General features: G+C 38.9%; 57 protein-coding genes, 6 tRNA genes and 2 pseudogenes (2 of these 65 cut by a window edge). 48 read left to right on the top strand and 17 right to left on the bottom strand.

Annotated elements, in window-relative coordinates; all coding sequences use genetic code 11:
- A protein-coding gene (gene corC / locus ACWIT3_RS06625) for a CNNM family magnesium/cobalt transport protein CorC (RefSeq protein ID WP_457161966.1) crosses the window boundary here: on the top strand, positions 1 to 609 show its 3' portion. Its footprint begins 294 nt before the window's first position; 609 of the gene's 903 nt are visible here — the last part of the coding sequence; the start codon falls outside the window, past its left edge; the stop codon is at positions 607 to 609.
- Between the two features lie 64 nt (positions 610 to 673).
- On the top strand, positions 674 to 2221 hold the full coding sequence (gene lnt / locus ACWIT3_RS06620; RefSeq protein WP_457161965.1) for an apolipoprotein N-acyltransferase: 1548 nt from the start codon (positions 674 to 676) through the stop codon (positions 2219 to 2221).
- 45 nt (positions 2222 to 2266) lie between these two features.
- Here lnt and infA read toward each other — a convergent pair whose 3' ends face one another.
- A complete protein-coding gene (gene infA, locus ACWIT3_RS06615; protein WP_005717339.1) occupies positions 2267 to 2485 on the bottom strand; it encodes a translation initiation factor IF-1 in 219 nt (72 codons plus the stop codon).
- Positions 2486 to 2671: 186 nt separating this feature from the next.
- Here infA and rfbB point away from each other — a divergent pair, with 186 nt between their 5' ends.
- The 14 genes from rfbB to cpdA all read left to right on the top strand — a co-directional run bounded on the left by rfbB (position 2672) and on the right by cpdA (position 16230).
- Positions 2672 to 3718 (top strand): dTDP-glucose 4,6-dehydratase, encoded by a 1047-nt coding sequence (gene rfbB / locus ACWIT3_RS06610; RefSeq protein WP_457161964.1) that lies wholly within the window; start codon positions 2672 to 2674, stop codon positions 3716 to 3718.
- Positions 3719 to 3817: 99 nt separating this feature from the next.
- Positions 3818 to 5116 (top strand): aminopeptidase PepB, encoded by a 1299-nt coding sequence (pepB, locus tag ACWIT3_RS06605; RefSeq protein WP_457162019.1) that lies wholly within the window; start codon positions 3818 to 3820, stop codon positions 5114 to 5116.
- A gap of 10 nt (positions 5117 to 5126) precedes the next feature.
- The gene (ndk, locus tag ACWIT3_RS06600; RefSeq protein ID WP_457161963.1) at positions 5127 to 5546 is read left to right on the top strand and encodes a nucleoside-diphosphate kinase; all 420 of its coding nucleotides are present in this window, start codon (positions 5127 to 5129) and stop codon (positions 5544 to 5546) included.
- A 155-nt stretch (positions 5547 to 5701) separates the two neighbouring features.
- Positions 5702 to 6856 carry a methionine adenosyltransferase gene (metK, locus tag ACWIT3_RS06595; RefSeq protein WP_457161962.1) on the top strand — a complete coding sequence of 385 codons (1155 nt, stop codon included), beginning with the start codon at positions 5702 to 5704 and terminating at the stop codon, positions 6854 to 6856.
- Between the two features lie 49 nt (positions 6857 to 6905).
- Positions 6906 to 7415 (top strand): SprT family zinc-dependent metalloprotease, encoded by a 510-nt coding sequence (locus ACWIT3_RS06590; protein WP_457161961.1) that lies wholly within the window; start codon positions 6906 to 6908, stop codon positions 7413 to 7415.
- 325 nt (positions 7416 to 7740) lie between these two features.
- Positions 7741 to 8625, top strand: a complete 885-nt coding sequence (locus tag ACWIT3_RS06585; protein WP_457161960.1) for an opacity family porin — start codon at positions 7741 to 7743, stop codon at positions 8623 to 8625.
- 365 nt (positions 8626 to 8990) lie between these two features.
- Positions 8991 to 9767 carry an opacity family porin gene (locus ACWIT3_RS06580; protein WP_457161959.1) on the top strand — a complete coding sequence of 259 codons (777 nt, stop codon included), beginning with the start codon at positions 8991 to 8993 and terminating at the stop codon, positions 9765 to 9767.
- A 157-nt stretch (positions 9768 to 9924) separates the two neighbouring features.
- Entirely contained in the window at positions 9925 to 11820 is a 1896-nt protein-coding gene (gene htpG / locus ACWIT3_RS06575) for a molecular chaperone HtpG (RefSeq protein ID WP_457161958.1), read from the top strand.
- Between the two features lie 71 nt (positions 11821 to 11891).
- Positions 11892 to 12236 (top strand): ArsC family reductase, encoded by a 345-nt coding sequence (locus tag ACWIT3_RS06570; protein ID WP_457161957.1) that lies wholly within the window; start codon positions 11892 to 11894, stop codon positions 12234 to 12236.
- Between the two features lie 63 nt (positions 12237 to 12299).
- Positions 12300 to 13442 (top strand): succinyl-diaminopimelate desuccinylase, encoded by a 1143-nt coding sequence (gene dapE / locus ACWIT3_RS06565; protein ID WP_457161956.1) that lies wholly within the window; start codon positions 12300 to 12302, stop codon positions 13440 to 13442.
- Positions 13433 to 14119 carry a M15 family metallopeptidase gene (locus ACWIT3_RS06560; RefSeq protein ID WP_457161955.1) on the top strand — a complete coding sequence of 229 codons (687 nt, stop codon included), beginning with the start codon at positions 13433 to 13435 and terminating at the stop codon, positions 14117 to 14119. The genes dapE and ACWIT3_RS06560 overlap by 10 nt, the downstream gene beginning before the upstream one ends.
- A 29-nt stretch (positions 14120 to 14148) precedes the next feature.
- On the top strand, positions 14149 to 14574 hold the full coding sequence (psiE, locus tag ACWIT3_RS06555) for a phosphate-starvation-inducible protein PsiE (protein WP_457161954.1): 426 nt from the start codon (positions 14149 to 14151) through the stop codon (positions 14572 to 14574).
- A 20-nt stretch (positions 14575 to 14594) separates the two neighbouring features.
- Complete coding sequence (gene nudF, locus ACWIT3_RS06550; protein ID WP_457161953.1) at positions 14595 to 15206, top strand: ADP-ribose diphosphatase; 612 nt, start codon at positions 14595 to 14597, stop codon at positions 15204 to 15206.
- Positions 15207 to 15399: 193 nt separating this feature from the next.
- Complete coding sequence (gene cpdA / locus ACWIT3_RS06545) at positions 15400 to 16230, top strand: 3',5'-cyclic-AMP phosphodiesterase (protein ID WP_457161952.1); 831 nt, start codon at positions 15400 to 15402, stop codon at positions 16228 to 16230.
- Between the two features lie 56 nt (positions 16231 to 16286).
- On the opposite strand, the gene ACWIT3_RS06540 is transcribed toward cpdA, so the two are convergent.
- The gene (locus ACWIT3_RS06540; RefSeq protein ID WP_457161951.1) at positions 16287 to 17462 is read right to left on the bottom strand and encodes an FAD-dependent monooxygenase; all 1176 of its coding nucleotides are present in this window, start codon (positions 17460 to 17462) and stop codon (positions 16287 to 16289) included.
- A gap of 151 nt (positions 17463 to 17613) precedes the next feature.
- Here ACWIT3_RS06540 and miaB point away from each other — a divergent pair, with 151 nt between their 5' ends.
- Complete coding sequence (gene miaB / locus ACWIT3_RS06535) at positions 17614 to 19038, top strand: tRNA (N6-isopentenyl adenosine(37)-C2)-methylthiotransferase MiaB (RefSeq protein WP_457161950.1); 1425 nt, start codon at positions 17614 to 17616, stop codon at positions 19036 to 19038.
- Positions 19039 to 19280: 242 nt separating this feature from the next.
- Entirely contained in the window at positions 19281 to 20675 is a 1395-nt protein-coding gene (locus ACWIT3_RS06530) for a nicotinate phosphoribosyltransferase (RefSeq protein ID WP_457161949.1), read from the top strand.
- Between the two features lie 406 nt (positions 20676 to 21081).
- Here the strand turns inward: ACWIT3_RS06530 and ACWIT3_RS06525 are convergent.
- The 3 genes from ACWIT3_RS06525 to ACWIT3_RS06515 all read right to left on the bottom strand — a co-directional run bounded on the left by ACWIT3_RS06525 (position 21082) and on the right by ACWIT3_RS06515 (position 21369).
- Positions 21082 to 21168, bottom strand: a tRNA-Leu gene (locus tag ACWIT3_RS06525).
- 44 nt (positions 21169 to 21212) lie between these two features.
- Positions 21213 to 21286, bottom strand: a tRNA-Cys gene (locus ACWIT3_RS06520).
- Between the two features lie 7 nt (positions 21287 to 21293).
- A tRNA-Gly gene (locus ACWIT3_RS06515) sits at positions 21294 to 21369 on the bottom strand.
- A 407-nt stretch (positions 21370 to 21776) separates the two neighbouring features.
- Here ACWIT3_RS06515 and trxA point away from each other — a divergent pair.
- Positions 21777 to 22100 carry a thioredoxin gene (gene trxA / locus ACWIT3_RS06510; RefSeq protein WP_457162018.1) on the top strand — a complete coding sequence of 108 codons (324 nt, stop codon included), beginning with the start codon at positions 21777 to 21779 and terminating at the stop codon, positions 22098 to 22100.
- A 62-nt stretch (positions 22101 to 22162) separates the two neighbouring features.
- Here trxA and cobB read toward each other — a convergent pair whose 3' ends face one another.
- Together cobB and rluC are read right to left on the bottom strand one after the other, a co-directional pair.
- Positions 22163 to 22873 carry a Sir2 family NAD+-dependent deacetylase gene (cobB, locus tag ACWIT3_RS06505; RefSeq protein WP_457161948.1) on the bottom strand — a complete coding sequence of 237 codons (711 nt, stop codon included), beginning with the start codon at positions 22871 to 22873 and terminating at the stop codon, positions 22163 to 22165.
- A gap of 75 nt (positions 22874 to 22948) precedes the next feature.
- The gene (rluC, locus tag ACWIT3_RS06500; protein WP_457162017.1) at positions 22949 to 23920 is read right to left on the bottom strand and encodes a 23S rRNA pseudouridine(955/2504/2580) synthase RluC; all 972 of its coding nucleotides are present in this window, start codon (positions 23918 to 23920) and stop codon (positions 22949 to 22951) included.
- A 424-nt stretch (positions 23921 to 24344) separates the two neighbouring features.
- Between rluC and rne the strand changes: the two are divergent.
- The 3 genes and pseudogenes from rne to ACWIT3_RS06485 all read left to right on the top strand — a co-directional run.
- A pseudogene (gene rne / locus ACWIT3_RS06495) lies at positions 24345 to 26910 on the top strand (ribonuclease E); the annotation flags it as partial.
- A 203-nt stretch (positions 26911 to 27113) separates the two neighbouring features.
- Positions 27114 to 27329: pseudogene (locus ACWIT3_RS06490) on the top strand (polyhydroxyalkanoate depolymerase); the annotation flags it as partial.
- Between the two features lie 138 nt (positions 27330 to 27467).
- Positions 27468 to 27557 (top strand) — tRNA-Ser (locus ACWIT3_RS06485).
- A gap of 259 nt (positions 27558 to 27816) precedes the next feature.
- On the opposite strand, the gene priC is transcribed toward ACWIT3_RS06485, so the two are convergent.
- From priC to ACWIT3_RS06455, 6 genes are all read right to left on the bottom strand, one after another.
- Complete coding sequence (priC, locus tag ACWIT3_RS06480) at positions 27817 to 28368, bottom strand: primosomal replication protein PriC (RefSeq protein ID WP_457161947.1); 552 nt, start codon at positions 28366 to 28368, stop codon at positions 27817 to 27819.
- A 45-nt stretch (positions 28369 to 28413) separates the two neighbouring features.
- Positions 28414 to 29772, bottom strand: a complete 1359-nt coding sequence (locus ACWIT3_RS06475) for a Na+/H+ antiporter family protein (protein ID WP_457161946.1) — start codon at positions 29770 to 29772, stop codon at positions 28414 to 28416.
- A 137-nt stretch (positions 29773 to 29909) separates the two neighbouring features.
- Positions 29910 to 30572, bottom strand: a complete 663-nt coding sequence (gene rnt / locus ACWIT3_RS06470; RefSeq protein ID WP_457161945.1) for a ribonuclease T — start codon at positions 30570 to 30572, stop codon at positions 29910 to 29912.
- 83 nt (positions 30573 to 30655) lie between these two features.
- Positions 30656 to 31063 (bottom strand): lactoylglutathione lyase, encoded by a 408-nt coding sequence (gene gloA / locus ACWIT3_RS06465; protein WP_457161944.1) that lies wholly within the window; start codon positions 31061 to 31063, stop codon positions 30656 to 30658.
- A gap of 379 nt (positions 31064 to 31442) precedes the next feature.
- Complete coding sequence (gene cmoA / locus ACWIT3_RS06460) at positions 31443 to 32168, bottom strand: carboxy-S-adenosyl-L-methionine synthase CmoA (RefSeq protein ID WP_457161943.1); 726 nt, start codon at positions 32166 to 32168, stop codon at positions 31443 to 31445.
- A gap of 68 nt (positions 32169 to 32236) precedes the next feature.
- Entirely contained in the window at positions 32237 to 32752 is a 516-nt protein-coding gene (locus ACWIT3_RS06455) for an isoprenylcysteine carboxyl methyltransferase family protein (RefSeq protein WP_457161942.1), read from the bottom strand.
- A gap of 212 nt (positions 32753 to 32964) precedes the next feature.
- On the opposite strand from ACWIT3_RS06455, the gene aspS reads away from it, so the two are divergent.
- The 8 genes from aspS to ruvB all read left to right on the top strand — a co-directional run bounded on the left by aspS (position 32965) and on the right by ruvB (position 39791).
- Positions 32965 to 34731 (top strand): aspartate--tRNA ligase, encoded by a 1767-nt coding sequence (aspS, locus tag ACWIT3_RS06450; RefSeq protein WP_457161941.1) that lies wholly within the window; start codon positions 32965 to 32967, stop codon positions 34729 to 34731.
- 152 nt (positions 34732 to 34883) lie between these two features.
- Positions 34884 to 35684, top strand: coding sequence for an RsiV family protein (locus ACWIT3_RS06445; RefSeq protein ID WP_457161940.1), 801 nt, complete (start codon positions 34884 to 34886; stop codon positions 35682 to 35684).
- An 8-nt stretch (positions 35685 to 35692) separates the two neighbouring features.
- Positions 35693 to 36133, top strand: a complete 441-nt coding sequence (nudB, locus tag ACWIT3_RS06440; RefSeq protein ID WP_457161939.1) for a dihydroneopterin triphosphate diphosphatase — start codon at positions 35693 to 35695, stop codon at positions 36131 to 36133.
- 53 nt (positions 36134 to 36186) lie between these two features.
- Positions 36187 to 36927 carry a YebC/PmpR family DNA-binding transcriptional regulator gene (locus ACWIT3_RS06435; protein WP_457161938.1) on the top strand — a complete coding sequence of 247 codons (741 nt, stop codon included), beginning with the start codon at positions 36187 to 36189 and terminating at the stop codon, positions 36925 to 36927.
- A gap of 90 nt (positions 36928 to 37017) precedes the next feature.
- Positions 37018 to 37443 (top strand): hypothetical protein, encoded by a 426-nt coding sequence (locus ACWIT3_RS06430; protein WP_457161937.1) that lies wholly within the window; start codon positions 37018 to 37020, stop codon positions 37441 to 37443.
- Positions 37444 to 37515: 72 nt separating this feature from the next.
- A complete protein-coding gene (ruvC, locus tag ACWIT3_RS06425) occupies positions 37516 to 38088 on the top strand; it encodes a crossover junction endodeoxyribonuclease RuvC (protein ID WP_457161936.1) in 573 nt (190 codons plus the stop codon).
- A 63-nt stretch (positions 38089 to 38151) separates the two neighbouring features.
- Entirely contained in the window at positions 38152 to 38766 is a 615-nt protein-coding gene (gene ruvA / locus ACWIT3_RS06420; RefSeq protein ID WP_457161935.1) for a Holliday junction branch migration protein RuvA, read from the top strand.
- A 17-nt stretch (positions 38767 to 38783) separates the two neighbouring features.
- Positions 38784 to 39791 carry a Holliday junction branch migration DNA helicase RuvB gene (gene ruvB, locus ACWIT3_RS06415; RefSeq protein ID WP_457161934.1) on the top strand — a complete coding sequence of 336 codons (1008 nt, stop codon included), beginning with the start codon at positions 38784 to 38786 and terminating at the stop codon, positions 39789 to 39791.
- 49 nt (positions 39792 to 39840) lie between these two features.
- On the opposite strand, the gene ACWIT3_RS06410 is transcribed toward ruvB, so the two are convergent.
- On the bottom strand, positions 39841 to 40164 hold the full coding sequence (locus ACWIT3_RS06410; protein ID WP_457161933.1) for a DUF5339 domain-containing protein: 324 nt from the start codon (positions 40162 to 40164) through the stop codon (positions 39841 to 39843).
- Between the two features lie 456 nt (positions 40165 to 40620).
- Between ACWIT3_RS06410 and ACWIT3_RS06405 the strand changes: the two genes are divergently transcribed.
- The 17 genes from ACWIT3_RS06405 (at position 40621) to recC (ending at position 54709) form a co-directional block, all read left to right on the top strand.
- The gene (locus tag ACWIT3_RS06405) at positions 40621 to 42183 is read left to right on the top strand and encodes a cytochrome ubiquinol oxidase subunit I (protein ID WP_457161932.1); all 1563 of its coding nucleotides are present in this window, start codon (positions 40621 to 40623) and stop codon (positions 42181 to 42183) included.
- A 14-nt stretch (positions 42184 to 42197) separates the two neighbouring features.
- Entirely contained in the window at positions 42198 to 43334 is a 1137-nt protein-coding gene (gene cydB, locus ACWIT3_RS06400; RefSeq protein WP_457161931.1) for a cytochrome d ubiquinol oxidase subunit II, read from the top strand.
- 11 nt (positions 43335 to 43345) lie between these two features.
- Entirely contained in the window at positions 43346 to 43444 is a 99-nt protein-coding gene (locus ACWIT3_RS06395; RefSeq protein ID WP_155392676.1) for a cytochrome bd oxidase small subunit, CydX/CbdX family, read from the top strand.
- A 5-nt stretch (positions 43445 to 43449) separates the two neighbouring features.
- Entirely contained in the window at positions 43450 to 43737 is a 288-nt protein-coding gene (gene ybgE / locus ACWIT3_RS06390) for a cyd operon protein YbgE (protein ID WP_457161930.1), read from the top strand.
- A 127-nt stretch (positions 43738 to 43864) separates the two neighbouring features.
- A complete protein-coding gene (gene ybgC, locus ACWIT3_RS06385; protein ID WP_457162016.1) occupies positions 43865 to 44269 on the top strand; it encodes a tol-pal system-associated acyl-CoA thioesterase in 405 nt (134 codons plus the stop codon).
- Between the two features lie 25 nt (positions 44270 to 44294).
- A complete protein-coding gene (gene tolQ / locus ACWIT3_RS06380; RefSeq protein WP_457161929.1) occupies positions 44295 to 44984 on the top strand; it encodes a protein TolQ in 690 nt (229 codons plus the stop codon).
- Between the two features lie 73 nt (positions 44985 to 45057).
- Complete coding sequence (gene tolR / locus ACWIT3_RS06375) at positions 45058 to 45480, top strand: colicin uptake protein TolR (RefSeq protein ID WP_046338824.1); 423 nt, start codon at positions 45058 to 45060, stop codon at positions 45478 to 45480.
- Between the two features lie 16 nt (positions 45481 to 45496).
- On the top strand, positions 45497 to 46687 hold the full coding sequence (gene tolA / locus ACWIT3_RS06370) for a cell envelope integrity protein TolA (protein WP_457161928.1): 1191 nt from the start codon (positions 45497 to 45499) through the stop codon (positions 46685 to 46687).
- Positions 46688 to 46731: 44 nt separating this feature from the next.
- The gene (gene tolB, locus ACWIT3_RS06365) at positions 46732 to 48024 is read left to right on the top strand and encodes a Tol-Pal system beta propeller repeat protein TolB (protein WP_457161927.1); all 1293 of its coding nucleotides are present in this window, start codon (positions 46732 to 46734) and stop codon (positions 48022 to 48024) included.
- A gap of 20 nt (positions 48025 to 48044) precedes the next feature.
- The gene (gene pal / locus ACWIT3_RS06360) at positions 48045 to 48497 is read left to right on the top strand and encodes a peptidoglycan-associated lipoprotein Pal (protein ID WP_457161926.1); all 453 of its coding nucleotides are present in this window, start codon (positions 48045 to 48047) and stop codon (positions 48495 to 48497) included.
- A 204-nt stretch (positions 48498 to 48701) separates the two neighbouring features.
- Positions 48702 to 48777 (top strand) — tRNA-Lys (locus ACWIT3_RS06355).
- 39 nt (positions 48778 to 48816) lie between these two features.
- A tRNA-Lys gene (locus tag ACWIT3_RS06350) sits at positions 48817 to 48892 on the top strand.
- A 190-nt stretch (positions 48893 to 49082) separates the two neighbouring features.
- Positions 49083 to 49610 carry a pilus assembly FimT family protein gene (locus tag ACWIT3_RS06345; protein WP_457161925.1) on the top strand — a complete coding sequence of 176 codons (528 nt, stop codon included), beginning with the start codon at positions 49083 to 49085 and terminating at the stop codon, positions 49608 to 49610.
- A 1-nt stretch (position 49611) separates the two neighbouring features.
- On the top strand, positions 49612 to 50322 hold the full coding sequence (locus ACWIT3_RS06340) for a hypothetical protein (protein ID WP_457161924.1): 711 nt from the start codon (positions 49612 to 49614) through the stop codon (positions 50320 to 50322).
- Positions 50319 to 50981, top strand: a complete 663-nt coding sequence (locus ACWIT3_RS06335; RefSeq protein WP_457161923.1) for a DUF2572 family protein — start codon at positions 50319 to 50321, stop codon at positions 50979 to 50981. Before ACWIT3_RS06340 ends, ACWIT3_RS06335 begins: the two co-directional genes overlap by 4 nt.
- On the top strand, positions 50962 to 51252 hold the full coding sequence (locus ACWIT3_RS06330) for a DUF5374 domain-containing protein (RefSeq protein ID WP_457161922.1): 291 nt from the start codon (positions 50962 to 50964) through the stop codon (positions 51250 to 51252). The genes ACWIT3_RS06335 and ACWIT3_RS06330 overlap by 20 nt, the downstream gene beginning before the upstream one ends.
- Positions 51253 to 51322: 70 nt before the next feature.
- A complete protein-coding gene (recC, locus tag ACWIT3_RS06325; protein ID WP_457161921.1) occupies positions 51323 to 54709 on the top strand; it encodes an exodeoxyribonuclease V subunit gamma in 3387 nt (1128 codons plus the stop codon).
- 23 nt (positions 54710 to 54732) lie between these two features.
- On the opposite strand, the gene rimI is transcribed toward recC, so the two are convergent.
- Positions 54733 to 55173: a ribosomal protein S18-alanine N-acetyltransferase gene (gene rimI / locus ACWIT3_RS06320; protein ID WP_457161920.1), complete on the bottom strand. Its 441-nt coding sequence runs from the start codon at positions 55171 to 55173 to the stop codon at positions 54733 to 54735.
- Entirely contained in the window at positions 55151 to 55579 is a 429-nt protein-coding gene (locus ACWIT3_RS06315) for a DNA polymerase III subunit psi (protein ID WP_457161919.1), read from the bottom strand. The genes rimI and ACWIT3_RS06315 overlap by 23 nt, the downstream gene beginning before the upstream one ends.
- Before the next feature lie 75 nt (positions 55580 to 55654).
- Here ACWIT3_RS06315 and rsmC point away from each other — a divergent pair, with 75 nt between their 5' ends.
- Entirely contained in the window at positions 55655 to 56641 is a 987-nt protein-coding gene (rsmC, locus tag ACWIT3_RS06310) for a 16S rRNA (guanine(1207)-N(2))-methyltransferase RsmC (RefSeq protein WP_457161918.1), read from the top strand.
- A gap of 63 nt (positions 56642 to 56704) precedes the next feature.
- On the opposite strand, the gene fbpC is transcribed toward rsmC, so the two are convergent.
- Positions 56705 to 57671 carry the 3' portion of a ferric ABC transporter ATP-binding protein gene (fbpC, locus tag ACWIT3_RS06305; protein WP_457161917.1) on the bottom strand. It continues 83 nt past the right edge of the window, so 967 of the gene's 1050 nt are visible here — the last part of the coding sequence; the start codon falls outside the window, past its right edge — the gene reads right to left on this strand; the stop codon is at positions 56705 to 56707.

The following is a 57671-nucleotide window of genomic DNA, read 5'->3' as shown; positions in this document are numbered from 1 at the left end:
GAATCCGCTCACTCGCGTTTTCCTGTGATTACAGATGAACGGGACAATATTGCAGGCATTTTACATGCTAAAGATCTGCTTACATTTTTGCGTAGTAATGCGGAAGAGTTTGATCTTATGCCGCTGTTACGCCCAGCGGTGATCGTCCCCGAAAGTAAACGGGTCGATCGTATGTTAAAAGATTTCCGTTCAGAACGTTTTCATATGGCAATTGTGGTTGATGAGTTTGGTGCAGTATCAGGGCTTGTGACCATTGAAGATATCTTAGAACAAATTGTTGGTGATATTGAAGATGAGTTTGATGAAGAGGAAGTCGTCAATATTCGTCAGCTTTCTCGTCACACTTATGCTGTACGAGCATTAACTGACATTGAAGATTTTAACCAACAATTCAATACGCATTTTGAAGACGAAGAAGTGGATACTATTGGTGGCGTGGTCATGCAGGCTTTTGGTTATTTGCCAAAACGAGGCGAAGAAATCACTATTGAGAATATCAATTTTAAAGTCACGTCCGCAGATAGCCGTCGCTTAATCCAGTTACGAGTCACTGTTACGGATGAACAATTAGCGGAAATTGAAAAAACGGAAGAAAATAAAGAAGAGTAATCTTACGGAAATCAATAGAACAATTAGCACGAGTCTTTACTCGTGCTTAATTATTTGGAGCAATATGAAAAAAAAGACAATATGGATGTACATCATTGCGATACTTTCTGGTGCATTGGGTGTACTGGCTTTTTCTCCCTTTGACTATTGGGGATTAGCTTATGTTTCTCTTATTGGATTGCTGTTGGTGATTAAAACCTCAGAAAAAAAGACCGCACTGATCGGGGCATTTTTATGGGGACTGAGCTTTTTTACTTTGGGCGTCAATTGGTTACATGTGAGTATTCATCAATTTGGTGGTGCTCCGCTTGTGGTCAGTTACTTACTGGTCGTGTTGCTTTCTGCTTATCTTGCGCTTTATCCCGTACTCTTTGCCTATTTAATACATCGCTTTCAGGTACATAGCGCTGCCTTGTTTCCTGTTATTTGGACGGGGACTGAATTTCTTCGTGGCTGGGTCTTCACGGGCTTTCCTTGGTTACAATTTGGTTACAGCCAAATCGATAGTCCATTTTCACATTTAGCACAATTATTTGGCGTAACAGGCGTGACGTTTTTTGTCATGTGGGTTAGCGCGGTTATCTTGAATATTGTTTTGGCACTATTTGCACGTCCAAGACAGTTTCATGTTGCTGCTATACAAAGCATGTTACTCGTGATTGTGGTTGGGCTCAGTGCTTATACATCACAAATAACATATGTGAAAAAAAGAGAAGAGAGTCGGTTAAATGTGACCTTAGCACAAGGAAATATTGAACAAGATCTGAAATGGGCTCCTGAATACCTTTACCGCACGTTAGCGATTTATCAAAAGTTGATTGCGCAGCACCTAGGAAAAACTGACGTCATTATTTTGCCAGAATCAGCCTTACCAGTGTTAGAAAATCATATTCAACCTTTCTTTGCTAGCTTACAGTCTGCAGCCCAGCAAGCAGGAACGGAAGTGATGATTGGCACAATTTTTCAAGATGAACAGGCAGGTAAATTATTTAACTCGATCGTCGTATTAGGGCATCCTTCACAGCCTTATTCACTTGATACACCTCATCGTTATAATAAACATCATCTGGTGCCTTTTGGTGAATATGTGCCATTGGAAAGTCTGTTACGACCGTTAGGAACCGTATTTAATTTACCGATGTCGGCATTTCAGTCGGGGGAATCACAACAAGCCCCACTTCTCGTGAAAAATAAGCATTTCAGTGCTGCAATTTGTTATGAAATTATTTTGGGGGAGCAGTTACGTCAGAGTCTGCGACAAAATACCGATGTTATTCTGACAATTTCAAATGATGCGTGGTTTGGTGATTCAATCGGGCCTTGGCAACATTTACAAATGGCAAGAATGCGGGCGTTAGAGTTGGGTAAGCCCGTGATTCGTGCAACAAATACGGGGGTGAGTGCATTTATTGATGAGCATGGTCAAGTGGTGGCAAAAGCGCCACAATTTGTGGAAACAACGCTTACTCATGAGGTGATCGCGACAGTCGGGAAGACCCCTTATTCAGTACTTGGAAACCTGCCGATTTATGCCCTCTCTTGCTTATTGCTCTTGATGCGCGGCATAGGGCGTTTACTTCGTCATCGGATATTAAGTACATCAAAACAATAAGCAATAAAAAAGCACTGAATGGTCAGTGCTTTTTTAAATAGGGTATTAGCGACTACGGAAAATAATACGACCTTTATTTAAATCATAAGGTGTCATTTCAATCGTGACTTTGTCACCCGTTAAAATACGGATATAGTTTTTACGCATTTTACCTGAAATATGTGCTGTCACAACGTGACCATTTTCTAATTCAACACGAAACATCGTGTTTGGCAAGGTTTCTAAAATTGTTCCTTGCATTTCAATGCAATCTTCTTTTGCCATTGTTTCCTCTGGATAACGATAAATTTTGACCGCTTGTTGTTTTGCGGGATTCAATAAAAAATACTTGCGGATTATACCGTTTTTGTGCTGTTCAGCAAAGTTTTTATTATGGTGGATGCAAGAACGAGGTAAGATAGGCGATGAAAACGATTTTGTTTTGTGACCATCTCTTAAGGTAGAACAACGATGATAAAAACAATTTTAATTACAGGTGGTGCAGGTTTTATTGGCTCAGCAGTCATCCGATATATTCTTGAAATGACGTCAGATAGGGTGGTAAATGTTGATAAATTAACTTATGCGAGCCATCCTTCTGCTTTAGACAGTGTGAAAGAGAACCCTCGTTATATTTTTGAGCAGGTCGACATCACTGATGCGGAAAAAATTGAGCAGATTTTTACGCAATATCAGCCAGATTGTGTGTTGCATTTGGCTGCAGAGAGCCATGTGGATCGCTCAATTGCAGGTGCAGCCGCATTTATTCAAACGAATGTTGTGGGAACTTATGTTTTATTGGAAGCAGCACGTCACTATTGGACACACTTACCTAAGAATCAACAATCGACCTTTCGTTTTCACCATGTTTCCACAGATGAAGTGTTTGGGGACTTAGCACATGCGGCCCCTGCTTTTACAGAGCAGTCCCCGTATCATCCTAGTAACCCTTATTCAGCGTCTAAAGCATCAAGTGATCATTTCGTGCGCGCCTGGTATCGCACTTATGGTTTACCGATTTTAGTAACGCATAGTGCGAATAATTATGGTTACTATCAATATCCTGAAAAATTGATTCCTTTTATGCTTTCGCAGGCGTTGCAAGGTAAACCGTTAACGCTTTATGGCGATGGACAACAATCTCGCGATTGGTTATTTGTTGACGATCATGCTCGTGCCCTCTATTTAGTTTTAACTCAGGGAAGAGTTGGGGAAACATATAATATTAGTGGTAATGGTGAAAGAACGAATTTGTCCGTAGTGACAGAAATGTGTGCTTTGCTTAACCAATTAAAGCGCTCGGGTCAATTAGCCCCTTTTGAGCATCAACTTAAGTCAGTTGGGGACTTTAAGCAATTAATTACTTTTGTTGCGGATCGACCTGGACATGATGTGCGTTATGCAATGAGTGGTGAAAAAATACAGAATGAATTAGGCTGGTCACCAGAAACCGATTTTAGTTCAGGATTGACTCGTACAGTTATGTGGTACCTCAATGATTTTGCACGGCAAGCATAATATATTTTGCGGGATGGACTACTAAAGTACGGAAAAACTGGTATAGTGGACCGCACTTTATTTTTATCATCACAATACATAAAAGGACATATTATGCCAATGCAAATTACCCTTTCCTACCAAGCCGCCAGTGACGTGTGGGGGAAAAAGGCGCTGTTGAGTTTTAATCAAGAACAAGCCACCATTCATGTCTGTGATAATTCAGAATGCACATTAGTTCAAAAAGCCGCCCGCAAATTACGTGGTCAAGGGATTAAAGACGTGGAGTTAATTGGGGAAAACTGGAATTTAGAAAACTGTTGGGCATTCTATCAAGGTTTTTATACGGCAAAACAAGATTATGCCTTAGCATTTCCACATCTTGATGAGGCGCCGCAAGCTGAATTACTTGCACGTATCCAGTGCGGCGATTTTGTACGTGAAATAATTAATGCACCCGCAGAAGAGATTACACCTATTGAATTAGCCAAACGTGCAGCCGCTTTTATTGAAGAACAAGCAGAAGCGTATGGCGAGAAAAGTGCGGTTCAATTTAAATTGATTTCAGGTGAGGCATTAAAAGAACAACATTACCACGGTATTTGGAACGTCGGACGTGGCTCAGCCAATCCACCCGCGATGTTACAACTTGATTTTAACCCAACAGGCAACCCAGATGCACCAGTATTCGCCTGTTTAGTTGGGAAAGGGATTACTTTTGATAGCGGTGGTTATAGTATTAAACCCAGCGAAGGTATGAGTACAATGCGTACGGACATGGGCGGCGCAGCATTGGTTACGGGGGCGTTAGGATTAGCGATCGCTCGTGGATTGCAGCAACGTGTAAAACTTTATTTATGCTGTGCAGAAAACTTAGTGAGCAGCAATGCGTTTAAATTAGGTGACATCATTCGTTACCGTAATGGTGTGACGGCTGAAATTTTAAATACAGATGCAGAAGGTCGCTTAGTGCTCGCCGATGGACTGATCGAAGCGGATCAACAAAAGCCACAAGTTATTATTGATTGTGCAACATTAACAGGTGCAGCAAAAGTCGCCGTAGGCAATGATTACCATTCAGTATTATCTATGGATGATAAATTAGTTGAGGCATTATTTGCCGCAGCAAATGAAGAGCAAGAACCGTTCTGGCGTTTGCCATTTGCTGAATTGCACCGTTCACAAATTAGTACTGCTTTTGCTGATATTGCGAATACAGGTACTGTTCCTGTTGGTGCAGGCGCCAGTACTGCGACGGCATTTTTATCTTATTTCGTAGAAAATTATCAGCAAAATTGGTTACATATTGACTGTTCTGCCACTTATCGTAAAACGGCAAGTGATTTATGGGCAGTTGGTGCAACAGGCATTGGCGTGCAAACACTAGCACGTTTTTTAGTAAAAAAAGCACATGGTTAAGGAAGGCGTGATGGCAGTAGAAAGAACCTTATCTCTGATTAAACCTGATGCAGTAAAACGGCATTTAATCGGGACAATTTTAAGTCGTTTTGAGCAAGCTGGCTTCAATGTCGTTGGTGCCAAAATGATACAGTTAACTCAAAAACAAGCAGAGGGATTTTATGCAGAGCATGAAGGTAAAGCCTTTTTTGCTGATTTAGTTGCTTATATGATCTCTGCACCAGTTGTTGCGTTAGTATTAGAAAAAGAGAATGCGGTTAAAGATTACCGCGAACTGATCGGGGCGACCAATCCTGAACAAGCTGCAGAAGGTACCATTCGTCGTGAATTTGCTCTGAATGGGCGTCATAACTCTGTGCATGGTTCAGATAGCATTGAAAGTGCAAAACGGGAGATTGCTTATTTCTTTGTTGAAAATGAGCTTTTTTAACCTAGCCACTTTAATGTAATTACCTATTATTTCCTCTATTGGATATATTCAATAGAGGAATTTTTTTTCGCTAAACATTGAAATTTTCATTGAAAGGCGTATTATAGCCATCCAGACGTAGAAATATCTAAATTAATACAATTTAAAGGGACAATATGTCAAGTTACTTATTTACTTCGGAGTCAGTATCAGAAGGGCATCCAGATAAAATTGCTGATCAGATTTCTGATGCGGTGCTCGATGAAATTCTTAAACAAGATCCTAAAGCACGTGTTGCGTGTGAAACCTATGTGAAAACAGGCATGGCATTAGTCGGTGGTGAAATTACGACATCAGCATGGGTTGATATTGAAAATTTAACACGTCAAGTGATTTGTGATATCGGTTATAAGCATTCAGATATGGGCTTTGATGGGCATTCTTGTGCGGTATTAAATGCGATTGGTAAACAATCTTCTGACATTAATCAAGGTGTAGATCGTGAGAATCCACTAGATCAAGGGGCTGGTGACCAAGGAATTATGTTCGGTTATGCGACCAATGAAACGGATGTTTTAATGCCTGCGGCAATTACTTATGCGCATCGTTTAATGGAGCGTCAAGCGAAAGTTCGTAAAAATGGTACATTAGCGTGGTTACGCCCAGATGCCAAAAGCCAAGTTACGCTAAAATATGAAGATAACAAAATTGTTGGGGTCGATGCCGTTGTGCTTTCAACGCAACATTGCGATAGCATTAGCCAAAAAGATTTACATGAAGCAGTGATGGAAGAAATCATCAAGCCAGTCTTACCAGCGGCGTGGTTATCAAAAGAGACTAAATATTTTATCAACCCAACAGGTCGTTTTGTCATCGGCGGACCGATGGGCGATTGTGGTTTAACGGGGCGAAAAATTATTGTGGATACTTATGGTGGGGCTGCACGTCATGGTGGTGGGGCATTCTCTGGTAAAGATCCCTCTAAAGTTGACCGTTCAGCCGCGTATGCAGCACGTTACGTGGCAAAAAATATTGTTGCTGCTGGACTTGCTGAGCGTTGTGAAATTCAGCTTTCTTATGCGATTGGTGTCGCGGATCCAACATCAATTATGGTGGAAACCTTTGGAACAGGTAAAGTGGCAAATGAATTATTAGTGTCATTAGTACGTGAGTTTTTTGATTTGCGTCCATATGGCTTAATTAAGATGCTCAATCTCATTCAACCAATTTACCGTGAAACAGCTGCTTATGGTCACTTCGGGCGTGAACAATTCCCTTGGGAAAAAGTTGATCGTGCAGAAGAGTTAAGAGTGGCTGCAGGGTTAAAATAATTTACTCGTTATCTGAATAAAGGCGGACAAAGTTCGCCTTCTTTTTTTCATGAATAGACAATCAGAAAGCCAGTTTCGTCAGTTAAAAATGCAGGTATTGCGTCAAGTTACACAGTGTTTGCAGCTTGCAGAAACCTATTTCCAACGCCCCTTCCCTATCCCTATTATCAATTATCAAGTTCGTGGGCTAAAAGCAGGTGTTGCATATTTGCAAGAAAATGAGATTCGACTGAACCGCACATTATTATTAGAAAATCGTGAGGAGTTTATTCGTCAAGTTGTTCCTCATGAATTGGCGCATTTGATCGCATACCAATTATTTGGTCAAGTTAAACCTCATGGTGCGGAGTGGAAAAATATCATGATCAATGTATTTCAATTAGAACCGAATGTTTATCACCAATTTGATACGCGTAAGATCATGAAAACGTATTTTCTCTATGAATGTCAGTGTAAGATGCATTATTTAAGTCGTCGACGTCATGATAATTGTCAAAATAAAGGGGCAAGTTATTTTTGTAAAGCCTGTCGAGGAAGATTAATTTATAAAGGAATTTAAATGTAACATTTTGTTTTTAAAATGGATTTATTTTTGGTGATTGGTTGGTTTTATTTTACTCTTCTTATTATAATTTCTGTTAATTATCTTTTCCCTCACTTAATATCATTCTATTTTTTTTATTTTATTCATTGTTTATTTTTTATTCCTGATTTGATTTTGAGCAAGTCATGTTTATTTTTATTACATAAAAATTATTTTTTATGAACAAAGTGCTTAATTTTTATCTTTTATGAATATAAAATAAGCCCGTTATTTGTTGAGGAGTAATAATGAATACTTTTCGACAAATAACCAGTGAAATAATTATATACCATGGAGGAATATGATGAAAAAATCATTATTAGTCTTATCAATTGGAACACTTTTTACTTTAACGGCAAATGCAAATTTTTATATTCAGGCGGATATTGGTGTATCGAAATTGAAAAACCATGCCAAAGCAGTTGAATCTTTTCAATATGATCCAATCATCCCAGTCTCTGGGGCGGTTTCGTCAAATTATGTTGAGGGAGAGATTCCTTTAGATGGAACAACTTATGATCAGCGCTTAAGTTTAGGTTATCAATTTGACCATGTCAGACTCGCTTTAGACTACACTCACTATAGTAAGATAAAGCAATATTACCAACACAATTGGGATTGGGATAATCTAGAATGGTCTAATGTGTTAAAACTTGAATCAACAGGGTTAAGTGCAATTTATGATTTCGATATGGGATCAAAATTTAAACCTTTCGTTGGCATGAGAGTGGCTTTAAACCGTCTTAATTCTCAATATACTTCAAGCCAAACCGCGCCATCTATTAGTTTTTGGTCTGCACCGTATAACGAAAATAATGTGACGGATGAGGATTATTGGGATAATGAAACATTGATTGCAGTTCAAGGGGCTCCTACTCAGCCAATGCGTGAGGTTTCACCAAACCCACCAACCCTTCCTCCTCTACCTAACTACATAGAGAATCAGCCTTCTCCAATACAACCAAAACCACTACCACAACCGTTCTTCCCTGAAGCTGAAGTGATTTCAGAGAAGCATAATTCAACGCTTAATCGAATTGGGGTGGGCGTGTTAATGGGGGCAAGCTACGAGTTGACATCGCATTTAGCTTTAGTTGGCACTGCTGAGTATAACTACTTAGGTAAATTTAATGCAGAGAAAATGCATAACTATAGTTTTAAATTAGGTTTACGTTACGCATTTTAGTATCATCTCATTTTTTGATTAATCAGTTAAATACGGTAAATGATCTTAGGGCTTTACCGTATTTTTATTTTTAATATTTTTCACACTATTTTATTCATATTTCACACTTTTTTTGAAAATACCTGCCAATAAGAATTAGCAATAATCTTGTTAATTTTCATCATCTCTTTCTATTTTGAATAGAATGTAGATTAAAACGTTTACATTTTCTTTAATGTTTTTACTTAAGATTACCGTATTTTAAGTGATTTTTCTTATGTAAACGTTTTCTTTTATGCTTTTTAGTTGTAAAATACGCGCCATATTTGTGGAAATGAAATATTTTGACAAATGGGGATATGAAAAATATAACGTTATAGGAATTAATGATGAAAAAAATATTATTTATCGTATTGAGTAGTCTATTATTGACATTCAATGCACAGGCTAATTTTTATATTCAAGCTGATCTCGGGGTGACTCAATGGAATCGTCAAGCATCTGACCCGCTTATTGATTTAAATACGGCGACTTTTTCACAGCGTATTAGTTTAGGCTATCGCTTTGATAATATGAGAATTGCATTAGAGAAAACACATGTTAATGAAGTTGAAGGTAAATTAGTTTATCAAGTGCCTTATTCATTTGATTCAGAGGTATTTACAGAAAAATTAAAATTAGATTCAACGGGTCTGAGTTTTATTTATGATTTTAAAACCACAACACCTTTTAAACCATTTTTAGGTTTGCGTGTTGCCGTAAGTAAAATGTCAGGTGAATCGAGTGATACCTTTTTATCTTATGGATTCTGGAATGCATCTCATTCTGATATTGAAGTTCCTGCTGATGAAAATACAGGGGTAATTTCTCCTATAGATATTGCAAAAGCGCTTTCACCAAATTCTGATAATTCAGAAGAGGGGGATAAACTTCAAGGCGGGTTATATGTTCCGCTGGATGAATTAGAGCCACATGTGCTTGCTTATGAACGTTACAATACCTCAGTGACACGAGTTGGCGTAGGACTTCTTGCGGGGGCGAGTTACTACTTTACACCAAATTTTGCGCTAGTTGGGAGTGTAGAATATAACTATCTCGGTAAACTGGATGACATTCGAATCAGTAATTATGGAGCAACATTAGGGGTTCGTTACGAATTTTAATGTTGACGTAACTCGTTATGATTAAAAAAGTGCGGTAAAAAACTTGAATTTTTACCGCACTTTTTTGTCTTAAATTTGCTTTCTCTTCTCTTGAAATTTCCTTTTTCGCACTTATATCTGAAAGCACTTGTATTTTAGCGTAATAAAAGGAAATGCTATGTCGAATAATCAAGAAACTCGTGGTTTTCAATCTGAAGTTAAACAACTTCTTCAATTAATGATCCATTCTTTATATTCCAATAAAGAAATTTTCTTACGTGAATTAATTTCAAATGCCTCTGATGCGGCAGATAAATTACGCTTTAAGGCGCTTTCGGCACCAGAATTGTACGAAGGTGATGGCGATTTAAAAGTGCGTATCAGTTTTGATGAAGCAAAAGGCACATTAACCATTAGTGATAACGGTATTGGGATGACTCGTGATCAGGTGATTGATCATCTTGGTACGATTGCAAAATCTGGTACAAAAGAGTTTTTAAGTTCATTAGGGCAAGATCAAGCTAAAGACAGCCAATTAATCGGTCAGTTTGGCGTCGGTTTTTATTCAGCCTTTATCGTGGCGGATAAAGTCAGTGTAAAAACACGTGCGGCAGGTGAAAGTGCGGACAAGGCGGTGCTTTGGGAATCTGCAGGTGAAGGTGAATATTCTGTTGCCGATATTGAGAAAAAAGAGCGTGGTACAGAAATTACCTTACATTTACGCGAAGATGAAAAAGAGTTTTTAAACGAATGGCGTTTACGTGACATCATTAGCAAATATTCCGATCATATTGGTTTGCCAGTAGAAATTCTGACAAAAGAATATGACGATGAAGGCAAAGAAACGGGCATTAAATGGGAAAAAATCAATAAAGCACAGGCGCTTTGGACCCGTTCAAAAAATGAGATTTCTGAAGAAGAATATAAAGAGTTTTACAAACATATTAGTCACGATTTTGCCGATCCGCTGCTTTGGTCACATAACCGCGTAGAAGGTAATCAAGAATACACGAGCTTGCTTTATGTACCTGCAAAAGCACCTTGGGATTTATTTAATCGTGAACATAAGCATGGCTTAAAATTATATGTTCAGCGCGTGTTTATTATGGACGATGCAGAGCAGTTTATGCCGAATTATCTGCGTTTTATGCGTGGTTTAATTGATAGCAATGATTTACCGTTGAATGTGTCACGTGAAATTTTACAAGATAACAAAGTGACAGCTGCATTACGTAAAGCGCTCACTAAACGTTCATTGCAAATGCTTGAAAAATTAGCCAAAGATGATGTGGAGAAATACCAAAGTTTCTGGAAAGAATTTGGCTTAGTGTTAAAAGAAGGTCCAGCAGAAGATTTTGCAAATAAAGAAAGCATCGCGAAGTTATTACGTTTTGCTTCAACGCACAATGACAGTAGCGAACAAACCGTGTCTTTAGAAGATTACGTTGCACGTATGAAAGAAGGACAAAAAGCGATTTACTACATCACTGCGGATACCTATGTCGCTGCCAAAAACTCACCGCACTTAGAGTTATTCAATAAAAAAGGTATTGAAGTCTTATTGTTATCTGACCGCATTGATGAGTGGATGTTGAGCTACTTAACTGAATTTGACGGCAAACAATTACAAACGATCAGCAAAGCAGATTTAGATCTTGGCGATTTAGCTGACGAAGAAAAAGAAGAGCAAAAACAGCAAGATGAGCAATTCTCTTCCTTTGTTGAGCGAGTGAAGAACTTACTTGGCGAACGCGTGAAAGAAGTACGTTTAACTCACCGTTTGACCGACACACCTGCGGTAGTTTCAACTGGCAATGACCAGATGACAACCCAAATGGCAAAATTATTTGCAGCTGCAGGTCAAGCAATGCCAGAGGTGAAATATACCTTTGAATTAAACCCAGAACATAGTTTAGTGCAAAAAGTAGCAGACATTGCTGACGAACAACAATTCGCAGATTGGATCGAATTATTGTTAGAACAAGCAATGTTAGCGGAGCGTGGTTCGTTAGAAAATCCAGTGGCGTTCATTAAACGGATGAACAGTTTATTGGGTAAATTAACAAGTCATTAACGCACAATTTTGAAATATGCTAAAATCCCTAAGGTGATAAATCTTAGGGATTTTCAGTTTAAGGACACAATATGATTACTGTTTATGGCATTAAAAATTGCGATACCGTAAAAAAAGCATTGAGTTGGTTGGCGGCAAATAACATTCCACATCAACTGCACGATTATCGTGTTGATGGCTTAGATAAAGCGTGGCTTGAACAAGCAGAAGCGCAATTTGGTTGGGAGAGTTTAGTCAATAAACGCAGTACGACTTGGCGTAATTTAGCGGATGACGTGAAAGAAAATCTCTCAAAACAGACCGCACTTGAAGTGCTGTTTGAACAACCAACATTAATTAAACGCCCAATTATTTTGCAAGATGGCAAAGCGTTGATTGGTTTTAATGTAAAAGAGTATGAAGCGTGTTTTAAATAAATATTTTGGGGCAGACCGAGCGTCTGCCCTGAATATTTGTTTCCACAAAAGTGCGGTAGAAAAATGAAAAATTCAATTATTGAGTTAGCAAGTGAGTTAATCCGTCGTCCATCGATTAGTCCTGACGATCAAGGTTGCCAACAAGTGATAGCCGAACGGTTGCAAAAATTAGGTTTTCAAATGGAATGGCTACCTTTCGGTGAGACGCTGAATTTATGGGCAAAACACGGTTCAGGATCGCCTGTGATTGCATTTGCAGGACATACGGATGTCGTGCCAGTCGGCGACGAAAAACAATGGCAATATCCGCCTTTTTCGGCAAAAATCGTCGATGATATGTTGTATGGACGTGGTGCGGCTGATATGAAAGGATCGCTTGCTGCAATGGTGGTGGCGGCTGAGGAATTTGTCAAAGCCAACCCAAATCATCCAGGCACGATTGCGCTATTAATTACCTCTGATGAAGAAGCTGCCGCGAAAGACGGCACAGTGCGAGTTGTGGAAACTTTAATGGCACGTAATGAGCCGATTGATTATTGCATTGTAGGTGAGCCATCAAGTTCACAGCAGCTCGGCGATATCGTGAAAAATGGTCGCCGAGGTTCTATCACCGCTAACTTGTATATTCAAGGTATTCAAGGTCACGTGGCGTATCCGCATTTAGCCGAAAACCCAGTCCATAAAGCGTTGTCATTTTTAACCGAATTGACGACGTATCAATGGGATAAGGGCAACGAGTTTTTTCCACCAACTTCGTTACAGATTGCCAATATTCATGCAGGCACAGGCAGTAATAATGTGATTCCAGGGGAGCTTTATGTGCAGTTTAATTTGCGTTATTGCACTGAAGTGACAGATGAAATCATTAAACAGAAAGTGGCTGACATGCTACAAACACACCAGTTAACACATCGCATTGAATGGAACTTATCAGGCAAACCATTTTTAACGGGCAGAGGAAAACTTGTAGACGCAACAATCAGTGCGGTGCAAAAAGTCACAAACAATACACCGCGCTTAGATACAGGCGGTGGCACTTCTGATGCACGCTTTATTGCATTAATGGGCGCAGAGGTTGTCGAGTTTGGTCCACTGAATAAAACCATTCATAAAGTGAATGAATGTGTGGATGTGAATGATCTTGCTAAGTGCGGTGACGTTTATCAACAAATTTTAGTCAATCTTTTGGATAAATCATGCGTATAAATTTTAGTGCGGATCAGCTCACAGGGAAAGTTCGGAGCCATTTGGTTAATTTACCTTGCCCCTTTTCTAACAATCATTTTTTACAGGTGGATGCATTCAAGGCGTTTCAAGGTTTGCAACAAAGTGCGGTGAAAAACGGCTTTAATTTACAACCAGCCAGTAGTTTTCGTGATTTTCAGCGCCAGCAGTTAATCTGGAATGGCAAATTCAACGGCGAGCGTAAAGTCCACGACGATCTTGGAAATCCATTAAATTTGACCGCACTTTCTGACTGGCAAAAAGCACAAGCGATTTTGCGTTGGTCGGCATTACCAGGGGGGAGCCGACACCATTGGGGAACTGAAATTGATGTGTTTGATCCTAATTTATTGCCGACAGATCAAACATTGCAACTAGAACCTTGGGAATATGAAAAGGGCGGTTATTTTTTTGAATTAAGTGAGTGGTTACAACAGAATTTAGCGCATTTTGATTTTACGTTACCGTTCACTCACTTGCCGTCAAATAAAGAAATTGGTTATGAACCTTGGCATATCAGTTATTTGCCCGTAGCAGAGTTTGCCAAACAACAATTTTCAGCCGAGATGTTATTAGCGTCTTGGCAAAATGAAAACATCGCAGGCAAGGCGTGTTTAGAACAACATTTAGATGAAATTTTTCAGCGATTTTTTATTTAAGTTTTATATTGGATTATGTGGGGAGAATAATGGAAAAAAGGACATCGGAACAAAATCACAGTCATTTTAGCAAACTGATTTCCAGCTTATTACAATGGGTGTTAAATATTTCGTTAGTGATTTTAGCCGCAATTTTGGTGATTTTTTTAGCACAAGAAACCTATAGTTTGGCGCAGGTTTTGTTAACAGAAACCAATAAAGCGTCTTATTTATTGATTGAAAAAATCGTGGTGTATTTCTTGTATTTTGAGTTTTTAGCGTTGATTGTGAAATATTTCAAAACCAATTATCACTTTCCGCTACGCTATTTTATATACATTGGGATCACCGCAATGGTGCGTTTAATTATTGTGGATCATTCAAGTGCGGTAAATACGTTACTGTTTTCAGGTTCGATCTTATTAATGGTGATTGCACTCTTTTTGGTCAGTTCAGAACGCTTAAGAAAAAGTTAATTTAAGAGGATAACAATAACATGGATATTCAACAATTTAGCCAACAAGATATTGAAATTTTAAATGAAGAAACCTTGTATAAAGGCTTTTTTGAATTAAAACGTATTCAATTTAAACACAAATTATTTGCTGGTGGCGAGAGTGGTGTTGTGACTCGCGAATTATTGGTGAAAGGTGCGGCTTCTGCGGTGATTGCGTATGACCCCGCCAAAGATGCAGTGATTTTAGTCGAGCAAGTGCGTATCGGTGCGTATCAACCGCAATCTAGCCAGTCGCCTTGGTTATTAGAATTAATCGCAGGTATGGTGGAAGAAGGCGAGAAACCAGAAGAAGTGGCATTGCGCGAAAGCGAAGAAGAAGCGGGTGTGCAAGTCACTGATTTACAACATTGTTTAAGCGTATGGGACAGCCCAGGGGGCGTGATTGAGCGTATTCATTTATTTGTCGGCAAAGTGGATAGTACACAAGCGAAAGGTATTCACGGACTTGCAGAAGAAAACGAAGATATTCGCGTGCACGTTGTGAGCAGAGAAACGGCTTATCAATGGGTCAATGAAGGCAAAATTGATAACGGAATTGCAGTGTTGGGATTGCAATGGCTACAACTTCACTATCAATCCTTACAGAAGTAAGAACTTGAATAAACACTGAACAAGTGGTTGGACCAAAAATGTGATTTAGCTTTCATTTTTAACAAATTTTTAGAGAGAAATATGACCTAGCTAACACTTTTTTACTTTAGTAGGTGAAATTTTTCTGATAAGTCGGTAATTTACAACGAGTTTTATATTTTTTATTTTTATATTTTCGTCGTAGGAGTTCGCTTTGTTCAGTACTTATACATATGATACAGCAGCGGAAGTATTTAAATTCGTTCAGATTACTGATCCGCACTTGTTTAAGGATGAAAAAGGGGAATTACTTGGTATCAATACCTTTCAAAGTTTTGTTCAGGTAGTAAAAGAAATCAAAGAAAGTGGTTTTGATTATGACTTCGTGCTCGCTACAGGTGATCTTGTGCAAGATAGCAGTAATGAAGGTTATATCCATTTCTGTGAGCAAATTCAACACTTAGAAAAAATGGTATTTTGGATCCCAGGTAATCATGATTTTCAACCAAAGATGTTTGATATTCTTAACCAAGACCAAGAGCATTTGAATGCGAAAAAACATCTTTTGCTTGGTAAACATTGGCAAATCTTAATGTTAGATAGCCAAGTTTTTGGCGTGCCGCATGGCGAGTTAAGCCAATATCAAATTGATTGGTTAGTGTCAAAATTGAAAGACTATCCAGATCGCCATGCGCTGATTGTATTACATCATCATATTTTACCAACTAATTCAGCATGGTTAGATCAACATAATTTGCGTAATGCGTATGAGCTAGCAGAAGCATTGTCTTCTTTTAATAACGTTAAAGGGCTACTGTATGGACATATTCATCAAGCAGTAGACGGTGAATGGCAGGGTTATAAAGTGATGGCAACCCCTTCTACTTGTATTCAATTTAAACCCGATAATCATTCTTTTACTTTAGACACCGTGCAACCTGGCTGGCGCGAGGTGACGTTATATCCAGAAGGTAAAATTGAAACCTGTGTAAAACGTATCCAACATGCGCAATTCTTTCCCAATATGCATGAAGAAGGGTATTAATTGCACTTAGTGCGGTACGAATTTGATAAATTCTGACCGCACGATTGTTGGCAGGTTTACAAGCCCAATGCGTACTTCAACGCCTGTTTTTTAAGTGGTGTAGCCTTATCAGCCGCAAATAAGGCTAAGTTACGTGCAATTTTAAGTGGTAATATTTCGTCTTTAAAGGCTTTATAAAAGAGATCCATGCCTGATTGCATGAGTAAGTTATCGGGTCTGCGCTGGCGTTGATAACGGCTAAGTACCTCATCACTGGCTAGCCATTCACCTTGTTGTTTAGCGCGTGCGAGGACAGTTAGTAACACATCAACATCTTTAAAACCCAGGTTCACGCCCTGACCTGCGAGAGGATTAATGGTGTGAGCAGCATCGCCAACTAAGACAATGCCTTGTTTGAAGTAATGTTGTGCATGGCGGCGTGTTAACGCAAAACTATTCGCACATTGTACTTTCACTTTGCCTAAGCGAGCAGGAAAAGCATGATTAACTTCAAGGCTTAATTTATCCATCGGTAATTGTGTGAGTTCACGAATTCTTTGTGGACTGTCATACCAAACTAGACAAGCTTGGTGATTGAGTAAGGGCAAGAATGCTCTTGGTCCTGTAGGATAAAATTGCTGCCAAGTCGTATCTTGTTGCTCAAGTTCAGTTTCGACAATCATTAACAAACAACTTTGTCTATATTGCCAGCCTGTTATACCAATGCCAGCAAGTTGACGTAATTGCGAGTTGGCGCCATCTGCCGCAATAATCAGTGGCGCAGAATAAACATCCCCATTTTGAAGCAAAATTTGCCAATTTTGACCGCACTTTTCGACTTTTTCAATTGCCATGCCGATACTGGTTTGTATATTGGCGAGAGAATCGAATGCTTTCCACAGCCCTAACTGGATGAGATTGTTTTCTACCATAAAGCCTAATTCTGCCAGATTGAGATCATGGCTATGAAAATAGGTTGAAAATCCATCTATTTCCCAGGTTTCTAAAGCTCGATAGGGACAAATTCGGGTGGCTTCAATATGTTGCCAAGCACCAAGTTTTTTTAATAAATTTACTGAAGCAACACTGATTGCAGAGATGCGGATATCATAAGGTGAATTGGGGTCAAAATGCGGTAAAGGTGAATGTTCAATGAGGTGAATATCCTGTCCTTGTTGAGCAAGGCCTAGCGCACATGCCGCACCTACCATGCCACCACCAACGACAATGATCTCTTTTTGTATGGTTGCCATTGTTCTTTTCCTTCTTACTGATTGTTGCTACATTCTACAGCTAACGAGGGAAATTCAAAAGAAATCTCTTTTTTAGCTAGCCAGCATACCGACAAGCCTGTAAAATAGCCAGTCGAATTTTTTATAGGTTAACTGAATTTTTTAAAACGATATGACACAAAAATTACATATTAAGACATGGGGCTGTCAGATGAACGAATATGATTCATCTAAAATGGCAGATCTACTCAACAGCACCCATGGTTTAGAATTAACTGAAATTCCCGAAGAGGCTGATGTATTATTATTAAATACTTGCTCTATTCGTGAAAAAGCCCAAGAAAAAGTATTCCACCAGTTAGGACGTTGGAAAGAGTTAAAAAAACAAAATCCAGGTCTGGTGATTGGGGTCGGTGGCTGTGTTGCATCACAAGAAGGTGAACATATTCGTACTCGTGCGCCTTATGTTGACATCATTTTTGGACCGCAAACATTGCATCGCTTGCCTGAAATGATCAATCAAATTCGTGGTGGTAAAAGTGCGGTTGTGGATGTGAGCTTCCCTGAGATAGAAAAATTTGACCGTTTACCAGAACCTCGTGCAGAAGGTCCAACTGCGTTTGTTTCAATTATGGAAGGCTGTAATAAATACTGTTCTTTCTGTGTTGTACCTTATACACGTGGTGAAGAGGTGAGTCGTCCTGTTGATGATGTCTTGTTTGAAATCGCACAGTTAGCGGAACAAGGCGTGAGAGAAGTGAATTTATTAGGTCAAAATGTGAATGCTTATCGTGGACCGACTCATGATGAAGGTATTTGTACGTTTGCTGAATTATTACGTTTAGTCGCGGCAATTGATGGCATTGATCGGGTTCGTTTTACAACTAGCCATCCAATAGAGTTTACTGATGATATTATTGATGTCTATCGTGATACACCAGAATTAGTTAGCTTTTTACATCTACCCGTACAAAGTGGATCGGACCGTGTGTTATCGATGATGAAACGTAATCATACGGCATTAGAATATAAATCAATTATTCGTAAATTAAGAGCGGTGCGTCCAGCAATCCAAATTAGTTCAGATTTCATTGTAGGGTTCCCAGGGGAGACCGCCGAAGACTTTGAACAAACGATGAATTTAATTGCACAAGTGAATTTTGATATGAGCTTTAGCTTCATTTATTCCGCACGTCCAGGTACTCCAGCAGCAGACATGCCTGATGATGTGAGTGAAGAAGAGAAAAAACAACGCTTGTATCTTTTACAACAACGTATTAATAACCAAGCTGCACAATTTAGTCGCGCAATGTTAGGGACTGAGCAGCGTGTATTAGTAGAAGGTCCTTCTAAAAAGGATATTATGGAGCTGACAGGACGTACTGAAACTAACCGTATTGTTAACTTCGTAGGCACACCTGACATGATTGGTAAATTTGTTGATATTAAAATCACCGATGTTTTCACGAATTCATTGCGTGGTGAAGTCGTGCGGACTGAAGAGCAAATGGGGCTACGCGTTGTACAGTCGCCACAAATGGTAATAAACCGCACGCGTAAAGAGGATGAATTAGGTGTAGGACGTTATCACGCCTAGTTTCTGTTAAATTGATTTCATCTTTTGACCGCTTAAGTCGCTTACTTAAGCGGTTTTTTTATTATTCTAATAAGGTATAGACGTATGTGTAGCTGTTATGCTTATTAATAAGCGTGAAATAGTGAACAACCGAGGTGTTTCTTGAGCCAGATTTAAAATTATGACGTGTTATTTAATAGGAATTTTGGTAAAGTGTATGCAACAAACATTGGTTTATTTTTAACAAATTTAGGTTAAGTGATATGTATACCTCAAATTTTCTCAATCTTATTTTAAACGTCGACAGTTATAAGGCATCACATTGGCGACAATATCCACCGAATACAGAGTATGTTTCTTATTATGTAGAAGCACGAAGTGGAAATTTTGATGTGGTCCTATTTGGCTTACAGGCTTTTATCAAAGAATATTTGTTAACGCCAATTCGCCAACAAGATATTGATGAAGCAGAAGTTGTATTACAAGCGCACGGATTGCCCTTTAATCGTGCGGGATGGCAGCGTTTACTGGACAAACATCAAGGTTATTTACCATTAAAAATTGAGGCAGTACCAGAAGGAACGGTTTTACCGATAGGAAACGTCGTTTGCCAAATTGTGAATACCGATCCTGAATTTTTTTGGTTGTCTGGTTATTTAGAAACCGCATTATTGCGTGCGATTTGGTATCCTTCTACGGTCGCAAGTATCTCATATTTCTGTAAGCAGAAAATTAAACAAGCATTAGAAAAATCAGCAGATAATTTAGATGGGTTGCCTTTTAAATTGCATGATTTCGGAGCGAGGGGCGCATCAAGTTTAGAAACGGTTGCGCTAGGAGGACTTGCACACCTCGTGAATTTTATGGGAACCGATAGCGTATCGGCCTTGCTTGCTGCACGTCGTTGGTATAACACGACAGAAATGCCTGCATTTTCAATTCCTGCTGCTGAGCATAGCACGATAACAGCATGGGGAAGAGAAAATGAAGTCGCCGCGTATGAAAATATGGTGGCACAATTTGCGGGTCAAGATAAAATTTATGCTGTTGTCTCAGATAGTTATGATCTTTGGCATGCCTTAGCGCATATTTGGGGCGACAAACTAAAAGATAAAATCCAGCAGTCTGGTGGAACCTTAGTGATTCGTCCAGACAGTGGCGAACCAGCTGAAGTGGTATGTAAAGCCTTAAACATTTTGGACCGTCAATTTGGAACAAAAGTAAACAGTAAAGGATATAAAGTGTTACCTGATTATTTACGTTTGATTCAAGGAGATGGAATTAATGTGCATTCGATTGAAGGCATTTTAGAACAAATCATGGCGCATGGATTTAGTGTGGACAATGTGAACTTCGGAATGGGCGGAGGGCTATTACAGCAATTGAATCGTGATACGATGAGTTGGGCAATGAAAGCCAGTGCGGTTTGTATTGCTGGAGAATGGCGAGAAATCTATAAAGATCCTGTCACAAGTCGAGCTAAACGTTCTAAGAAAGGTATACAAGCTTTAGTACAAGAAAATGGAAAATGGTGCACAATCCGCCAAGACGAATTGGGTGAACAGCAAAACCAATTACGTACCGTTTTCTTGAATGGAAAATTGTTAGTGGATGACTCCCTTGACGTGATTCGAGCCAGAACAACGAATAAAGCATAATTTCCACAAAACCTTCGCATTTCTCACTGCACAGGTGGTTTGCCTGTGCATCTTTTTATTTAAAAAACTGCGGTTGATTTTAATAAATCTGTTCTCGATTTAAATGCTTATAGACAAACAACACAAATTACTATGCCTAAGTAGTGAGCCTCACTGTGATATATACCTCATCACGTTTTAGTTTTATCTGTATTAGGTGGAGTGACTAACGAGTGATGCTTTGTTGTTGGCAGGAAATGGATTTTTGCTCGTGTGAATCAGAATTCTTATATAGCATGTAGGTGGCTGTATTCAGTCTATTTTTTGAAGTAATGAATGAGAATATCTAGGAAAATATGAGAAGATAAAGTACATAAAAAAAGCCGCTTTCGCGACCTTACTTGTTTTAAGTAATTGACATTTTAAATGGTGCCCGAGGCCAGACTTGAACTGGCACGCTTCGAAAAGCGAGGGATTTTAAATCCCTTGTGTCTACCGATTTCACCACTCGGGCAGGACCTATTCAAATTTTGTGACAACTAACTGCGTTTGGGGTTATGGAGGCGTGTCCCGGAGTCGAACCGAGCTACATGGATTTGCAATCCAGTGCATAACCGCTTTGCTAACACGCCGTTAGTTTGGAGCGGGAAACGAGGCTCGAACTCGCGACCCCAACCTTGGCAAGGTTGTGCTCTACCAACTGAGCTATTCCCGCATTCGCTGTTAGTGCGGTGCATTCTACTGATTTATAAAAATCTGTCAATGATTGTTTTTAAAAAAATTATTAATTGATGAAAAAAAGTGCAAATAGCTTGTTTTTGTTTAAAAACACATTTCTGTGGGGAAAAGTCTGTTAGATAACATAAGTGTTGTCATCATTTATTATCAAACCATCCTGCTATTCGAAACATTGACGGATTGATGTCTGATTTGATTAGAGTAAAAGATAGGATCTTTGTATGAATGGTGATTTTAAATTTTCTGAGTCATGTTGAAGAAAGATTGAGAATGGTTTTATGATGAATCGATTGATTTGCACGATTCTTGTGATATTATCAATGCACTTGAAATTATAAAAATTGCTCTTATTATAAAGAGTATAGTTCACAGAAAAAGGAAGAAATAATGGAAGTATTACATTCAACAGATGCAACATTTGCCGCTGATGTCATAAATTCAGATGTACCAGTATTGTTAGATTTTTGGGCACCGTGGTGTGGACCTTGCCGTATGATTTCGCCAATTTTAGATGAAATTGCAGCAGAATTTTCGGGTAAAGTGAAAGTCGTAAAAATTAATATTGATGAAAACCAAGCAACTCCTGCACAATTAGGTGTACGTAGCATCCCAACATTAGTGTTGTTTAAAGATGGCAAACCTGTTGCTACGCAAGTGGGCGCACTGCCAAAAAACCAACTGGCTAACTTCATTAACCAAAATATCTAATTCATTGAAGCGATAAAAAATCCCGAGTGTATCACTTGGGATTTTTTATGGTCAGTAAAATATCAGAGTGACAAAAACTGAGCAATATAGTGAGGGACAATTTGACTTGCCTTACCATAATGGGTCTCATCAAAACTTGACCGCACTTGACTTGGTTCTAGATTTAACTCAACAGTATGTGCACCATAATATGCTGCTTCACGTACAAATCCTGCTGCTGGGTAAACATGTCCAGATGTGCCAATTGCAATGAAATAGTCACATTCAGATAATGCCTTTTGAATCCTATCCATTTCTAAAGGCATTTCACCAAACCAAACAATATGTGGACGGAGTGTTTGTGGGGGATGGCAGCAAGAGCACGTGTCTTTCGAGGTAATATCTTTTTCCCAATCATAAACTTTTCCAGATTTGACACAGCGTACTTTTAGTAATTCACCATGCATGTGGATGAGGTTTTTTGAGCCTGCACGCTCATGTAAGTTGTCTACATTTTGTGTCACAATGAGTAAGTTCTTGCCGAGCTTTTGTTCTAATTGGGCTAAGGCAAGGTGCGCAGCATTGGGGCATACTTGAGATGAAAACAGTTGTTTACGTCGCTCATTATAAAAATGCTGCACTAATTCTGGGTGACGAGTAAACCCCTCTGGGGTGGCAACATCTTCTACACGGTGATTCTCCCATAAACCATCAGCAGCTCGGAATGTTTTAATGCCTGATTCAGCAGAAATACCAGCACCAGTTAATACTACGATTTTTGGGTATGTTGACATGGGATTATCTCCTTTTTGTTGCAAACCAGATGAATGATTGTTTCATGTGATCATTCAAAATCATAGCAAGACGATTTATTTTTGTGCGCGTAATTTTTGCAAAATAGCTTTCATTTCATCGTCAAGTGGGGCGCTAATTCGCAACGTTTCACTTGATTTAGGGTGTTCAAAACGAATAGAAAAAGCGTGTAAGAACAAACGATTTAGCCCTATTTTGCTCATTTGTTCATCAAATTGTTTATCTCCATATTTATCGTCTAGAGCAATTGGGTGCCCCACATACTGTGTATGCACTCGTATTTGATGAGTACGCCCTGTTACAGGTGAAGCTTTAATTAATGTGGCATTTTCATAACGTTCTTCAATGGAGAAACGGGTCTCAGATGGTTTACCCTGTTCGCTCACACGGACGATACGCTCACCGCTAGATAATTCATTTTTTAATAATGGCGCTTTGACTACTTTACAATGGGATTGCCATTGACCTCGGACTAGGGCTAAATAATCTTTTTGTACAGTTTTCTCGCGCAATTGTTCATGCAAATGACGGAGTGCAGAACGTTTTTTCGCAACCAACAAAATACCTGATGTATCACGATCTAAACGGTGTACTAATTCAAGAAAACGCGCTTCTGGTCGAAGGGCGCGTAATGCTTCAATGACACCAAAATTAAGTCCACTTCCTCCATGTACGGCGAGTCCAGAAGGCTTATTGAGTACTAATAAACATTCATCTTCAAAGAGAATTTGATTTTCTAATTGATTCACTTTATTTAATTTTGTGGAGAGTGGCGCCTGTGTTTTTTCAGAAACCCGTATAGGTGGAATCCGCACTTGATCATTTGCTTGCAACTTATATTCGGGTTTAATCCTACCTTTATTAACGCGAACTTCGCCTTTCCGTAGGATGCGATAAATTAAACTTTTGGGCACACCTTTAAGTTTTGTTAATAAATAGTTATCAATGCGTTGTCCTGCTTCATCCTCACTAATAATGAGAAGTTGGACTTGTGGATTAATGATTTTTTCGGTCGATTTTTGATTCATTTGAACAGTCTTTTTCATAAAAATTGCGCGGATCATATCATATTTTAGTATACCGTGGACGAATAAAATTACCTTGATAAATGAGAGGGATAAGTACATAATAGTGCGTATTTTTACGTCATTAAACTGACTTGAAAATGGAGCATTGTTGTTGAGTGAAATAATGCAGCAGATGGCATAAGACATTTAGTAACTTAATGATTTTATAGGTTAAAAGTAATAAATAATCTTGCGGACTCCTTAGTTTTTTAAGGGGGCTGTTTTACAAAAATGTGAGTTTTTACTTCATTTGAGTAACGCAATCAAAGCACCCAGCACTTGACAGTCGAGAGACTGACATTCTGCGACAGACACGAGGTCGATTGTGAAGAAAATATTTGATTATTTCTAACTCCGCATAGAATAAAAACGAAGAGAACAAATAATGAAAAGAATGTTAATTAATGCAACTCAAAAGGAAGAGCTGCGCGTTGCGCTTGTGGACGGGCAACGCTTATTTGACTTGGATATTGAAAGTCCAGGTCATGAACAGAAAAAGGCAAACATTTACAAAGGACGTATTACACGTGTTGAACCTAGTTTAGAAGCTGCATTCGTTGATTATGGTGCCGAGCGTCATGGTTTCCTGCCACTTAAAGAAATTGCACGTGAATATTTTCCTGATGATTACACCTACCAAGGTCGTCCAAATATTCGTGATATTTTAAGCGAAGGTCAGGAAGTGATTGTTCAAGTGAACAAAGAAGAACGTGGTAACAAAGGTGCAGCATTAACGACGTTTGTTTCACTTGCTGGAAGTTATTTGGTCATCATGCCAAACAATCCAAGAGCTGGAGGAATTTCTCGCCGTATTGAAGGGGATGAGCGTTTAGAGTTAAAAGAAGCCTTAGGCTCTTTAGATGTACCAGATGGTGTTGGATTGATTGTACGTACCGCGGGGGTAGGCAAATCCCCAGAAGAGTTACAATGGGACTTGAAGGTATTGTTGCACCACTGGGAAGCGATTAAACAAGCATCAGAAAGCCGTCCAGCGCCGTTTTTAATTCATCAAGAAAGTGATGTAATTGTACGTGCTATTCGTGATTATTTACGTCGTGATATTGGTGAGATCCTTATCGACAGCCCAAAAGTGTATGAAAAAGCAAAAGCACATATTAAATTAGTGCGTCCTGACTTTATTCATCGCGTTAAGCTTTATCAAGGCGAAGTGCCTCTGTTCAGTCATTATCAAATTGAATCACAAATTGAATCTGCATTTCAGCGTGAGGTTCGTTTGCCATCAGGCGGCTCGATTGTGATTGATGTCACAGAAGCATTAACGGCGATTGATATTAACTCATCACGCTCAACTCGTGGTGGGGATATTGAAGAAACCGCATTGAACACAAACTTAGAAGCGGCAGATGAAATTGCCCGTCAATTACGTTTACGTGACTTGGGGGGATTAATTGTCATCGACTTTATTGATATGACCCCTGTTCGTCATCAACGTGAAGTCGAAAATCGTATTCGCGATGCAGTTCGTCAAGATCGTGCACGTATTCAGATTAGTCGTATCTCTCGTTTTGGTTTACTTGAGATGTCGCGCCAACGTTTAAGTCCATCACTTGGTGAGTCCTCGCATCATGTGTGCCCACGTTGTCAAGGGACGGGGAAAATCCGTGATAATGAATCCCTATCATTATCGATTTTACGTCTCATTGAAGAAGAAGCATTGAAGGAAAATACAAAACAAGTCCATACTATTGTACCTGTTGAAATTGCTTCCTATTTATTAAATGAAAAACGCAAAGCCATTTATAGTATTGAAAAACGTCATGAAGTGGATATCGTTGTTGTGCCAAATGAAGCAATGGAAACACCGCACTTTAGCGTTTTCCGAGTGCGTGATGGTGAAGAAGTAAATGAGTTAAGTTATAACTTAGTGAAATTGCACCAAGATCAAGATGATCACTTTGTTCCAGAAGAGTCGTTAGTCTCACGTAATATCGAAACGGCGGCAGTGACAACGGAAACTGTGTTAGAAGGGGCAGCGGTATCTATGGCGATTCCTGCGCCAGCGCCATCGCCAGAGAAGAAAACAGAGCAAAAACCTTCTTTGCTTTCTCGTCTTTTCGCAAAACTAAAAGCACTTTTTGCGGATAAGCCTGCAGAGGAAGAAAAGTCGAAAAATAATCGCAATCGCAACAACCGTCATCGTCGTAATCAAGACCGCCGCAATAACCGCCGCTCACGTGGGGAAAGTGTCGAGCGCGAAAACAATGCTAAACGAGATGAAGTGGTTGAAGAGGTGATTCGTACACGTTCAGAACGTAATAATTCAGAACGTAATAGCAAACGCAATCGTAAAGCAAATGTGGCAGAAAGTGCGGTTGTGAATGAGACTATTTTAGAAAATGTGTCAGAAACTGTTGAAATTGAAAAAACAGAAGTCACCACCCCACGTCGTCAGCGTCGCGATTTGCGTAAGAAAGTTCGTGTTAGCGAAGAAACGTTGATTGAAAAAGTCAGTGATATGGACGTTGATGAACAGCTGATTGAGCCAGCTAAAACCATGGATGAGATGGTAGATATTTCACACACTGAAGTTGCATCAGCTAAAGTGGAAGAGATGGATGCGGAAAAACGTCGTGATAATAGCCGTCGTCGTTTGCCACGCCATTTGCGTGTAAATAATCAACGCCGTCGCCGCAATAGTCAAGACATGAAATCCCCAATGCCATTATTGGCAGCAATGGCATCTCCTGAATTAGCAAGTGGTAAAGTGTGGGTGGATTATCATTATGTTGTAAACAAGGAAAACCAATTTTTATCTGTAGATGAATTATTGGAACAACAAAATCAGCCTAAAGAACCTGTTGCAACCGTGCCAGCAACAGAATTAGTGATTGAAAAACATGACAAGGCTTCTTCCCCTTATCATGCATTTATGACTCAGCCAGCTAATGATTCAGTTGAGAAGAAAGTCCAAGAATCGTTACAACGTTTAGATGCAGAGCAACCGTTAGTGGAGACGGCTGTATTGGATACGAAAATTGTTGAGCCAACAGAAGAAACCGTGAAAGTTGAATCAATTTCTGAACCACTACTTGGTAGTGTTGATGTTGAATGTGTGAAGCGCGAGGAGATGGATGTGCCTGTGGTTGCGGCTGTGTCTGTGGAAACGACTCGTCTGCCTATTGAGCGTACATTTGCGTTTACTGGTCGTTTAGGAACAATTTCTGCTGTTCAACATACGAAAGCTGATATGACTTTAGCGAAAGCCAGTGATGAATTAAAAGAGATGGCAGAAATTGTCGTTTGGGCAGAATCCCGTTACTATTTCCATGGTAAAGGTGCGGCTGGACATCATAGTGCGGTGAGTCATGTTTATACAGGACCAACAAGAGCGGAAAATAAAGCAGAATAATCATTTTCTGTTATTTCTGGGCGAGGCGATAAGAAAAATAGGCATTTTGTTCTAAAATCAAACAATTGAATAAAAATATCAGTTTAATTGCTTGACTTAGAATAGGAAAATCCGTATTATTCACCTCGCTTAAATCACGGAGGAATGGTCGAGTGGTTGAAGGCACCGGTCTTGAAAACCGGCGAGGGTTTACGCCCTCCGTGAGTTCGAATCTCACTTCCTCCGCCATCAAATTTTGAAAACCGTAAGTCGAAAGGCTTACGGTTTTTTTTTCTATTTAGGATTTCATCGTAGTTATAATTTCACTGCAGTCTTATTTTTTCTTATCAAATTGTATGGAGTAGATTGGAGGCGTTTGAGACAACGGTGAGGATGGGTAGTCACTTGGCGATAATATGGCAGCAATCGTCTGTCTTTTTACCATATTATCTGTAAGCTATAGTTGTATATTGAGGAATAGGACATTCAGGTTGAGTAATAAGCTTACTTAAGCCTGATTTTCTTTAAAAGCCAAATATTCTTCTAAAACGTCAATTGCCATTAAGCATTTTGCACGGCGTTGCTGAGTAAACGCGATATGGTGTTCAATAAGCGCAAGTTCATTTGCGTGTTGTGCTTTGCGTTTCTCATCTTGTTGCCGAGTGATTTTTTCATTTAATGCTTGCAGTGCTTCATAGTATTTTTCTAAACGTTCGCGGGGAGGCAGCTGATGAATCGTTTGTTGTGTTTTAATCTTAGAAGGTCTAGGGATGCTCTTGGTTTCTCTATGTGGATTTAAGGCATCGGACAAAGCATTACATTGTGATAACAGTTTCTCAGCAAAAAAAGTACAAAGCGCGAGATCATGCTCTGCGACATTCTCTAATTGTTTAAGCGTTTGGTGAATTTCTTGATAATAGAATTCAAATGTTTGGTTATTTTCACTAAATAGACCAGGAGAAAATTTTAGCTGTACTTTTTGAGTCATGCTCTGCAAATGCTGAGCATATAAGTGTTCCACTTTAGCGGTTAAAGAAGACATAAGGGCATTTTTTTTCATACAAACCTGCGATAAAAAATCCTCCACAAAGGGAGGATTCATTGATTATAAATACATTGCAGCCAGCCACCCAAAAATAATGAGCGGGATATTGTAGTGAATAAAAGTCGGCACGACAGAGTCCCAAATGTGATCGTGTTTACCATCTGCATTAAGCCCCGAGGTTGGACCTAATGTGGAGTCAGAAGCGGGTGAACCCGCATCACCTAGTGCGGCAGACACACCGATAATTGAAACAGTTGCAAGTGGTGAGAAACCTAATGACAAGCAAAGCGGCACATAAATAGACGTAATAATTGGAACAGTTGAGAAGGATGAACCGATTCCCATTGTGATAAATAATCCAACTAATAACATCAAGAAAGCCGCAATGCCTTTATTTTCTGCACCGAGCCCTTGGCTAAATGTTTCCACTAACACGGTGACGCCACCTGTTGTATTAATCACATTTGCAAAACCAGATGCGGCGATCATCACAAAACCAATCATTGCCATTAAGCGTAGACCTTGCTGGAAAATGTCATTACTTTCTTTCAATTTAAAGATGCCACAGACGGCGAAAATAATCAGGCCTGCTAAGCCACCGATAATAGTTGAGCTGGTAAAGAGCTGTAAACCAAAAGTGACAACAATTGCCGCTAAACTTGCACCGATATGAAACGGCTTGATATTAGCAATATGGGATTCAATTTCAGCCGTGCTAATTTCTGTTGTGGTTGTCACGTAGTCTCTTGGTTTACGGTAACTGATAAAAATTGCCGTGAGTAAGCCCAAAATCATGCCAATGACCGGTACTGCCATAGCTAATGACACTTCTGCAACTGAAGTTTGTAAGCCTAACGCTGCACCTGCTTGGTTAATATTTTTTACTAACACACTTTCAATAAAGATTTTACCGAAGCCTACTGGTAATAACATATAGGTTGCGGTTAAACCAAAAGTTAATACACAAGCCACTGCACGACGATCAAGTTTTAATTTATTGAAGATCGCGAGAAGCGGTGGAATTACAATTGGAATAAATGCGATATGCACAGGAAGTAGGTTTTGTGATGAGATCGCAAATAGTGTGAGGATAGCCAGAATAAAATATTTAAAGCCTGCCATTGAACGACTTGTTGGCGTATTGCCTAAACGTTTAATCACTTTATAAGCGAGTAAATCTGTAATGCCTGATTTTGAAATGGCGACAGCAAATGCACCTAAAATAGCGTAGTTCATCGCGACTTCTGCACCACCACCTAAGCCATTGGTAAAGGTTTTAATGGTTTCACTGATTCCAAGATTGCCAGTTAAACCTGCGACTAAAGCCGAGATAACGAGTGCAATGACAACGTTAATACGTAAAAGGCTTAAAGCAAGTAAAACCACAATGGAAATCACGACTGGGTTTGATAATAACATTGTGTTGATTCCTAGGTTATTTTTTGAAAAAGAATGGTTAAATGTACTAAAAAAAAATAATTTGTCTAGAACCTTTGCATAAAAAATCACAAATTTACTGTTTATTATGCAAAATTCAATATGCTTGCGTGATGGCTTTACTCACTCGTTTGGTGAGGAAATCCTCCCAGTGCTTTCAAGTGGTTGACCATATAACAAAATAATTCTGCTGTCCGTTCTGTATCATACAGTGCAGAATGTGCTTGTTTGCCATCAAATGCGATTTTTGCTGCTTGGCAGGCCTTAACTAATACGGTTTGACCAAACATAAAACCACTTAATGTGGCGGTATCGAACATAGCAAAGGGATGAAAGGGATTACGTTTTACGCCTGTTCGTTCTGCTGCTGCCATCAAGAAGCTTTGATCAAAGGCGGCATTATGTGCCACGATGATCGAACGCTGACAGTCTGCTGCTTTTTGCCCTTTACGTACCATTTTGAATAATTCAGTAATAGCATGCGTTTCACTGACCGCCCCTCGTAGTGGATTATGAATATCTATACCATTAAATTGTAGCGATTCAGGATTAATATTCGCATTTTCAAATGGCTCAATATGAAAATGGCAAGTTTGGTCTGGAACAAGCAAGCCATTTTCATCCATTTTAACTGTAATTGCTGCGAGTTCTAATAAAGCGTCAGTTTTGGCGTTGAAGCCTGCTGTTTCAACATCAATAATGACAGGAAAATAACCACGAAAGCGATTCTTCAATAAATTATAATGGTTTGATGCAGTAAGTGTTGTTTGTGTATCTGTCACATTGTTATCCTATTTTGAAACAAATAGCGTGGACATTGCCACGCTATGACATTTTGAGGGAAAATTAACCGCACTTTGAGGATTTAGTTGCCTAATCCCGCCTGTGCTTGTTTGTTTTCAATAAATTCAATTTTATAGCCATCGGGATCTTCCACAAAAGCAATAACGGTTTTTCCGCCTTTTACGGGACCAGGTTCACGCGTGATTTTACCACCAGCGTGACGAACTGCTTCACAAGTGGCATAAATGTCATCAACGCCAATTGCAATATGACCATAAGCGGTACCTAATTCATATTCTGTTACGCCCCAGTTATATGTGAGTTCAAGAACAGCTGCATTGTCTTCCTCATCATAACCTAAAAAAGCGAGTGTATATTTATACTCTTCATTTTCACTAGTACGTAATAAACGCATTCCTAGTACATCTTGGTAAAATTGAATTGAGCGCGCTAAATCAGTGACACGTAACATAGTATGCAGAATACGCATAAGTGACTCCTAAAATTATCCAGAATAAATGTGGCAAGAAAGACTTGTCAAAAGTGCGCCAGATTATGCCATAATCCCTATGGAAAATCATTAATTTCTCAAGCGTAAGGAAAGTCTATGCAACAAAATACGTTGCTTAATTTATCTTGGCAGATTATTGGCATGAATTGGACAACTCTATCAAACGGGTGCTAATGCTTGGCATGGTTGGTAATTTGGTTTGACCGTCAAATTCTATTTTGGGAGTTTCCAGATATCGCGAACGTATTATTGTATTGATCGTTAGATAAAGATTTGAATGTACTTTAAGTACGATTTCACTAAAATAAGGCGAGAAAAAAAAGCGGTATGATACCGCTTTTCTTTTTTCAGCTTATCATTATTTAACTGCAATCATTGAGCCGAAATTAAAACATTGGAACCACAATTCCACCTGGTTAAAGCCGACGTCTGCTAATCTTGTTTTATGTGTTGTAATGCTGTCCGTACGCATGACATTTTCAAGTGCGGTGCGTTTTTGGCTGACTTCAAGTTCACTGTAACCATTGGCACGCTTGAATTGATGATGTAAGTCAATTAATAACTCATTGACTCGTTCATCTTCAAAACGGAATTTTTCGGATAACACTAAAACACCATTTGGATTTAAGCCTTGATAGATTTTTTCAAGCAATGCTTTGCGATCTTCAGGTGGTAAAAATTGTAAGGTGAAATTTAAAATGACCATTGAGGCATTTTTAATTTCCACTTGACGAATATCATCGCAAAGAATTTCCACAGGCACCGCACTTTGATAGGCATTCACGTGTTGGCGACAGCGTTCAACCATTGGTTGTGAATTATCTACACCAATGATTTTTACACCCGTTTTATCAATATTACGGCGCGCTGAAAGTGTTGCCGCACCACGTGAACAACCCAAGTCATAGACATTACTGTTTTCTGTCACAAAGCGAGACGCGAGCATACCAATCGCGGTAATAATATTGGAATAACCAGGAACAGAGCGCTGGATCATGTCTGGAAAGACTTCAGCCACGCTCTCATCGAAAGTAAAATCGCCCAATTTCGCAATCGGAGCAGAAAAAAGCGTATCTTTTAGCATAATATGTCAAATTTGGATAAAAAGTGCAGTCATTTTAGAAGAAGTTTTGTGCTATCACAAATAAATTCTTATCGGTTAAATAAATGGGTCATAGCGGATTCTTCTTGTTTAATGCGTATCGCTAAAATAACAAAATAAATCGGTAAACCAATAAGTGCGGTATATTTTGCTTGGCAGAACAAACAGAGACCAATTAACTCTGGAATGATATTTAAAAAATAGTTTGGATGACGGACATATTTGAATAGGAAAGAGCGATTGATTTTATGTTCTGGTAAAATATAAATTTTAACAGTCCAAATTTCTTGCAACTCATAAATTACATAAAAGAGCATCGCAATAGCAAAAACAAGTATGGCTAACCCAATTTGTGATGTCGTATCAAAGGTGATGTGGTTATGATTAGCTTCAAAAATCGCAGTAAGGTAGAACAAAACGTGTGCAATGGATAAAATAGTCGAATTGCGTTTTCCGTATTGTATTGCCCCCTTTTTAATCAGAGCTTTTTCATTGCGAATAGAAATCGATAAACTATAAAAGCGAATAGCTAAAATAAAAGCGAAGATAAGATTGATCAATAACATAATGTCATCCTTTACGTGAGTAAATTCCCATGAAAGTGCGTAATATAACAAAAATGTGGCGTGACTGCACGAAAATGCAAGAGATTAATTCAATCAATTGATTGCGAAGTAAGATCAGTTCTCTCCCTGAAATACTCTTTTTCTCTTAGTATATTTTCCGCTATAATTGGCGTAATTTTTTTCATTATTGATATAAACAAAGGATTTTTGACATGATGCGTACACATTATTGCGGTAGTTTGAACCGTAGCAATATTGGACAAGAAGTAACATTGAGTGGCTGGGTTCATCGTCGCCGTGATTTAGGTGGGTTGATTTTTATTGATATGCGCGATCGTGAGGGAATCGTACAAGTTTGTTTTGATCCTAAATATCAGGATGCATTAACGGCGGCTGCGGGATTACGCAATGAATTTTGTATTCAAATTCAAGGTGAAGTGATTGCACGTCCAGAAAACCAAATTAATAAAAATATGGCGACAGGTGAAGTGGAAGTCTTAGCAAAATCACTTTCAATCTATAACAGTGCAGAGCCATTACCATTAGACTTCAACCAAAACAATACGGAAGAACAGCGTTTAAAATACCGTTATTTAGATTTACGTCGTCCAGAAATGGCACAACGTTTAAAAACACGTGCAAAAATTACCAGCTTTGTGCGTCGTTTTATGGATGACAATGGTTTCTTGGACATTGAAACGCCAATGTTGACGAAAGCGACCCCAGAAGGTGCGCGTGACTATTTAGTACCAAGCCGCGTTCATAAAGGGAAGTTTTATGCATTACCTCAATCACCACAATTGTTCAAACAATTGCTGATGATGTCAGGTTTTGACCGTTATTACCAAATCGTAAAATGTTTCCGCGATGAAGATTTACGTGCGGATCGTCAACCTGAATTTACCCAAATCGATGTGGAAACGTCTTTCTTAACTGCGCCAGAAGTGCGTGAAATTATGGAAAGAATGGTTCACGGATTATGGTTAGACACTATCGGTGTAGATTTAGGCAAATTCCCAGTAATGACGTTTGCGGAAGCTATGCGTCGCTTTGGTTCTGATAAACCAGATTTACGTAACCCATTAGAAATGGTTGACGTTGCTGATTTATTAAAAGACGTCGAATTTAAAGTGTTCAACGGTCCTGCAAATGATCCAAATGGCCGTATTGCAGTGATTCGTGTCCCAAATGGCACTGAAATTACACGTAAACAAATTGATGAATACACGCAATTTGTCAGCATTTACGGGGCAAAAGGCTTAGCGTGGTTAAAAGTGAATGATTTAGCAGCGGGTATGGAAGGGGTGCAAAGTCCAATTGCAAAATTCCTTTCTGAAGACGTGTTAAAAGCACTTTTAGAACGTGTACAAGCGCAAACGGGTGACATCTTATTCTTTGGTGCGGACACTTATAAAGTGACGACCGATGCAATGGGCGCATTACGTCTGAAATTAGGTCGTGATTTAGGTTTAACGAAATTAGACGAATGGCAACCACTTTGGATCATTGATTTCCCAATGTTTGAATGTGATGACGAAGGTGGTCTTGCAGCAATGCATCACCCATTCACGTCACCGCGTGATTTCAGCCCAGAACAATTAGAAGCAGACCCAACAAGTGCCGTTGCAAATGCTTACGATATGGTGATCAATGGCTATGAAGTTGGTGGTGGTTCAGTTCGTATCTTTGATCCAAAAATGCAACAAGCGGTATTCCGTATTTTAGGTATCAACGAAGAAGAACAACGTGAAAAATTTGGTTTCTTACTAGATGCCTTAAAATTTGGTACACCACCGCACGCAGGGCTTGCATTTGGTTTAGACCGTTTAACAATGTTGTTAACTGGAACCGAGAACATTCGTGATGTGATTGCATTCCCGAAAACAACGGCAGCGGCTTGTTTAATGACTGATGCTCCGAGTGTCGCGAATCCACAGGCATTAAATGAACTCGCAGTACAAGTGGTAAAAGCGGAATAAGTAGGGAAAAAGTGCGGTTAAATTGACCGCACTTTTTTATCACTGAAGACAAAAATGTAAAGAGTTATCGTCGTACTAGATAATTGAATGGTAATTTACGTCATTGAATTTCCTTTGATTGAAGAAGAAAAAATGATTTTTTAGGATATTTTATGCATAAAAGTATCTTATTATTTCCTATCATTTTATTAACGGCTTGTTTTGATAATGTTGAACCGAATAGACATTTACTGCCAGATTTAGCGTATTCTTTTGATACCAATGAAGTAGTCGCTATTCAGTCTGATTTTCATATTTTAGCACAACGTCTCCAATGTATGAATGCTCAAAATGAAACACGTACAGGGGGAGAATATTGTGCAAGCTTACGTTTGATCTCGCAGAAAACCAATGTAGAATGGCTCAATCAGTTTTTAGATGGTTTAGCGTTAAGCATACTGACGGAAACCAAATCTTCAAAACAAGGTATTGAACAATTAGTACAAAATTGGTTCAATGATGTCTTACCTGAATTAGAATCGAGTCAAAGTTGGGATTATTCGCGGGAAATTCATTTCATTGGACAGCGCGGTCGAATGGCGACCTTTTCAGTGATCACAAGTTATTATACTGGTGGTGCCAATGGTTTATATGATACGCAATTTCTAAATATCGATTTGATTGATAGAGTGATTTATCGATTAGAAGATTTATTAATCTCGCCAGATAGATTACCGATGCTCACACAATTGCTATGTGATAAAAATATGGCTCGACTACATCATTTAAATGCGATTCCACATCATATAAACAGCGATGAGTTTGAAGCAATCGATAATTTTGTTTTCACAATTAACGGACTGACATTTCGTTACCCCGTCTATTCATTAGGCTCTTATGCAGAGGGAGAAATAGATTTAGTTTTACCTTACTCCCAGCTAAGAGATATTATCAAGCCTGAATTTTTACATTGATCCGATTTATGTATAAAAATCCTAACAGTGTTTTAGTCGTAGTATTTTGTGAAAAATCCAAGCGTGTACTGATGTTGCAACGTCGCGATGATCCCACCTTTTGGCAATCAATCACAGGCTCTCTAGAACAAAATGAATCTCCGATGCAGGCTGCGATAAGAGAAGTAAAAGAAGAAATTGGAATTGATGTGATCGCTGATGCCTTAACAATTTTTGATTGTCATGAGCGGATAGAATTTGAAATATTTGCGCATTTCCGCTATAAATACGCACCTGGTGTGACACACTGTATGGAACACTGGTTTTTGTTAGCATTACCAGAAGAAAGTGAGCCTGTATTAACAGAGCATATCGCGTTTCAATGGCTACCTGTAAAAGACGCCGTTGAATTGACAAAGTCGTGGAATAATCGCGCACTCATTGAAAAATATTTATTAAATCAAGTATAGAAAATGTGTAATAGAAGACAGTTATACTTGTTCTGACTTAAGAGGAAAACACAATGGCAGGCCATAGTAAGTGGGCAAATATTAAACATCGTAAGGCTGCACAAGATGCACAACGCGGTAAAATCTTTACAAAATTAATTCGCGAATTAGTGACCGCTGCAAAATTAGGTGGGGGAGATGTGAGTTCAAACCCTCGTTTACGCGCAGCAGTAGATAAAGCTTTATCAAGTAATATGACACGTGACACGATTAATCGTGCAATTGAACGTGGTGTGGGTGGCGGTGATGATACCAATATGGAAACCAAAGTGTATGAAGGTTATGGTCCAGGTGGTACAGCCGTGATGGTTGAGTGTTTGAGTGATAACGCAAACCGCACAATTTCTCAAGTTCGTCCAAGTTTTACAAAATGTGGTGGTAACTTAGGAACAGAAGGCTCCGTCGGTTACTTGTTTAGTAAAAAAGGACTGATCTTGATTGAGTCTGGTGACGAGGATACGATCATGGAAGCGGCAATTGAAGCTGGTGCTGATGATGTACAAGCACAAGATGATGGAAGTTTTGAAGTTTATACGGCTTGGGAAGATTTGGGGACAGTACGTGATGGTATTGAGGCGGCTGGAATTAAAATCGCTAATGCAGAAGTGACGATGATCCCATCAACAACTGTTGAGTTAGATGCTGAAACTGCGCCAAAATTACTCAAGTTAATTGATATGCTAGAAGACTGTGATGATGTACAAAACGTGTATCATAATGGTGAAATGAGCGATGAAGTAGCCGCATTGCTATAAATAACTCATTGTATTTAGGAACTTTTTGAATACAGTATTGTCTAATATATGCATGGGTTGTGCATTTAATTATTTATTTTAGGAGAATTTATGAAATTAGCTAAACTTTTTACTGGTTTAATGGTAGTTGGCGCATTAACAGCGTGTTCTCAAAATATGGTTTCAGAAACAAAAATGGCTGAGAAAAAAGCGATGGAAATGAAAATGATGGAACCAAAATTTGAGACTGCAGCGTATTTCTGTGATGTTAAAGGCAAGAGAAATCAGGTTGTGTCTGTGACTTACGCTTTTGTGGGTGGTAAAGCAGACAGTGCAACAGTTAGCATTAACCGTAAAGTTGTTGGTCATGAAATGAAACTGGATGGCACTTATCAAGATGGTGTACGTTTCGTAGAAGGCAATAAAGTTTGGTTATTAGATGATGGATTTGCTGCAAATACAGTGAATATGACTGTTCCAGTGATGTTTACAGATAACGATAAAATTCTTGCAAGAAATTGCCGTATTGCAAAATAATTTATCTCAACTAATAGAAACAACATGGATTTACAGTAAAATGTAAATCCATTTGTTTTTTTGAGGCATAGCATGGCAATTATTTTGGGGATTGATCCAGGTTCACGAGTGACAGGATATGGCGTTATCCGTCAAACTGGAAAGCAGCTCGAATACTTGGGAAGTGGGGTAATTCGTACTGCTGTGGATGATTTACCTACACGATTAAAACGTATTTATCATGGTGTCAGTGAGATTATTACACAATTTCATCCAGATATGTTTGCGATTGAGGAAGTATTCTTAGCGAAAAACGCCAATTCTGCACTGAAATTAGGTCAGGCGCGTGGCGCAGCAATTGTGGCAGCAGTTAATCAAGAATTACCCGTTTTTGAATATGCCGCCCGCTTGGTCAAACAAACTGTGGTAGGGATTGGATCAGCTGATAAAGTACAGGTACAGGATATGGTAACGCGCATTTTAGCATTATCAGAAAAACCGCAGACCGATGCTGCGGATGCCTTAGCCATTGCGATTACCCATGCTCATTCTATTCAACATTCCTTTCATGTTGCAACGTCTGCAAGAACAACAGAAACACATGAAAAAATGACCGCGCTTTTAAAAACACGATATAGCCGAGGCCGTTTTCGATTAAAAATTTAGCTGGATATTTATCCAGTTTTATTTTATTCTATAACGTAATATAGCATGCCGAATGGGGAAAATATGATTGGTCATTTAAAAGGACGTCTCGTCGAAAAACAACCTCCTGAAATTTTGCTCGATGTGCAAGGTGTGGGGTATGAATTACTTTTGCCTATGACTAGCTTTTATGATTTACCTGAAGTTGGGCAGAATGTTGCTTTATTTACGCATCTTGTTGTGCGTGAAGACGCACATTTGTTGTTTGGATTTTCACAAAAAACTGACCGCACGTTATTCCGCGAGTTGATCAAAACGAATGGTGTGGGACCTAAATTAGCATTAGCTATTTTATCAGCCATGTCTGTGACTGAGTTTGCTTATGCTATTGAAAGAGAAGAACTCTCTAAATTGATTAAAATTCCTGGCGTGGGTAAAAAAACGGCAGAACGTTTACTCGTAGAGTTGAAAGGCAAATTTAAAGGCATTCAGCAAGAAGATTTCTTTGTACAAAGTCAACATTTACCGAGTGTTGAACAACATATTCAACCAAGTGAAGAACCAAGCGGCGAGGCGATTTCTGCCTTGATCGCATTGGGTTATAAAGCAATGGAAGCTGAGAAGATGGTGAAGAAAGTGAATAAGCCTGGATTTTCAAGTGAACAATTAATTCGTGAAGCCCTAAAAGCCTCGCTATAAGATAACGTGAAAGATATATGATTGAAGCAGACCGCATTATTAGTACAAGTGCAAAAATCGACGAAGAATATATTGACCGAGCAATTCGTCCTAAATTTTTACAGGATTATGTGGGGCAGCCACAAGTTTGCGAGCAAATGACGATTTTTATTCAAGCGGCAAAATTACGTCAAGATGCTCTAGATCACTTACTCATTTTTGGTCCACCGGGTTTAGGGAAAACAACGTTGGCGAATATCGTCGCAAATGAAATGGGCGTCAATATTCGAACAACATCAGGACCAGTTTTAGAGAAAGCGGGTGATTTGGCAGCGATGTTAACGAATTTAGAACCACATGATGTACTTTTTATTGATGAAATTCATCGTTTATCTCCTGCAATCGAAGAAGTGCTTTATCCAGCTATGGAAGATTATCAATTGGATATCATGATTGGCGAAGGTCCTGCCGCTCGTTCTATCAAATTAGATCTTCCTCCCTTTACTTTAATCGGCGCAACAACGAGAGCAGGGTCATTGACTTCACCATTGCGTGATCGTTTCGGTATTGTGCAGCGGCTAGAGTTTTATTCAGTCGATGATTTAACGTCGATCGTGGCACGTAGCGCGCATTGTTTAAATCTAGATATTGCAGCGAATGCATCTTATGAAATTGCGCGTCGTTCACGTGGTACGCCTCGAATCGCTAATCGATTGTTAAGACGTGTGCGTGATTTTGCTGATGTACGCAATGGCGGGACCATTTCAGAAGAGATTGCAAAAGCCGCTTTATTAATGCTAGATGTAGATGATGCGGGCTTCGATTATTTAGATCGTAAGTTGTTAAATGCTGTCATTGAACGCTTTGATGGTGGACCTGTCGGTTTGGATAATTTGGCTGCTGCTATTGGAGAAGAGCGAGATACGATTGAGGATGTATTAGAGCCCTATTTGATTCAACAAGGTTTCTTACAACGTACGCCAAGAGGGCGGATGGCTACATCAAGAACTTATCGACATTTTGGTTTAGAAAAATTAACGGATTAAAATGAAAAAGCGTATTGCTTTAATCAAGTAATACGCTTTTTACGAAAAATTATTGCTGTTTTAAATGATTTAATTTTGCTAATGCGAAGTCACAGCTTTTGATTTGTGTAGCAAGCTCCATTTCTAGAATTTGCTGCTTACTTTGATTCAGTTTGCTTTTGATTTTGCCTACTTGAGTATGAGTACCTGGTTGTTTTTCAGCTTCAGCAATAAGATTCTCAGTTTCTTGAAAAAGCTTTTCACATTGTTGTGGCACTGCGGCATAAGTATTAGTTTTGATGTCTTCTGATTTGGCTACAGCATATGATAAAGGAGAGATGAGCGTAGCAGCGGCAAAAAGTGCGCCTAAAATAACGTGAAATTTTTTCTTCATTGTAATTCCTTTGAGTCCTTTTATTTTAAGACAAGTCGATCATTGCAAAAGTAACAAAAACCATGTTGGATGTCTAGCCTTTTGTTGATTTTTTATCCAAACTGTGATTTTTATTACACTAGTCGTTGCTAAAATGTTAATTAAATTTATAATTTGACCTGTATCAATCAGCAGAGTTCTACTTATTTTGTGTTGTTTTTGATTTAAATATAAAAATGTGATCCGTGTGTCATTTTTTATATTTTTTATCCTTATGTTTAGTAGTAGAATAGATACCGAAGTTGGGTTGCCTATATAATGATGTGCTGTCCGCTGTGAAAGTGAAATCTCATTTTCGTTTTATAGTCGTGATTGTGAAGGCAATTCAAGGGGTCAACTTAGGGGATTTCTTTAAGTATTGGGGTGATTACTTTGTAATCATGTTGTGAGGACTTGTAGCATTTACAAGGAGTTGAGATGTTGGACGTTGTTGAACTCTCTCGATTGCAGTTTGCATTAACTGCGTTATATCACTTTTTGTTTGTGCCATTAACACTGGGATTATCTTTTATCCTCGTGATTATGGAAACGCTCTATGTAGCCACAGGCAAAGAAGTTTATAAAGATATGACAAAATTCTGGGGTAAGTTGTTTGGTATTAACTTTGCTCTAGGTGTAACCACTGGTATTACAATGGAATTCCAGTTCGGTACTAACTGGTCATATTATTCTCATTATGTGGGCGATATTTTTGGTGCGCCTCTTGCAATTGAAGCATTATTGGCATTCTTCTTAGAATCCACTTTTGTTGGTTTATTCTTCTTTGGATGGGATAGATTATCAAAAGCGAAACACTTATTAGCGACATACTGTGTTGCTTTCGGTTCTAACCTCTCTGCGATGTGGATCCTCGTGGCGAACGGCTGGATGCAATATCCTGTTGCTTCTGAGTTTAATTTTGAAACCATGCGAATGGAAATGACCAGCTTTATGGATTTATGGTTAAACCCAGTTGCACAAAGTAAATTCTTACATACGTTATCAGCGGGTTACGTAAGTGGCGCAATATTCGTTTTAGCGATCAGTGCCTATTATATTTTAAAAGGCCGTGATTTAGGCTTTGCAAAACGTTCATTCTCAATCGCTTCAACATTTGGTCTTATTTCAATTATCTCTGTTGTGATCATGGGGGATGAGTCTGGTTATGAAATTGGTCAAACTCAGCCAGTGAAATTAGCTGCAATGGAAGGGGAATGGCATACACAACCTGCACCAGCTGATTGGAATATGATTGTTGTGCCGAATCAAGCTGAAAAACGCAATGATTTCGCTCTCCAAATTCCTTATGCCGCAGGGATTATTGTGACGCGTTCTCTTGATAAACAATTTGCAGGTCTTGCAGATTTAGAAGCATTAAACGTAGAACGTGTACGTAATGGTATTCAAGCATACGACTTGTTACAACAATTACAAGCACAGAAAAAAGCGGGTCAAATTAACGAAGACACTAAAGCACAATTTAGTGCGGTATCTAAAGATCTTGGTTTTGGCTTATTATTAAAACGTTACACAGATAAAGTGGTTGATGCAACAGAAGAGCAAATTAAACAAGCTGCTGCAGATACAATTCCAAATGTTGGACCAACGTTCTGGTCTTTCCGCATCATGATGGCCGCAGGTGGATTATTGTTACTTCTTATTGTTGGTGCGTTTGTTCAAAATATGCGTAAAACAGTAGGAACAAAACCTTGGTTCTTAAAAGCACTTTTATGGAGTATTCCACTTCCATGGATCGCAATTGAGAGTGGTTGGTTCTTAGCTGAATATGGTCGTCAACCATGGGCAATTTATGAAGTATTACCAGTAGGTGTGGCGAATTCAGCATTAACAACAGGTGATCTTTGGTTCTCTATTGGTTTAATCTGTGCACTTTACACATTATTCCTTGTCGTTGAAATGTATTTAATGTTCAAATATGGTCGTTTAGGACCAAGTTCATTAAAAACAGGTCGCTACTATTTTGAGCAATCATCTAAATAAGCAGGAGCCTGATTATGATTGATTATGAAATTCTACGTTTTGTTTGGTGGATCTTGATCGGTGTATTGCTTATTGGTTTTGCAGTAACTGATGGTTTTGACATGGGCGTTCTTAACTTATTACCATTTGCCGGTAAAAAAGAAGTGGAAAAACGTATCATGATCAACTCAATCGCACCACACTGGGACGGTAACCAAGTCTGGTTATTAACAGCAGGCGGCGCAATGTTTGCGGCGTGGCCAATCGTTTATGCAACGTCATTCTCTGGTTTTTATATCGCGATGATTTTAGTTCTAGCTGCATTATTCTTCCGCCCTGTCGGTTTAGAATATCGCGCTAAAATTGATAATCCAACATGGCGTACATTATGGGATTGGGGATTATTTATTGGTGGTTTTGTACCTTCATTAGTTTTCGGCGTTGCATTCGGTAACTTATTACAAGGTGTGCCATTTGAGTTCAATGAATTATTACAAGTAAAATATACGGGTTCATTCTTCGCGTTATTAAACCCATTTGCATTACTGTGTGGTTTAGTGAGCTTAGCCATGTTAACGACTCAAGGTGCTGCATGGTTACAAATGAAAACAACTAATGAGCTACGTGAGCGTGCTCGTCTGATTACACAAGTCGGTGCACTTGCTACGTTAATCACTTTTGTTCTTGCAGGTGTTTGGTTGTATTTCAAAGATGGTTTTGTTGTGACTTCTGTGATCGATCATAATGCACAATCAACACCATTCGGTAAAACAGTTGCTATTGAAACAGGTGCTTGGTTCAATAACTATAAAGAGATGCCATTATTATGGATTTTCCCTTTACTTGCTGTTGGCGGTGCCCTATTAAATATTTTAGTATCGAAAGCTAATCGTTCAGGTTTCGCATTTTTATTCTCATCATTAACTATGGCTGGTGTAATTTTAACGGCTGGGGTTTCTATGTTCCCATTCGTTATGCCATCAATTACGCATCCAGAGTTAAGCTTATTAATGTGGGATTCAACATCAAGTAAATTAACATTAACATTAATGTTAGGTTTTGCTCTTGTGTTTGTCGTTATCTTACTTGCATACACAATTTGGGCATACTGGAAAATGTTTGGTAGACTTGATAGTGAATTTATTGAACAAAACAAAAACTCATTATACTAAGGAGAAATATTATGTTTTACGTTATTTGGGTATTGGGTGTTTTGTTTGCGGTAATGTTAGCTGCGATGATTACTATCAGTATTGAAAAAACTGGTAAATTTGATGAGTAATCTACATGATTAATTCTCTCTATCAAATCTTTAATAAGGGTTCGTTAAGAACCCTTTCATTTATATTAGCCATTTTCATTACATTATGTTTCTTTTTGAATATTCATGATTTTTCCACCCATTTACGTGCAGCCCCAGCAATAGTTGTACTCTTTAGCATTTGGGGGACTGGTATCTTGTGGATTCATGGGATGGGATTTGAGATTCATTCAACTTTTTGGCAATTGGTTTTTTCTCCTTTGTTTGGTTATGGTGCCGTAATTTTGGCATTTTATACTAGCTGGGTAGCCTAATTGGTTGTCTGTAAAGTAAAATATTTTATTATTGTCATTGCTTGGGACTTGCTTATCATTCACACAAGTTCTAAAATACGCCACCGATTTAGTTGGTTAAATTTTAGTAATCGAAAGGAATAGAATGATGTCAGAAAAAGTATTTAACTTTCCTGTTCGAGTCTATTATGAAGACACTGATGTAGGTGGTGTTGTTTATCACGCTCGTTATTTACATTTCTTTGAACGGGCAAGAACAGAATATTTACGCCATTTGCATTTTTCACAACATGCATTATTAAACGAACGCCAAGTGGCTTTTGTTGTCAAAACAATGAATATTGATTATCGTTTCCCTGCCAAGTTAGATGATCTTCTGCTTGTGGAAACAATGATAACTGAAGTAAAAGGAGCGTCTCTCTTTTTTACTCAGAAATTAAAGAAAAACGAACTGATTTTATGCGAGGCTACTGTCAAAGTAGCCTGTGTTGATCTTGGAAAAATGAAACCAATGCCCATTCCAACAGAAATGAAAGCCGCATTGGTGAGTTAGCTATAAACCTCTCTTGGAGTATGTAATGACTGCCGATTTGAACTTCTTAGAATTATTTCTAAAAGCGAGTATTGTTGTTCAACTTGTTATTGTAATTTTAATTATTTTTTCAATTATGTCATGGGCGATTATTATTCAACGCAGCCGAATTTTAACTAAAGCGTTGAAAGATTCTGCTGCATTTGAAGATCGTTTTTGGTCTGGTGAGGATCTAAATCGTTTATTTGAAGGACTAGAAAATCGCCGTGATGGATTAACAGGTAGTGAACAAATCTTTTATGTTGGCTTTAAAGAGTTTTCGCGATTAAAACAAGCTAACCCGAATGCGCCAGAGGCGATTATTCAAGGTAGCTCACGTGCAATGAACTTAGCAATGAATCGTGAGGTTGAAGAACTTGAAACGCGCGTACCATTTCTCGCAACAGTAGCTTCTATTAGCCCATATATTGGTTTATTTGGTACGGTGTGGGGAATTATGCATGCATTTATGGCGTTGAGTGGTGCTAAACAAGCGACATTACAGATGGTCGCACCAGGCATCGCTGAAGCACTGATTGCCACCGCTATTGGTCTATTTGCGGCTATTCCAGCGGTGATGGCGTATAACCGTTTAAGTTTACGTGTAAGTAAATTGGAACAGAATTATGGTAATTTTATTGATGAGTTCACGACTATTTTACATCGCCAAGCGTTTGGCAAGAATGGAACACATTAATTAGATTAGACTATTTTAGACAGTGCTTTGCTTAACCAAGTGCGGTCGATTTTAACAAGTTTTAGAGGTATCGATGTCTTATCGTCGTAAACGCAGAGATGTGAAATCTGAGATTAATATTGTTCCTTTTTTGGATGTATTATTAGTCCTTTTACTGATTTTCATGGCAACTGCCCCTATTATTAATCAAAGTGTGCAAGTTGAATTACCTGATGCAGTACAAAGCCAAGAGGTTTCTAATGAAGATAAGGTTCCTGTTATTTTAGAAGTATCAGGAGTCGGTCAATATACGCTATCAATTGGTGCTGAGCGTCTTGAAAATTTAACTGAAGAAATGGTAACACAGTTATCTAAACAAGAATTTGAAAAAGATAACAATACGTTATTTTTAGTAGGTGGTGCAAAGGATGTACCTTATGAAGAGGTCATTAAAGCATTAAATTTACTCCATCTTGCAGGCATTAAGTCTGTTGGATTAATGACTAACCCAATTTGATAGAATAGGGAGTATTGTGCAAACGAAGCGACAAAATACAGATATTCGTGCTGTGATGATTTCTATCATTTTGCACGCTATCTTGTTTGGCTTACTCATACTCGGCTCGTTCTATCATAAGGTCGATATCATGGGTGGTGGTGAAGGCAATGGTGAGGTGCTTGATGTCGTGATGGTCGATACAGGTTCAGCGGCACAGGAGTGGGGAAGATTACAACAGCAGAAAAAGGGGCAAACTGAGACGCAAACCCGACCTGAAGTAATAGAGGAACAACAAGAGAAATTACAACAAGAGCTTGAGCGTCAGAAAGAAATTGAATATCAAAAACAAATTGAAAAACAGCAAGCCTTAGAGAAACAAAAAGAAGCTGAGCGTTTAAAACAGTTAGCTGAACAGAAAAAACAAGAAGAAAAAGCCAAGCAAGAGGCGCTAGAAAAGCAACGTGAACTCGAGGCAAAAGCAAAAGAGGCGGCAGAAGCCGCAAAATTGAAAGCAGAAGCAGAAGCGAAACGCTTAGCTGCCTTAGCAAAACAAGCGGAAGAAGAGGCTAAAGCTAAAGCAGCGGCAGAAGCGAAAGTAAAAGCGGAGAAAGCCAAAGCTGAGGCAGAGGCGAAAGCAAAAGCAGAGAAAGCCAAAGCTGAGGCAGAAGCGAAGGCAAAAGCAGAGAAAGCCAAAGCTGAGGCAGAAGCGAAAGCAAAAGCGGAGAAAGCCAAAGCTGAGGCAGAAGCGAAAGCAAAAGCAGAAAAAGCTAAGGCAGAAGCAAAAGCTAAAGCGGAAAAAGCGAAAGCAGATGCACAACGTAAAGCGGAACAAGCTGCCTTAGATGATTTCATGAATGGCGGTGATATCGGAGGTGGTTCTGCCAGTGTTGGGGGGAATGCAAACCGTCAAGGGTCGCAAGGGACAGGCGCAGCAAGAGGTGCGGGAGATGGCGGCAAAACAGGTGATCAATATGCAGGTGTGATCAAAAAAGAAATTCAACGTCGTTTCTTAAAAGAGCCAAGTTTTGCAAATAAAGTGTGTGTGGTTGAAGTGGAGTTTTTGCGAGATGGAACGATTGCGAATTATCGACGTGTATCAGGACCTGATGATATTTGTCATGCCGCATTAAGTGCGGTTGCTCGAACAAAAAAAGTGCCACCAGCACCGACCGATGAAATTTATAATAAATACAAAAAAGTGCCAGTTGATTTTAAATTAAGATAAATTTGGTGTGTAAGTTTGTTCTTATGGTTAAGATAGGTGATTTTATGAAATTAATGATGCGTTTTATCTTATTTTTCCTTTCACTAGGCATAATAAGTGTTGCACAAGCAGAAGTAAGAATTGTAATTGATGAAGGGGTAGACAGTGCTCGCCCTATTGCTGTGGTACCGTTTAAATGGAATGGTCCTGGCACGCCGCCAGCAGATATTGCGGATATTATTGCTTCTGATTTACGTAATAGCGGAAAGTTTAATCCGATTCCAGTAAATAGAATGCCACAACAGCCTACAACTGTATCTGAGGTCAACCCAGAGGCATGGGCATCCCTTGGTATTGATGCGGTTGTAGTCGGACAAGTGACTCCAGCTAATGGAAGTTTTAATATTGCTTATCAACTTGTGGATACGATTGGTGCGACAGGCACAGCTGGCGCGATTTTAAGTCAAAATCAATATACGGTGACAACCAAATGGTTACGCTATGGTGCACACACAGTAAGTGATGAAGTATTTGAGAAATTGACTGGAATTAAAGGCGCATTTAGAACACGTATTGCTTATATCGTGCAAAAACATGGTGGTTCACAACCTTATGAAGTAAGGGTGTCAGACTATGATGGATTTAACCAATTTATTGTCAATCGCAGCGCTCAACCTTTAATGTCGCCAGCTTGGTCACATGATGGTAAAAAATTAGCTTATGTGTCTTTTGAAAATCGTAAGTCACAGTTAGTCGTGCAGGATTTAGGTTCTGGTGCACGTAAAGTGGTAGCCTCTTTTAAAGGTCATAATGGTGCACCAGCATTTTCTCCAGATGGCTCAAGATTGGCGTTCGCATCATCACAAGATGGTGTATTGAATATTTATGTAATGAATTTAGGTAGTGGACAGGTGTCGCAATTAACAAGAGGAGCAGGTAATAATACTGAACCATCTTGGTCCCCAGATGGACAAACGATCCTGTTCACATCTGATAGAAGCGGCTCTCCACAAGTTTATCAAATGAGTGCTACCGGTGGTGGTGCATCATTAGTAAGCGTGGGAGGTCGCAGTTATAGTGGGCAAATTACTGCCGATGGTAGCACTATGATCATGATTAGTGGTGATAATATTGTGAAAAAAGACTTGGCTTCTGGTTCAACAGAAGTATTAAGTTCCACTTTCTTGGATGAAAGTCCTAGTATTTCGCCAAATGGAATTATGGTCATTTACAGTTCTACCCAAGGGCTAGGAAAGGTGCTACAATTGGTATCCGCTGATGGTCGTTTTAAAGCAAGGTTACCAGGAAATGATGGACAAGTTAAATTCCCAGCTTGGTCACCATATTTAACTAAATAAAAAACTCTGAGGAGAGAAAAATGAAAAAATTAACTAAAGTATTATTAGTTGCTGGTTCTGTTGCTATGTTAGCAGCTTGTGGCTCATCTAAAAAAGATGAAAGCGCAGGTCAAATGTTCGGTGGCTATTCAGTACAAGATTTACAACAACGTTATAACACAGTTTATTTCGGTTTTGATAAATACAATATCGAAGGTGAATATGTTCAAATTTTAGATGCTCACGCAGCGTTTTTAAATGCGATGCCAGCAACTAAAGTTGTTGTTGAAGGTAATACTGATGAGCGTGGTACACCAGAGTATAACATCGCATTAGGTCAACGTCGTGCAGATGCAGTACAAAATTACTTATCTGCTAAAGGTGTTCAAGCAGGACAAGTATCAACAGTTTCTTACGGTGAAGAAAAACCAGCTGTGTTAGGTCACGATGAAGCAGCATATTCTAAAAACCGTCGTGCTGTGTTAGCATACTAATCATATTAATTTGTGAAATAAGGGTCTAATATAGACCCTTATTTTTTTACTCGTCATAAAAGCTCGCTTTATTCTGCTTATAATGACATGAAAATTTTTATTTTTGTTGGTTATTCGCACAAACGAATAAAAAAATTAAAATTTTTATTGATTCTTGAAATAAAATCAGTATTATAAGCCTCCGTTACGCAATGATATGCAGATGGGTCGTTAGCTCAGTCGGTAGAGCAGCGGACTTTTAATCCGTTGGTCGAAGGTTCGAATCCTTCACGACCCACCACTTAAAGTGCATAATCAGTCCTAGCAGTCAAATGCAAATGGGTCGTTAGCTCAGTCGGTAGAGCAGCGGACTTTTAATCCGTTGGTCGAAGGTTCGAATCCTTCACGACCCACCATCTATTGAAATATTTACACAATTTTCCGCTATACAAAGTCATTATCCTTTCCCTTACTCATATTGTTTTCTATTTATGCTTTGTTTTGGCTCGTATCAACATTATTTTTGCGATCTGTCTCGCAAAATCCGATGAGTTTACTCGGTTTGCTAAATATTTATCCGTAAATTATGTTGTAAAAAGGATAACTATGAAGAGAGGGTTTACCTTAATAGAAATGTTAATCGTGCTATTTATAGTGAGTGGTACACTATTGATTGCTTTCCCTTCTTGGAAAGAAATACAACATAAGCAACTTTTTGAGCAAGAACAAAATAGATTATTTTTGTTTTTACGCCGTGCTCAAATGCGTGTAGCACAATCACAACAAGTATGGTTATTAATCGTTAGTAAAGATCGAGTAAAACATACGTGGTGTCTTAGCGTTCAGGTCAAAACAGAAGATACGTGTGATTGTTTAGCTTCTGTACATTGTGGCCCAAAAAATACAGCTATGTTTTATTATCCTAACTCCGCATTACATAGCATGCTAATCAGTAAGCATGTTTATCCTAAAGAAACGAGTCGTTTGAATGGTATTCGTGATACGTTAGAGACAAGTTGTTTTACATTACAGGCGAGTGATTTGAAGGTGGTATTTTCGCTGTTTAATGTTGGAAGTATTAAATTAAAAAAACACCAATCGCTCAGTGCTTGTGAGACAGCAACGAGGAATTAATATGAGATATCAAGGCTATACACTGATGAGTTTGCTTTTATCTTTGTCTTTATCTTCTTTATTGCTTTTTACTTTAGTTTCTTTTTATAGCCAGAGTCAGTACCAAAATAAAACGCTCTTGTTACGCTTGCAGTTGCAGTTTGAGTTGCAGCATGTGATGCAATTAATCGTAAAAGATCTCAGAAGAGCAGGGTTTCGTGCTTTTTCGGAGAAAACTGAAAAGACGAATTTACATTTGTTTGAAGCCGATGATGGTCATAGCTTGCAGCTTTTTACATTAGGTAAACAAAATCAATTTAACTGTGCACTATTTTTCTATGACTTGGATATGAATGGATGTGTTGGAGAAAAATTTAAGGGGCGCAGTTGTGTGAGTAAGGAGCATAATAATACGCAGCATATTGAGCGAGAATTGTTTGGCTATCGTTTAAATGCAGGTATGATTGAAACACGACTCACGTATAAGAATGGGGTCAATTCTCGTTGTTCTTCATCTGAATGTTCAAGTTACTTACAAAAGCAAGCATGTGAGAAAGGCGGTTGGGTTGATTTGTTGGACAAAACGGTATACCACATTCACGCTTTGCGTTTTAATTGGCTTGCAGAAAAGCAAGGTGTTGAAGTGTATTTAGCAGGAGCGTTAAAAAGATCACCCATAGTGACTTATGAGGTATCTGCTGTGGTACCTCTGCTTAATTCAGGGGAAAAATGATAGGACAGAGAGGTGTTGTGACATTAACAACATTGTTAGTGTTGAGTAGTGTATTAACGGTTTTTCTTCTCTTTAATGAGACGTTATTGCAATTGTATTCATTACAAACTCACCAATATTCATCTTATGTAAAGCAATCTTGGTCCTTACAGCAATTGAGTCAGCTACAGAAAAACAGAGTATGTGATACGTTGCCTTTACTGTCCGATAAAAAAAGTCACCGATTTCGTTTTTCCTTTTCTGAACTTCACGAAAATAGTCAATATGTGTGGTGCTATCGTTTATTTTTATTTAAGTATCCCCCTCGTTCAGCGGTAAATGAACAAAAATTTGATCATTTTATTCATCGTCATAATATCGATACGTTTCGTCAGCAATTTCATCGTGTTGACTCAACGGCTCCTGATTTATATTGGTTGACTGCACAGAACAATACATGGGACATAGAAGGAAATAAACATGCTGTCATCATTGCCGAAGGCGATTTACATATCAGGGGGAAAGGAAAAATCATGGGGACTGTGATTACCGCAGGGACATTGACCGTCGATTCCTCAGTAAAGATAACTTATCATAAATCTACTGTTGAATATTGGCTACAACATTTGAGTCGTTGGCAAGTCATGGAGAAAAGTTGGCATGATTTTAACCCATTATAGAGGGATGACATTTTTGTCACTATTGATGGTGTTAGCGTTATTTAGCATTGTGTTTTTATCAGTAAACAAGTGGTTAGCTCATCAGCGTCATTCTGCCTTGCATATTTACCATACTTTTCAAGCGACGCAAATTGCAATTAATCAGAAACAACGGCAATTTTTAGGTTTGGCTTGCGAGGTGAAAGTTATTCAAAATGACATAACGTTTCAAGTTCAGTGTCAATCAGAAAAGGTGACGGTTCGTTCTCATTTCACAGAAATAAGTTTGTAAAAGGGTTGCGAGAGGGCATAAAGTACGGAAGAATAACGAAATTGATAACTGGATTGAAATAAGGCGTCCTGTGTTTACCATTTACTATTCAAATGATCTTGATGTACAAAAAAATATTTTATTAAGCTTAATGGAAAACAAGCTTGATGATCCATTTCAATCTGAAGTGGTTTTAGTACAAAGTCCAGGTATGGCTCAGTGGCTACAGTGGAAAATCGCGGAGCAAAAAGGGATTGCAAGTAATATTGAATTTCCAATGCCAGCGAGTTTTATTTGGCAGCAATATGCAGAAAATTTGCCGAATGTCGAATCACAGACGCACTTTAATAAAGTTTCTATGACATGGCGGTTAATGCGCTTGATTCCGACTTATTTACAACAACCTGAATTTCACGCGCTACGCTATTATTTAGCGTCTTCTGTTCAATCTGAGCAGCAAAAGCTTTATCAATTAGCTCATAAAATTGCAGATTTATTTGACCAATACTTAGTATATCGTCCTGAGTGGATTTCGTCATGGGAGGCCGATCGTGATGCAGAAGTGAGCGCATTATTTCGTTCCCCGTCTTTGTTTGCAAATGAAGCATTTTTTCAGCAACTTACTCAAGATATTCGTTGGCAAGGGATATTATGGCGTGCTTTAGTGGCGGATATCCAGTCTCATACCCATCTTGCAATGCCTATTCATCGTGCGAATTTACAAGAGCAGTTTTTAATGCATTTGCGGCAGGGGAATGGGGTGAAACTGCCCTCTCGTTTATTTGTCTTTGGGATTTCAGCATTACCAAAAGGGTATTTAGAAACACTTTATGCGATGAGCTTACATTGTGATGTGCATTTCTTTTTTACAAATGGTTGTCGCGAATACTGGGGAGATCTTATTGATACACGGTTTATTCGTAAGTTAAGTTCATTACAACGGACATCTTATTTTTCACATCGCGTTACTCCAGTATTGACCAAACAAGTCCTTGAGTCTGCTGAACAGAATAATGAACATGATGAGTTTCTCATCGGGCATCCCTTATTATCGAGTTGGGGAAAGCTTGGACGTGATTTTTTATATTTACTTACAGAATTAGAACAACGTGATAATGTACAGAGCATTGATGCGTATACGACATTATCTGAACCACATCTATTGTCACAGGTTCAATCGCGTATTCTTCATTTAAATGGGCAGCGTGCACTTAATTTTATTGAAAATGACCGCACATTGACTTTCCATTCTTGTCATAGCCCAATGCGTGAAGTTGAGGTATTACATGACTATTTACTGCATTTATTTCAACAGGATCCAGATTTAACCCCTAAAGAAATCGTTGTGATGGTCGCAGATATCGATAAATATACGCCTTATATTCAAGCAGTATTTGGTCAACAAAGCCAGAATGTACAAACGTCGATTCCGTTTTCTATTTCTGATACGACTTTATCTGAACAAGATGTGTTAATTGCAAGTTTCCTGCGTTTATTGACACTCAATGAAAATCAATTTAGCGCAGAAGAGGTTCTTACCTTATTAGATATTCCCGCGATTCGTGCCAAATTTGAAATTGAACTGGTCGATTTAGCGCAGATTCGTCATTGGGTGACGCATTCTGGTATTCGGTTTGGCTTAGATAAACAGGAAACTGGGCAAACACAGCCTAATTACAATGCTTGGCAGGCAGGATTAGAGCGTATGTTATTGGGGTATGCCATGAGAGAAGAGAATGGCATCTGGCAAGAGAGTTTGGCTTTTGATAGCAGTTACGGCTTACAGGGGGAGCTAACTGGGCGATTAGCAGAGTTTTTAGCAACTTTATCTCAATGGCATCAAGATTTGCAGCTGCCGCAGACAATTGAACAATGGCATGTGCGATTAACGGCATGTTTAACTGACTTTTTCTTCCTCGATGAAAACAATGCCTCTCTTTTACTTTATCTGCAAGAGGTGATTGGGGAGGTTATTGAGAGCATAAAAAAAACGAATTTTGAACAGGTTTTGACAAGTGAGGTATTGGCAGAAGTATTACGCTCTGCTTTAGCGGAACATCCGAATACGATGCGTTTTTTAGCTGGCAAAGTAAATTTTTGTACGTTATTACCAATGCGTTCTATTCCGTTCAAAGTAGTTTGTTTATTAGGGATGAATGATGGTGAATATCCACGTCAACAAATCCCGAATAGTTTTGATTTAATGCAATATGATCGTCGTAAAGGTGATCGCTTTCGCCGTGATGATGATTGTTATTTATTCCTTGAAGCGCTGCTTTCAGCACAAGAATATTTTTATGTCAGTTTTGTTGGGCGTTCTATTATTGATAACCAAATAAAAGAACCTTCCGTTTTAGTCAGCCAGTTATTAGATTATTTAGCGGATAAATTACCCAAAGATAACGGTATAGACTGGCGTGAAAGGTTAGTTAAGCAGCATCCCATGACGGCATTTAGCTCTGATAATTTTCAGGGGGCTTACCGCTCTTTTGCAAAACAATGGCTACCTTTAGCCGCATTGCAGAAAAGGCAAACGTATGACAACTTTGTCCAACCCATCGCGCAACCATTTTTTGATGAGGATCGTGAGATCGCTTTGTCAGACTTCATTGCATTTGTACAACATCCTGTAGCATTCTTCTTTAAACGTCGTTTAGGAGTATCTTTCACAGAACAGGAAACAAGTATCCCAGAAAGCGAAAACTTTACTTTGGATAATTTGACTCAATACCTCATTAATGAGCAATTAGTCTATTGTTCAGATGAAGAGATTGAGACATTTTTCGCTCAATTAAAAGTGAAAGGGATTTTACCACGCGGTGAATTTGCGCAAATTTATGCACAACAACAAAAAGAAAGTATTCAAGCATTAAGAAATACGATTGCAGATTACGTGTCACAAGATGAGCAAATTTTATCTGTTGATTTAGCGTTACCAACCAGTCTAGGTCATGTACGTTTAACGGGACAAATTGGACAACTTTATGATAATCGCCGTGTTAGTTGGCGAGTCGGAAGTATTAAAGATAAACACGTGATTGAAGCATGGATTTATTATTTAGTTCAATGTGTGTTGTCTGACTCAGAAGTGTGTAAACCTCCCATTTATTATGGCAAAGAAGGACAGAAAACATTTAAACCATTAGAGTCAAACCATGAACTGAGTATAAGAGAACGAGCATTTGCGCAACTCTGTGTTTATGCGGAAAGTTATGTACAGAGTTATCACGATTTACAACTTGTTCCTACGGTAAATCTTAACAGTTACTTGAAGACTATCGAAGAAGATAGTGCGGTCGATTTTCAGCGAGTTTTGGTGATGTTACATAAACTTGGGCAAACAGATGATTATGTAACAGGGGATATTTACTGGCAACGAATACTCGCACAGCAAGAATGGGATGAAACGCTATTAAATGAGATTAATGAACGAACAAGAGCGTGGTTCAAGTTGATGATTACACAGCTTTCCTCGTAGTACGTTTTCTCTACTACAATGGACTAAAGATAATGAGCCATGACAATAGCATGCTCGCGTGTACCATCAGGCAAGGGATAATAGTTTTTACGTATGTCTACCTCATTAAATCCAAGCTGTTGATATAATTTATATGCGGCAGTATTGGATGCTCTCACTTCTAACCATAAGGTGATTATCCCTTGTTCTTTTAATTGATTTATTAATGCATTCAGTAAATATTTACCAAAACCTTGCCCTTGGAAATGCGGATCCACGGCGAGATTAAATAAGGTAGCCTCATCTAAAACTGTGTGACAAATGGCAAATGCAACGGGGCGTTGTTGGTGAACTAATTTAAGATTAAGATAGCGCTCACCTTGATTATTTAAGAAAGTGCCTCTTGACCAAGGGATCACATGAGCGGCTTGTTCGATAGCGAAAAGCGATTCAAAATCGGATTCAGTAATTGGACTGACTTGCATAATTGCTCGCTTGGATTTGTTGCCAAAGTTGGCGTTTGGCATGGTGATTTTGTTTAAATTGAGACCAATCTGGTGATTGCCAAATTGCCTCAGCAGACTGGCATAAAGGGAGTGTGTGCTCAATGATTTCTGTTTGATTACTCAGTAGCCAATAATACAGGGGATGTGTGATATTCAGATGTGCAGTTTGTTGAAAATTGATCAATAAATAATGTTGTTCTTCTAGCATTAAACTACGTAACACATCTTGGAGCAATGTATCTTGTTTGATTGCTGAGTCTGTGATGATGATGAGACGAATAGGGGCAGCAACATGGATGTTGACCACGCCTTTTAAACGTTCGGGGTGACGCAACTGCCACTGTGTCATGCCCATTTCTTGTAATAGAAGATCTCGTCTATTCATGCTATTTCTTCATTGCGATAGGATTTTCCTTTATAATGTTTTTAATTTTAACGAATAACGGACAGGATTAACAGCGTGATTTCTCTTGAAAGCCAAGTGCTACAACGCCATCTCTCATTTTTTGATAATAAGTCAGTGCTTTTTGCGGGAGGAATCCGTGATGATTTTCCATCGCAGATCCCTGCCAAGTCAGTACAAGTATGGAGTGCGTATTTTGACTATGCACAAAATAAACATGGCGTTGACTTTGGTATAGAAGCGAAGAAAAATGCAGAATTGCTCGTTTTTTATTGGACTAAAAATAAACAAGAAGTACAGTTTCAATTAATGCAGCTACTGGCGAATGCTCCAATTGAGCAAGAAGTACTGATCATCGGTGAAAATCGTTGTGGCGTACGTTCTGTAGAAAACATGTTGTCGCCTTATGGTGATATTGCAAAAATTGATTCTGCTCGTCGTTGTGGGTTATATCATTTTTGTTTAAAAAAACAACCGCACTTTTCGTTAGATTCCTATTGGAAAACTTACGTGCACCCTCAGTTAAATGGATTAAAAATTTATAGTTTGCCTGGTGTATTTAGTGCACAGGAATTGGATGTTGGGACAGACCTGTTACTTTCTACGCTTGATCAAACTCTTCGCGGTAAGGTGTTAGATATTGGTTGTGGGGCTGGAGTGATTGGCGCTTATATTAAGCAACAGTCACCTAACGTGACATTAACGATGAGCGATATTCATGCCATGGCGTTAGCCTCAGCACAGCGCACGTTAGATGAAAATCAATTAACTGGTGAGGTTGTTGCAAGTGATGTGTTTTCGCATATTGAAGGGAAATTCGATTTGATCATTTCAAATCCTCCTTTTCATGATGGAATTGATACCGCTTATCGTGCAGTTGAGGCGTTAATTCGTCAGGCAAAATGGCACTTAGTGCAAGGCGGAGAGCTGCGTATTGTAGCAAATGCATTTTTGCCTTATCCTGATTTATTGGATCGCCATTTCGGCTCACATCAGGTATTAGCGAAGACGAATAAATTTAAAGTGTATTCTGTCAGCGTATAATCCTGATTTCTGCAAAGCGAATAAAAAAGGCAGAATATATCTGCCTTTTTATTTTTCTCAATATTATTCTGGCTTCAACAAGAATACACCATGTTCAGAGAGATGAACATAAGCTGCCTGTTGGTCAGGGTTAAATTGTTCTGGGTTAGTATTGATCAACAAATCTTTACCTCCCCAATTTGCGACAATCTCCCAGTGGTTACCCATGTAAACCGCACTTTTAATGTCACAACGTTGTGTTTCTTCACCAGTTTGTTTCAGTGTGACAGCCTCTGGGCGAACTCCCACCAAACATGGACCATCGGCTAAACCAAACTGTTGTGCGGTTGGTAAAGTAAATTGGTAACCATTCACAGTGACGCGATCTTGTTGTACGGAACCATTGAAAATACTGGATTCCCCCATAAAGTTTGCAAGAAACAGGGAATTCGGGCGTAAGTATAATTCTTTGGCTGGGGCTTTTTGCATAATTTTACCTTTATGCATAACGATGACTTCATCAGACACTGCAAAGGCTTCTGTTTGGTCATGTGTGACGTAGAGGGAAGTAATGCCCAAGCGTTGTTGCAATTCACGAATTTTTTCACGCATCGAACGACGTAAGTTCGCATCAAGGTTACTCAATGGTTCGTCAAAAAGTAGAACTTTAGGCTTGAGGACCAGCGCACGAGCAAGGGCAACACGTTGTTGTTGTCCTCCTGAGATTTGATCGACATAGCGATCTTCAAATCCTGCGAGATCGACCAATTCTAATGCTTCTTTGACGCGTTGTTGACGTTCTTCTTTACTTACACCTTGCATTTTTAAACCATAGCCAACATTATCGCCAATTGACATATGTGGGAATAAAGCATAAGACTGGAAGACGATACAAATATCACGATTTTGGATAGACGATTTTGTGACATCTTCACCATCAATAAAGATTTGTCCAGAAGTTGGACTTTCTAAGCCTGCTACTAAGCGTAATACGGTGGTTTTACCACAGCCTGATGGTCCTAATAATGTCACCATGGTGCCACGTTTGATA

This window comes from Pasteurella sp. P03HT (genome assembly GCF_054052285.1).
The sequence above is the reverse complement of the archived record's forward strand: the minus strand, read 5'-3'. Positions and strand labels throughout refer to the sequence as shown.

Excerpts from the sequence above, each read along its gene's own strand:
- metK (WP_457161962.1), top strand. The coding sequence starts at position 5,702 with ATGTCAAGTTACTTATTTACTTCGGAGTCAGTATCAGAAGGGCATCCA.
- priC (WP_457161947.1), bottom strand. The coding sequence starts at position 28,368 with ATGAAAAAAAATGCCCTTATGTCTTCTTTAACCGCTAAAGTGGAACAC.
- cydB (WP_457161931.1), top strand. The coding sequence starts at position 42,198 with ATGATTGATTATGAAATTCTACGTTTTGTTTGGTGGATCTTGATCGGT.
- rluC (WP_457162017.1), bottom strand. The coding sequence starts at position 23,920 with ATGAATCAAAAATCGACCGAAAAAATCATTAATCCACAAGTCCAACTT.
- ACWIT3_RS06530 (WP_457161949.1), top strand. The coding sequence starts at position 19,281 with ATGTATACCTCAAATTTTCTCAATCTTATTTTAAACGTCGACAGTTAT.
- ACWIT3_RS06590 (WP_457161961.1), top strand. The coding sequence starts at position 6,906 with ATGAATAGACAATCAGAAAGCCAGTTTCGTCAGTTAAAAATGCAGGTA.
- htpG (WP_457161958.1), top strand. The coding sequence starts at position 9,925 with ATGTCGAATAATCAAGAAACTCGTGGTTTTCAATCTGAAGTTAAACAA.
- ACWIT3_RS06570 (WP_457161957.1), top strand. The coding sequence starts at position 11,892 with ATGATTACTGTTTATGGCATTAAAAATTGCGATACCGTAAAAAAAGCA.
- ACWIT3_RS06540 (WP_457161951.1), bottom strand. The coding sequence starts at position 17,462 with ATGGCAACCATACAAAAAGAGATCATTGTCGTTGGTGGTGGCATGGTA.
- cobB (WP_457161948.1), bottom strand. The coding sequence starts at position 22,873 with ATGTCAACATACCCAAAAATCGTAGTATTAACTGGTGCTGGTATTTCT.
- ACWIT3_RS06445 (WP_457161940.1), top strand. The coding sequence starts at position 34,884 with ATGCATAAAAGTATCTTATTATTTCCTATCATTTTATTAACGGCTTGT.
- ACWIT3_RS06410 (WP_457161933.1), bottom strand. The coding sequence starts at position 40,164 with ATGAAGAAAAAATTTCACGTTATTTTAGGCGCACTTTTTGCCGCTGCT.
- dapE (WP_457161956.1), top strand. The coding sequence starts at position 12,300 with ATGAAAAATTCAATTATTGAGTTAGCAAGTGAGTTAATCCGTCGTCCA.
- ACWIT3_RS06580 (WP_457161959.1), top strand. The coding sequence starts at position 8,991 with ATGATGAAAAAAATATTATTTATCGTATTGAGTAGTCTATTATTGACA.
- nudB (WP_457161939.1), top strand. The coding sequence starts at position 35,693 with ATGTATAAAAATCCTAACAGTGTTTTAGTCGTAGTATTTTGTGAAAAA.
- ACWIT3_RS06340 (WP_457161924.1), top strand. The coding sequence starts at position 49,612 with ATGAGATATCAAGGCTATACACTGATGAGTTTGCTTTTATCTTTGTCT.
- tolQ (WP_457161929.1), top strand. The coding sequence starts at position 44,295 with ATGACTGCCGATTTGAACTTCTTAGAATTATTTCTAAAAGCGAGTATT.
- ACWIT3_RS06405 (WP_457161932.1), top strand. The coding sequence starts at position 40,621 with ATGTTGGACGTTGTTGAACTCTCTCGATTGCAGTTTGCATTAACTGCG.
- tolR (WP_046338824.1), top strand. The coding sequence starts at position 45,058 with ATGTCTTATCGTCGTAAACGCAGAGATGTGAAATCTGAGATTAATATT.
- ACWIT3_RS06475 (WP_457161946.1), bottom strand. The coding sequence starts at position 29,772 with ATGTTATTATCAAACCCAGTCGTGATTTCCATTGTGGTTTTACTTGCT.
- infA (WP_005717339.1), bottom strand. The coding sequence starts at position 2,485 with ATGGCAAAAGAAGATTGCATTGAAATGCAAGGAACAATTTTAGAAACC.
- ACWIT3_RS06560 (WP_457161955.1), top strand. The coding sequence starts at position 13,433 with ATGCGTATAAATTTTAGTGCGGATCAGCTCACAGGGAAAGTTCGGAGC.
- gloA (WP_457161944.1), bottom strand. The coding sequence starts at position 31,063 with ATGCGTATTCTGCATACTATGTTACGTGTCACTGATTTAGCGCGCTCA.
- ACWIT3_RS06585 (WP_457161960.1), top strand. The coding sequence starts at position 7,741 with ATGATGAAAAAATCATTATTAGTCTTATCAATTGGAACACTTTTTACT.
- cmoA (WP_457161943.1), bottom strand. The coding sequence starts at position 32,168 with ATGCTAAAAGATACGCTTTTTTCTGCTCCGATTGCGAAATTGGGCGAT.
- rimI (WP_457161920.1), bottom strand. The coding sequence starts at position 55,173 with ATGCAAGTCAGTCCAATTACTGAATCCGATTTTGAATCGCTTTTCGCT.
- miaB (WP_457161950.1), top strand. The coding sequence starts at position 17,614 with ATGACACAAAAATTACATATTAAGACATGGGGCTGTCAGATGAACGAA.
- ACWIT3_RS06335 (WP_457161923.1), top strand. The coding sequence starts at position 50,319 with ATGATAGGACAGAGAGGTGTTGTGACATTAACAACATTGTTAGTGTTG.
- ACWIT3_RS06395 (WP_155392676.1), top strand. The coding sequence starts at position 43,346 with ATGTTTTACGTTATTTGGGTATTGGGTGTTTTGTTTGCGGTAATGTTA.
- psiE (WP_457161954.1), top strand. The coding sequence starts at position 14,149 with ATGGAAAAAAGGACATCGGAACAAAATCACAGTCATTTTAGCAAACTG.
- rfbB (WP_457161964.1), top strand. The coding sequence starts at position 2,672 with ATGATAAAAACAATTTTAATTACAGGTGGTGCAGGTTTTATTGGCTCA.
- tolB (WP_457161927.1), top strand. The coding sequence starts at position 46,732 with ATGAAATTAATGATGCGTTTTATCTTATTTTTCCTTTCACTAGGCATA.
- ACWIT3_RS06430 (WP_457161937.1), top strand. The coding sequence starts at position 37,018 with ATGAAATTAGCTAAACTTTTTACTGGTTTAATGGTAGTTGGCGCATTA.
- ruvC (WP_457161936.1), top strand. The coding sequence starts at position 37,516 with ATGGCAATTATTTTGGGGATTGATCCAGGTTCACGAGTGACAGGATAT.
- ACWIT3_RS06455 (WP_457161942.1), bottom strand. The coding sequence starts at position 32,752 with ATGTTATTGATCAATCTTATCTTCGCTTTTATTTTAGCTATTCGCTTT.
- aspS (WP_457161941.1), top strand. The coding sequence starts at position 32,965 with ATGATGCGTACACATTATTGCGGTAGTTTGAACCGTAGCAATATTGGA.
- ACWIT3_RS06330 (WP_457161922.1), top strand. The coding sequence starts at position 50,962 with ATGATTTTAACCCATTATAGAGGGATGACATTTTTGTCACTATTGATG.
- ybgE (WP_457161930.1), top strand. The coding sequence starts at position 43,450 with ATGATTAATTCTCTCTATCAAATCTTTAATAAGGGTTCGTTAAGAACC.
- ACWIT3_RS06435 (WP_457161938.1), top strand. The coding sequence starts at position 36,187 with ATGGCAGGCCATAGTAAGTGGGCAAATATTAAACATCGTAAGGCTGCA.
- ACWIT3_RS06315 (WP_457161919.1), bottom strand. The coding sequence starts at position 55,579 with ATGAATAGACGAGATCTTCTATTACAAGAAATGGGCATGACACAGTGG.
- ruvB (WP_457161934.1), top strand. The coding sequence starts at position 38,784 with ATGATTGAAGCAGACCGCATTATTAGTACAAGTGCAAAAATCGACGAA.
- pepB (WP_457162019.1), top strand. The coding sequence starts at position 3,818 with ATGCAAATTACCCTTTCCTACCAAGCCGCCAGTGACGTGTGGGGGAAA.
- ACWIT3_RS06345 (WP_457161925.1), top strand. The coding sequence starts at position 49,083 with ATGAAGAGAGGGTTTACCTTAATAGAAATGTTAATCGTGCTATTTATA.
- ybgC (WP_457162016.1), top strand. The coding sequence starts at position 43,865 with ATGTCAGAAAAAGTATTTAACTTTCCTGTTCGAGTCTATTATGAAGAC.
- lnt (WP_457161965.1), top strand. The coding sequence starts at position 674 with ATGAAAAAAAAGACAATATGGATGTACATCATTGCGATACTTTCTGGT.
- nudF (WP_457161953.1), top strand. The coding sequence starts at position 14,595 with ATGGATATTCAACAATTTAGCCAACAAGATATTGAAATTTTAAATGAA.
- ruvA (WP_457161935.1), top strand. The coding sequence starts at position 38,152 with ATGATTGGTCATTTAAAAGGACGTCTCGTCGAAAAACAACCTCCTGAA.
- pal (WP_457161926.1), top strand. The coding sequence starts at position 48,045 with ATGAAAAAATTAACTAAAGTATTATTAGTTGCTGGTTCTGTTGCTATG.
- ndk (WP_457161963.1), top strand. The coding sequence starts at position 5,127 with ATGGCAGTAGAAAGAACCTTATCTCTGATTAAACCTGATGCAGTAAAA.